Source organism: Arthrobacter ulcerisalmonis (assembly GCF_900609065.1).
Classification (GTDB): domain Bacteria; phylum Actinomycetota; class Actinomycetes; order Actinomycetales; family Micrococcaceae; genus Arthrobacter; species Arthrobacter ulcerisalmonis.
In genome coordinates this window covers 19,788-75,999 of the sequence record NZ_UXAU01000040.1, presented here as the reverse complement: position 1 = coordinate 75,999, position 56,212 = coordinate 19,788, and the positions used below count along the sequence as shown (strand labels likewise).

The 56,212-nt window shown below is 62.7% G+C and carries 58 protein-coding genes, 3 tRNA genes, 1 other RNA gene, 2 pseudogenes and 1 riboswitch; of the genes and pseudogenes, 25 read left to right on the top strand and 39 right to left on the bottom strand.

What is annotated here, in order from left to right; translation table 11 throughout:
• The first annotated feature begins 309 nt into the window (after positions 1-309).
• The 7 genes from PSET11_RS14955 to PSET11_RS14925 all read left to right on the top strand — a co-directional run bounded on the left by PSET11_RS14955 (position 310) and on the right by PSET11_RS14925 (position 5,662).
• Positions 310-690: a hypothetical protein gene (locus tag PSET11_RS14955; RefSeq protein WP_124093124.1), complete on the top strand. Its 381-nt coding sequence runs from the start codon at positions 310-312 to the stop codon at positions 688-690.
• Positions 691-706: 16 nt separating this feature from the next.
• The gene (locus PSET11_RS14950) at positions 707-1,117 is read left to right on the top strand and encodes a hypothetical protein (protein ID WP_124093123.1); all 411 of its coding nucleotides are present in this window, start codon (positions 707-709) and stop codon (positions 1,115-1,117) included.
• Positions 1,118-1,624 carry a hypothetical protein gene (locus PSET11_RS14945; RefSeq protein WP_124093122.1) on the top strand — a complete coding sequence of 169 codons (507 nt, stop codon included), beginning with the start codon at positions 1,118-1,120 and terminating at the stop codon, positions 1,622-1,624.
• A gap of 2 nt (positions 1,625-1,626) precedes the next feature.
• Entirely contained in the window at positions 1,627-3,240 is a 1,614-nt protein-coding gene (locus tag PSET11_RS14940; RefSeq protein WP_124093121.1) for a hypothetical protein, read from the top strand.
• 2 nt (positions 3,241-3,242) lie between these two features.
• On the top strand, positions 3,243-3,992 hold the full coding sequence (locus PSET11_RS14935; RefSeq protein ID WP_124093120.1) for a hypothetical protein: 750 nt from the start codon (positions 3,243-3,245) through the stop codon (positions 3,990-3,992).
• The gene (locus tag PSET11_RS14930; protein ID WP_124093119.1) at positions 3,989-5,116 is read left to right on the top strand and encodes a hypothetical protein; all 1,128 of its coding nucleotides are present in this window, start codon (positions 3,989-3,991) and stop codon (positions 5,114-5,116) included. Before PSET11_RS14935 ends, PSET11_RS14930 begins: the two co-directional genes overlap by 4 nt.
• A gap of 87 nt (positions 5,117-5,203) precedes the next feature.
• Complete coding sequence (locus PSET11_RS14925) at positions 5,204-5,662, top strand: hypothetical protein (protein WP_124093118.1); 459 nt, start codon at positions 5,204-5,206, stop codon at positions 5,660-5,662.
• Between the two features lie 445 nt (positions 5,663-6,107).
• Here PSET11_RS14925 and PSET11_RS16670 read toward each other — a convergent pair.
• A pseudogene (locus PSET11_RS16670) lies at positions 6,108-6,263 on the bottom strand (single-stranded DNA-binding protein); the annotation flags it as partial.
• A 194-nt stretch (positions 6,264-6,457) separates the two neighbouring features.
• Between PSET11_RS16670 and PSET11_RS14920 the strand changes: the two are divergent.
• Positions 6,458-6,530: transfer RNA gene (locus PSET11_RS14920), tRNA-Arg, on the top strand.
• Between the two features lie 87 nt (positions 6,531-6,617).
• Positions 6,618-7,334, top strand: coding sequence for a DNA alkylation repair protein (locus tag PSET11_RS14915; RefSeq protein ID WP_203415991.1), 717 nt, complete (start codon positions 6,618-6,620; stop codon positions 7,332-7,334).
• Between the two features lie 4 nt (positions 7,335-7,338).
• On the opposite strand, the gene mptB is transcribed toward PSET11_RS14915, so the two are convergent.
• Positions 7,339-8,892 carry a polyprenol phosphomannose-dependent alpha 1,6 mannosyltransferase MptB gene (gene mptB, locus PSET11_RS14910; RefSeq protein ID WP_124093168.1) on the bottom strand — a complete coding sequence of 518 codons (1,554 nt, stop codon included), beginning with the start codon at positions 8,890-8,892 and terminating at the stop codon, positions 7,339-7,341.
• A gap of 165 nt (positions 8,893-9,057) precedes the next feature.
• On the opposite strand from mptB, the gene orn reads away from it, so the two are divergent.
• The 3 genes from orn (at position 9,058) to def (ending at position 10,579) form a co-directional block, all read left to right on the top strand.
• Complete coding sequence (orn, locus tag PSET11_RS14905; protein WP_124093117.1) at positions 9,058-9,687, top strand: oligoribonuclease; 630 nt, start codon at positions 9,058-9,060, stop codon at positions 9,685-9,687.
• Positions 9,688-9,816: 129 nt separating this feature from the next.
• Positions 9,817-9,889, top strand: a tRNA-His gene (locus PSET11_RS14900).
• Between the two features lie 117 nt (positions 9,890-10,006).
• A complete protein-coding gene (gene def / locus PSET11_RS14895; RefSeq protein ID WP_124093116.1) occupies positions 10,007-10,579 on the top strand; it encodes a peptide deformylase in 573 nt (190 codons plus the stop codon).
• A 2-nt stretch (positions 10,580-10,581) separates the two neighbouring features.
• On the opposite strand, the gene PSET11_RS14890 is transcribed toward def, so the two are convergent.
• From PSET11_RS14890 to rnpB, 5 genes are all read right to left on the bottom strand, one after another.
• Positions 10,582-11,379 carry an HNH endonuclease family protein gene (locus PSET11_RS14890; protein ID WP_124093115.1) on the bottom strand — a complete coding sequence of 266 codons (798 nt, stop codon included), beginning with the start codon at positions 11,377-11,379 and terminating at the stop codon, positions 10,582-10,584.
• 102 nt (positions 11,380-11,481) lie between these two features.
• On the bottom strand, positions 11,482-11,691 hold the full coding sequence (locus PSET11_RS14885) for a hypothetical protein (RefSeq protein ID WP_124093114.1): 210 nt from the start codon (positions 11,689-11,691) through the stop codon (positions 11,482-11,484).
• 72 nt (positions 11,692-11,763) lie between these two features.
• Positions 11,764-13,242, bottom strand: coding sequence for a glyceraldehyde-3-phosphate dehydrogenase (locus tag PSET11_RS14880; protein WP_124093113.1), 1,479 nt, complete (start codon positions 13,240-13,242; stop codon positions 11,764-11,766).
• Between the two features lie 237 nt (positions 13,243-13,479).
• Positions 13,480-14,013 (bottom strand): TspO/MBR family protein, encoded by a 534-nt coding sequence (locus tag PSET11_RS14875; protein ID WP_238989180.1) that lies wholly within the window; start codon positions 14,011-14,013, stop codon positions 13,480-13,482.
• A 73-nt stretch (positions 14,014-14,086) separates the two neighbouring features.
• Positions 14,087-14,476: RNase P RNA component class A (gene rnpB, locus PSET11_RS14870), an RNA gene on the bottom strand.
• A 74-nt stretch (positions 14,477-14,550) separates the two neighbouring features.
• Between rnpB and PSET11_RS14865 the strand changes: the two genes are divergently transcribed.
• On the top strand, positions 14,551-15,315 hold the full coding sequence (locus tag PSET11_RS14865; RefSeq protein WP_124093112.1) for a YaaA family protein: 765 nt from the start codon (positions 14,551-14,553) through the stop codon (positions 15,313-15,315).
• Between the two features lie 58 nt (positions 15,316-15,373).
• Here the strand turns inward: PSET11_RS14865 and PSET11_RS14860 are convergent, their stop codons facing one another.
• Together PSET11_RS14860 and PSET11_RS14855 are read right to left on the bottom strand one after the other, a co-directional pair.
• Complete coding sequence (locus tag PSET11_RS14860; RefSeq protein ID WP_124093111.1) at positions 15,374-16,129, bottom strand: zinc ribbon domain-containing protein; 756 nt, start codon at positions 16,127-16,129, stop codon at positions 15,374-15,376.
• A 150-nt stretch (positions 16,130-16,279) separates the two neighbouring features.
• Positions 16,280-17,197: a Nif3-like dinuclear metal center hexameric protein gene (locus PSET11_RS14855; RefSeq protein WP_124093110.1), complete on the bottom strand. Its 918-nt coding sequence runs from the start codon at positions 17,195-17,197 to the stop codon at positions 16,280-16,282.
• 110 nt (positions 17,198-17,307) lie between these two features.
• On the opposite strand from PSET11_RS14855, the gene msrA reads away from it, so the two are divergent.
• The 3 genes from msrA (at position 17,308) to epsC (ending at position 19,463) form a co-directional block, all read left to right on the top strand.
• Positions 17,308-17,832 carry a peptide-methionine (S)-S-oxide reductase MsrA gene (gene msrA / locus PSET11_RS14850; protein ID WP_124093109.1) on the top strand — a complete coding sequence of 175 codons (525 nt, stop codon included), beginning with the start codon at positions 17,308-17,310 and terminating at the stop codon, positions 17,830-17,832.
• Between the two features lie 69 nt (positions 17,833-17,901).
• Complete coding sequence (gene cysK / locus PSET11_RS14845; protein WP_124093108.1) at positions 17,902-18,837, top strand: cysteine synthase A; 936 nt, start codon at positions 17,902-17,904, stop codon at positions 18,835-18,837.
• 41 nt (positions 18,838-18,878) lie between these two features.
• Complete coding sequence (gene epsC, locus PSET11_RS14840; protein WP_124093107.1) at positions 18,879-19,463, top strand: serine O-acetyltransferase EpsC; 585 nt, start codon at positions 18,879-18,881, stop codon at positions 19,461-19,463.
• 76 nt (positions 19,464-19,539) lie between these two features.
• Here the strand turns inward: epsC and gndA are convergent, their stop codons facing one another.
• Positions 19,540-20,976, bottom strand: coding sequence for an NADP-dependent phosphogluconate dehydrogenase (gene gndA / locus PSET11_RS14835; RefSeq protein ID WP_124093106.1), 1,437 nt, complete (start codon positions 20,974-20,976; stop codon positions 19,540-19,542).
• A 183-nt stretch (positions 20,977-21,159) separates the two neighbouring features.
• On the opposite strand from gndA, the gene PSET11_RS14830 reads away from it, so the two are divergent.
• Entirely contained in the window at positions 21,160-21,894 is a 735-nt protein-coding gene (locus PSET11_RS14830) for a FadR/GntR family transcriptional regulator (protein WP_124093105.1), read from the top strand.
• Here the strand turns inward: PSET11_RS14830 and PSET11_RS14825 are convergent.
• Genes PSET11_RS14825 through PSET11_RS14815 form a run of 3 tightly spaced genes read right to left on the bottom strand, consistent with a single transcriptional unit; the run spans position 21,863 to position 24,659 of the window.
• On the bottom strand, positions 21,863-22,963 hold the full coding sequence (locus PSET11_RS14825) for an L-idonate 5-dehydrogenase (protein ID WP_124093104.1): 1,101 nt from the start codon (positions 22,961-22,963) through the stop codon (positions 21,863-21,865). The genes PSET11_RS14830 and PSET11_RS14825 overlap by 32 nt on opposite strands.
• A complete protein-coding gene (locus tag PSET11_RS14820) occupies positions 22,963-23,733 on the bottom strand; it encodes an SDR family oxidoreductase (protein WP_124093103.1) in 771 nt (256 codons plus the stop codon). Before PSET11_RS14820 ends, PSET11_RS14825 begins: the two co-directional genes overlap by 1 nt.
• Positions 23,730-24,659, bottom strand: a complete 930-nt coding sequence (locus tag PSET11_RS14815) for an NAD(P)-dependent oxidoreductase (protein ID WP_282432714.1) — start codon at positions 24,657-24,659, stop codon at positions 23,730-23,732. Before PSET11_RS14815 ends, PSET11_RS14820 begins: the two co-directional genes overlap by 4 nt.
• Positions 24,660-24,725: 66 nt before the next feature.
• Here PSET11_RS14815 and PSET11_RS14810 point away from each other — a divergent pair, with 66 nt between their 5' ends.
• Positions 24,726-25,790: an NAD(P)-dependent oxidoreductase gene (locus PSET11_RS14810; RefSeq protein ID WP_124093102.1), complete on the top strand. Its 1,065-nt coding sequence runs from the start codon at positions 24,726-24,728 to the stop codon at positions 25,788-25,790.
• Positions 25,791-25,971: 181 nt separating this feature from the next.
• Here the strand turns inward: PSET11_RS14810 and PSET11_RS14805 are convergent, their stop codons facing one another.
• From PSET11_RS14805 to PSET11_RS14770, 8 genes are all read right to left on the bottom strand, one after another.
• Positions 25,972-27,321, bottom strand: a complete 1,350-nt coding sequence (locus PSET11_RS14805) for an MFS transporter (protein ID WP_124093101.1) — start codon at positions 27,319-27,321, stop codon at positions 25,972-25,974.
• Between the two features lie 142 nt (positions 27,322-27,463).
• Positions 27,464-28,264 (bottom strand): IclR family transcriptional regulator, encoded by an 801-nt coding sequence (locus tag PSET11_RS14800; protein ID WP_124093100.1) that lies wholly within the window; start codon positions 28,262-28,264, stop codon positions 27,464-27,466.
• Between the two features lie 285 nt (positions 28,265-28,549).
• On the bottom strand, positions 28,550-28,840 hold the full coding sequence (locus PSET11_RS14795; RefSeq protein ID WP_124093099.1) for a hypothetical protein: 291 nt from the start codon (positions 28,838-28,840) through the stop codon (positions 28,550-28,552).
• A 78-nt stretch (positions 28,841-28,918) separates the two neighbouring features.
• Positions 28,919-29,542, bottom strand: coding sequence for a hypothetical protein (locus PSET11_RS14790; protein WP_124093098.1), 624 nt, complete (start codon positions 29,540-29,542; stop codon positions 28,919-28,921).
• Positions 29,543-29,643: 101 nt separating this feature from the next.
• A tRNA-Val gene (locus PSET11_RS14785) sits at positions 29,644-29,719 on the bottom strand.
• An 88-nt stretch (positions 29,720-29,807) separates the two neighbouring features.
• Entirely contained in the window at positions 29,808-30,728 is a 921-nt protein-coding gene (locus tag PSET11_RS14780; protein ID WP_124093097.1) for an NAD-dependent protein deacetylase, read from the bottom strand.
• 1 nt (position 30,729) lies between these two features.
• Positions 30,730-31,191, bottom strand: a complete 462-nt coding sequence (locus PSET11_RS14775; protein WP_124093165.1) for a peroxiredoxin — start codon at positions 31,189-31,191, stop codon at positions 30,730-30,732.
• A 26-nt stretch (positions 31,192-31,217) separates the two neighbouring features.
• Complete coding sequence (locus PSET11_RS14770) at positions 31,218-31,637, bottom strand: DUF3052 domain-containing protein (RefSeq protein WP_124093096.1); 420 nt, start codon at positions 31,635-31,637, stop codon at positions 31,218-31,220.
• Positions 31,638-32,063: 426 nt separating this feature from the next.
• On the opposite strand from PSET11_RS14770, the gene aceE reads away from it, so the two are divergent.
• The 6 genes from aceE (at position 32,064) to PSET11_RS14740 (ending at position 40,002) form a co-directional block, all read left to right on the top strand.
• Positions 32,064-34,805: a pyruvate dehydrogenase (acetyl-transferring), homodimeric type gene (gene aceE / locus PSET11_RS14765; RefSeq protein WP_124093095.1), complete on the top strand. Its 2,742-nt coding sequence runs from the start codon at positions 32,064-32,066 to the stop codon at positions 34,803-34,805.
• Positions 34,806-34,957: 152 nt separating this feature from the next.
• Entirely contained in the window at positions 34,958-36,202 is a 1,245-nt protein-coding gene (locus tag PSET11_RS14760) for a PucR family transcriptional regulator (RefSeq protein ID WP_124093094.1), read from the top strand.
• 88 nt (positions 36,203-36,290) lie between these two features.
• The gene (locus PSET11_RS14755; RefSeq protein WP_124093093.1) at positions 36,291-37,220 is read left to right on the top strand and encodes an ACP S-malonyltransferase; all 930 of its coding nucleotides are present in this window, start codon (positions 36,291-36,293) and stop codon (positions 37,218-37,220) included.
• Complete coding sequence (locus tag PSET11_RS14750; RefSeq protein WP_124093092.1) at positions 37,217-38,278, top strand: beta-ketoacyl-ACP synthase III; 1,062 nt, start codon at positions 37,217-37,219, stop codon at positions 38,276-38,278. Before PSET11_RS14755 ends, PSET11_RS14750 begins: the two co-directional genes overlap by 4 nt.
• Positions 38,279-38,358: 80 nt before the next feature.
• Complete coding sequence (locus PSET11_RS14745; RefSeq protein ID WP_009359314.1) at positions 38,359-38,604, top strand: acyl carrier protein; 246 nt, start codon at positions 38,359-38,361, stop codon at positions 38,602-38,604.
• Positions 38,605-38,766: 162 nt separating this feature from the next.
• Positions 38,767-40,002 carry a beta-ketoacyl-[acyl-carrier-protein] synthase family protein gene (locus tag PSET11_RS14740; RefSeq protein ID WP_124093091.1) on the top strand — a complete coding sequence of 412 codons (1,236 nt, stop codon included), beginning with the start codon at positions 38,767-38,769 and terminating at the stop codon, positions 40,000-40,002.
• A 172-nt stretch (positions 40,003-40,174) separates the two neighbouring features.
• Here PSET11_RS14740 and PSET11_RS14735 read toward each other — a convergent pair whose 3' ends face one another.
• The 17 genes and pseudogenes from PSET11_RS14735 to PSET11_RS14655 form a co-directional block, all read right to left on the bottom strand.
• Positions 40,175-40,678 (bottom strand): DUF3145 domain-containing protein, encoded by a 504-nt coding sequence (locus PSET11_RS14735; protein WP_124093090.1) that lies wholly within the window; start codon positions 40,676-40,678, stop codon positions 40,175-40,177.
• Positions 40,679-40,918: 240 nt separating this feature from the next.
• Positions 40,919-41,830, bottom strand: coding sequence for a tyrosine recombinase XerC (locus PSET11_RS14730; RefSeq protein WP_124093164.1), 912 nt, complete (start codon positions 41,828-41,830; stop codon positions 40,919-40,921).
• Positions 41,831-41,909: 79 nt separating this feature from the next.
• The gene (dprA, locus tag PSET11_RS14725; RefSeq protein ID WP_124093089.1) at positions 41,910-43,109 is read right to left on the bottom strand and encodes a DNA-processing protein DprA; all 1,200 of its coding nucleotides are present in this window, start codon (positions 43,107-43,109) and stop codon (positions 41,910-41,912) included.
• The gene (locus PSET11_RS14720) at positions 43,106-44,650 is read right to left on the bottom strand and encodes a YifB family Mg chelatase-like AAA ATPase (RefSeq protein ID WP_124093088.1); all 1,545 of its coding nucleotides are present in this window, start codon (positions 44,648-44,650) and stop codon (positions 43,106-43,108) included. Before PSET11_RS14720 ends, dprA begins: the two co-directional genes overlap by 4 nt.
• A complete protein-coding gene (locus tag PSET11_RS14715; protein WP_124093087.1) occupies positions 44,650-45,006 on the bottom strand; it encodes a YraN family protein in 357 nt (118 codons plus the stop codon). The genes PSET11_RS14720 and PSET11_RS14715 overlap by 1 nt, the downstream gene beginning before the upstream one ends.
• A 104-nt stretch (positions 45,007-45,110) precedes the next feature.
• Complete coding sequence (locus PSET11_RS14710; protein WP_124093086.1) at positions 45,111-45,437, bottom strand: DUF2469 domain-containing protein; 327 nt, start codon at positions 45,435-45,437, stop codon at positions 45,111-45,113.
• A 30-nt stretch (positions 45,438-45,467) separates the two neighbouring features.
• On the bottom strand, positions 45,468-46,241 hold the full coding sequence (locus PSET11_RS14705) for a ribonuclease HII (protein ID WP_124093085.1): 774 nt from the start codon (positions 46,239-46,241) through the stop codon (positions 45,468-45,470).
• 2 nt (positions 46,242-46,243) lie between these two features.
• A complete protein-coding gene (lepB, locus tag PSET11_RS14700) occupies positions 46,244-47,047 on the bottom strand; it encodes a signal peptidase I (RefSeq protein ID WP_124093084.1) in 804 nt (267 codons plus the stop codon).
• The gene (gene lepB / locus PSET11_RS14695; protein ID WP_124093083.1) at positions 47,048-47,725 is read right to left on the bottom strand and encodes a signal peptidase I; all 678 of its coding nucleotides are present in this window, start codon (positions 47,723-47,725) and stop codon (positions 47,048-47,050) included. It lies immediately after the preceding gene.
• A gap of 85 nt (positions 47,726-47,810) precedes the next feature.
• Complete coding sequence (gene rplS, locus PSET11_RS14690) at positions 47,811-48,170, bottom strand: 50S ribosomal protein L19 (protein WP_124093082.1); 360 nt, start codon at positions 48,168-48,170, stop codon at positions 47,811-47,813.
• Positions 48,171-48,396: 226 nt separating this feature from the next.
• Positions 48,397-49,191: a tRNA (guanosine(37)-N1)-methyltransferase TrmD gene (gene trmD / locus PSET11_RS14685; RefSeq protein WP_124093081.1), complete on the bottom strand. Its 795-nt coding sequence runs from the start codon at positions 49,189-49,191 to the stop codon at positions 48,397-48,399.
• A complete protein-coding gene (gene rimM, locus PSET11_RS14680) occupies positions 49,192-49,740 on the bottom strand; it encodes a ribosome maturation factor RimM (RefSeq protein WP_124093080.1) in 549 nt (182 codons plus the stop codon).
• Between the two features lie 103 nt (positions 49,741-49,843).
• Positions 49,844-50,086, bottom strand: coding sequence for an RNA-binding protein (locus tag PSET11_RS14675; RefSeq protein WP_124093079.1), 243 nt, complete (start codon positions 50,084-50,086; stop codon positions 49,844-49,846).
• A gap of 1 nt (position 50,087) precedes the next feature.
• Positions 50,088-50,501: a 30S ribosomal protein S16 gene (rpsP, locus tag PSET11_RS14670; protein WP_124093078.1), complete on the bottom strand. Its 414-nt coding sequence runs from the start codon at positions 50,499-50,501 to the stop codon at positions 50,088-50,090.
• A gap of 210 nt (positions 50,502-50,711) precedes the next feature.
• On the bottom strand, positions 50,712-51,152 hold the full coding sequence (locus PSET11_RS14665) for a hypothetical protein (RefSeq protein ID WP_203415993.1): 441 nt from the start codon (positions 51,150-51,152) through the stop codon (positions 50,712-50,714).
• 104 nt (positions 51,153-51,256) lie between these two features.
• Positions 51,257-52,132: a VOC family protein gene (locus tag PSET11_RS14660; RefSeq protein ID WP_124093076.1), complete on the bottom strand. Its 876-nt coding sequence runs from the start codon at positions 52,130-52,132 to the stop codon at positions 51,257-51,259.
• 88 nt (positions 52,133-52,220) lie between these two features.
• Positions 52,221-53,236, bottom strand: a pseudogene (locus tag PSET11_RS14655) (amidohydrolase family protein).
• 116 nt (positions 53,237-53,352) lie between these two features.
• A riboswitch (TPP riboswitch) is annotated at positions 53,353-53,460 on the top strand.
• A gap of 48 nt (positions 53,461-53,508) precedes the next feature.
• Between PSET11_RS14655 and thiC the strand changes: the two are divergent.
• Entirely contained in the window at positions 53,509-55,284 is a 1,776-nt protein-coding gene (gene thiC, locus PSET11_RS14650) for a phosphomethylpyrimidine synthase ThiC (RefSeq protein ID WP_238989184.1), read from the top strand.
• 38 nt (positions 55,285-55,322) lie between these two features.
• Here thiC and PSET11_RS14645 read toward each other — a convergent pair whose 3' ends face one another.
• On the bottom strand, positions 55,323-56,054 hold the full coding sequence (locus tag PSET11_RS14645; protein ID WP_124093074.1) for an alpha/beta fold hydrolase: 732 nt from the start codon (positions 56,052-56,054) through the stop codon (positions 55,323-55,325).
• Positions 56,055-56,212 lie beyond the last annotated feature (158 nt).

Genomic DNA, 56,212 nt, shown 5'->3' with positions numbered 1-56,212 from the left:
CCAAGTTTTGATCTTTGAAATCTGGAAAGAAGCCGACTCGGTTAACCCCGAAGTGCTCGACGTAATTATGTCCACAGCTAATTCGCTGTGCATTGCATATGCGCCCACCCTTCCGGACGGCGCAACAGTGCCGAGGGCTTATCTCCTCGCCGAAATCCTCCAAGCTCGACACATCTGGGCACAGGCTGGGAACGGCGCAAAGGGAACCGAATTCGATTCCGACGGGCAAGTTGTCCCGACTTATCCGCTAGTATTCCTCGCTCGCGATTTGCTCCGTCCCAAGACCTCTCCTCTCGGAAGGCTAGGACATTGAGCATCGCAATCCGCAGCCTAATTGCTCAAGAGATTAGGGACGATAACCCGCTCTTCCTTGTGCATGACTACCCGGTGAATGCTCCGGAAAACCTAGCACGAGGAAAGGTCTGGGTAAACGTTTACCGCGAAACCCTAACCAACGCACCGCAGGCCGCAGCACTATCCGAATCCTTACGCATTGTTGTCATCACTCCGATGAAAGACACCGCAGCGGCTGAGGAAGCCCTAGAGCTAGCTCTGGACGCGGTAATGCGGACCCTCACACGAACTAGAAACGTCAACTGGACGACCGCCGAACGCGCAACATTCAACGATTCCTATATCGGTTACGAAATTTCGATAACCGTATCCACCGAAAACGCTTACAAATCTTAATTGAAAGGGGCACAAAATGCCTTCACTTCCACACAAAGTTCTAAATGTCACCACAGAAACTGTCACCATCGACGGTGTTGACTATTCAGACGCCATTACTTCCGCGTCTCTTTCGACCACTTCGACCGACACAACTTGGATTCCTGTTTCAGGAAACGTCCAGACTTCTACCGGTGCACTGATTTGGTCCGCGTCGCTTGAATTCGGACAGGACCTGACAGCTAACACAACTCTAACGATGAAGCTTATTTCGCTTCACGGACAGAACAAGGTTGTTGTTATTCAGCCAACCGGAACCGCAACCCAGAAGATCACATTTACCGCGACTATCAAGGCTCCTAGCGTCCTTGGTGGCGGCGTAGGCGTTGCAACCTCTTCAGCCGAGTTCCCCGTATCCGGTCAGCCGGTAATCGTCAACGGCGTCTAAATGATCTCCGCCAAAAGGACCGGCCTCACTGCCGCCGAAAAGCGTTTCCGCGCATTGCCGAAAGAGATCAAAAATGATCTCCGCCGCTACCAGCGCAGCGAGGCCGGTCCTATTTGGAAACAGGAAGTTAATTCGCGTCTTGGTGCTAACCGCATCTCGCAGCGAACCTTTCGAACCGGTAACACCGTCAAGGCTGGATCAACAATGATCCTCCGAGCTGCTGGCTCAGGCAGAAAGCTTTCCAGCGGCGCAGCGGCCAACTCTTCCTTCCTCCTGTACTCCGCTGAGTACGGATCGAAGAATCCCAACGCACGCACCAAATACGGACGACGTAGCCCCAAGGGCAAGTCGCACACCGTTACACGCCGAGTCTCGCGTCAATCTCCGCAGTATCGCCAAGGCGGCTACGTCATCAATCCAGCCGCTAAAGCATCCATAAAGCGAATCACTTCGCTATCAGTTCAAACCATAACCAAAAGAATTCACCAGACCATTGACGGGAGTTAAAAATGCCTTCTGGAAAACCAATTGAAATTCCCATCAAAATCGATGCCGATGCTGATAAGGGTGCCGATCAGATCACTGACGCGCTCGAAAATATCGAAGACTCGCTGAAGGATGTTGAAAAGACCGGCGATAAGACCTCTAAGTCACTTTCAGATGATATGGAGAAGGCCGCTAAAAATATCGAATCCGATATGGATGACGCGGCCAAGAAGATCGACCGCGACCTCACTAAGGCCCTTGCTGACGTAGACGCCAAGGCAGACAGCGTAGGTAAGTCCATCGGGAAGTCCGTTAAGGACGGTACCGACAAAGCCGGTGAAGGTATGGAAGAACTCAAGGGTGAGTCCGCCTCGACCGCCAAGGAGGCCGCAGCAAGTTTCGGTTCTATCGAAGATGTTGCAGATGGTCTTCAGGAGGTATTGGCCAACGCCTTTGTTGGCTTTGGACCTGCTGGCGCTGCTGCTGGTCTTATCGCTGCTGCCGGTCTTGGTCTGGCGATCACCGCCGCACAGGAGCTAGCCGAAGCGAACAACGAAGCCACCGAAAAAGTAGCCGAGCTGGCACGCGAATTCTACGAAGCTGGCGGCAAGATCGATGATGCGGACCTCGCCGGGAAAATCATGGACATGGCCTTTGCCGTGGTCAAGGAGGACAACTGGCTTACACCGTGGGCTGACGAATCCGAAACAAATATTGAGCGCGTTAAAAAGGCTATTGGTAGTAACAAGGACCTCGCAAAACAAATCTTTGAAGGATTCGGCGGCGACTCTGACAAAGCGCAGGATTCGCTCAAGAAACTAGATGAGGCCCTAGCACGTGACCGCGAAGAGCTGAAGAAAAACCAGACGCAGCTCGCAGGTGGTTCGGTCCTTTATAACGACGACGGTAAAGCTATCAAGGCCCGCGTAGATGCTGGACAGGAGCTTCGTGATGCCCTCGAAGAGGAGACCAAGAATAACGGTCGAGCTGCTGACGCAAACGCCTACTACACGGACGCTATGGGCGAATCTGCCGAAGCTGTCGAGAAGCACACACAGTACGAAGAGGACCTCAAAAACGCGCAGCAGGAGCGCCTAGACGCTACCCGCGAACTCGAAGGTGCACAGCGTTCCGCAATCGATTCTGAGCTGGACTACATGGATTCCGTGGACGGTCTGAACGAGAAGTTCACGCAGAACGGCGCGACGCTCGATATCAATACCAGCAAAGGCCGCGAGAACCAACGCGCCGTGATGGATCAAGCGGACAGTATTCGCCAGCTCGCAGAGGATCAGCTTGCCGCAGGTGGAAACGTCACCGACGTAACCGCCAAGTTCAACGCGCAAAAAGACACTCTCATCAATCAAGTGCTGCCTGCCTTTAACAGCAACCGTGACGCAGCTCAGAAGTTTATCGACACGATTCTCAAGACTCCTCCGGTTGTGAAGACCGAGGTTCAGCTCAATAAAACCGATGCCGAACAGAAGCTATTCGAGCTGCAAAAGGGCCGGACAATTCCGGTCACCCTTCAGCCAGATGGTACTTCGATGGACAAATACTTTTGGTCCCAACAAGGCCGCAAAATCTTCGTTGACGTAGCCCCGAGAGGAGGCGGGCAGGCAATCGCGCTGCCCTAATCATGACCACAATTACCGCAACTCCAAACACCGCAACGGGCGCTATCGTCCTTGAAATCACCCAGACCGGCTCTATCCGTTCCATTACCCGCAGCAATGCTAACGGCGTCGAGTCCGTACGAGTAGCCGCAGGGCAGATTCCATCTGCAACTACCGGCGTCACCATTGTCACAGACTACGAGGGCGCTGTAGGACCGAACTCCTACACAGTCACCACGACCGCAGATACAGCCACAGCTACGGCTACTTTGATGCTGGATTCGGCATGGCTACTGGTACCTATCGCACCGAACTACTCCGAGCCAGTTTCCACAATCACTGACTACTCAGCAGGCCGCGAAACTAACTCCACTCTCCATACGATCATTGGCCGTAGCGATCCGATTGTCGTAATGGGCAAGCTCGGTACCCGTACCGGCTCCCTTGAAATCTGGACTGATTCGCTCACCGATGCAAACCGTCTTGTGCGCGTTTTCGACCGTGGGGAAGCCGTGCTGCTGAAGCAGACCGTTCCCGGCATGGATATGTATTTCACAGCCACCGGAATCGACGTTAGCCCGTACTCAGTACAGGGCGACGCAACGAAGTTCCGCATGGCCGTCAGCTACCAAGAGGTTGCCCGTCCCTACGGAAACCTTGCTGGCGCTCTGGGCTGGACGTTCGATGCCCTGGCCTCTAGCTACAGCTCTTTCGATGCCGTAGCCGCAGCATTCGCAAACTTCGATGACCTCACCATTCAGGACACATTATGAGCACCAAACCTTACGCACCAGACGCCGAAGAGCGCATCCGCTTTTCAGCGCGTCACATCATCACCGCAACCGCATATCCAGACGGTGCCGCGCCTGTTGAGCTGGACGTAGAAGACGGTTCCGTGGAGTTTGACGACTCACGCGCACCTCGCATTCAGGCGACACTTACGTGCAAAATCCCGACCGATAAAACGGTTCTGGACGCACTCGACGCACGCCGTACGTTCCGCGTAAAGATCTGGGCAGGCTACAAGTACGACAGTGTCGAGGAGGACGTGCAACTCCTCGCCGATCTCCACGTACGCAGCCGTGAAATCCGCAGACCGTCCAACCGTATGGTTCTTTCGCTCTGGTCCGACGAGGGCCTGACGATGGACTACAAACGTCTCGCGTGGGATAGCCAGCCGCCGCAATCGAACCTCCTCGATGCCGTCAAATATCACGTCCTTATCGGGACTATCGGCGGGGAATTGCCCCCTGTTGTGTCGGAATACCCGAACTCATTCGGATTCGAAGCCGTTGCAGGTCTGGTACAGGAGCCGGGGCAGTCCGGTTGGGACCTCATAGCGGAGTCCGCAGCTCGTGCCGGTGTGTCGGTCTACGTCGATTCTGACCGTACGTGGCGCATTGCCAAGCCTCAGGCGCTCGTGTCTGACACAGCCCTGAACATGACAACTGGTGGCGGTGGAATCCTCACCGAAACCAACTCGGTCACTTCGCGGGACAACTTCAAAAACGCTGTCTGTATTCGCTACAGGTGGCGCGATATCAACGGCAACGAACAAACCGTTTACGGCCACGCGTACATCGCAGCAGGGCCTTTCTCTCTTGGGGAAATCGGTTACAACTCCGTATTCCTTGAAAAGGATAAGCCAGCCACTCAAGGACAGGCAGATGCAGCGGCAACCGCAGCACTCAAAGCAATGTCCCGCCGTGGCCGCAGCTTCGTTTTGAACTCAATCTCCGCGTACTGGCTCCGCCCAGCGCAGACCGTCACCGCAACCCTGCCCGAAGGCGAACAAGAACGCCTGTTGGTATCCGCCGTTTACTTCAACTTCCCATCCGGCTCCATGTCCGTACGGCTCCGTCAGCCGCAGGATATCGAAATCGAAAACAACCTGTAACTCATAGAAAGCAATGCAATGCCAGCAACACTAAAACACCTCATCTCTTACACATCCGGCTCGGTCGCACCGAACGTGCCTGTAGTCATGCAGCAAACCGCAGAGTCGGTAGACGCTGCCCTCACCAAGGCCGCAGGCCTACGTCACGCTGAATTCACTTCCGTCGCTAAGTTGGGCACACCAGCCGGTAACGGTATTGTCTTCGGCGCGTTCACAGCCGATACATCCGTGACTTTCAACAATACTTTTGTGGCTCCGGATACGACCGCTGGAAACCTCAAGATTCTTGAGACCGGCGTCTACACGCTGACACTTATGTACCTGCCGTCCTCGACACCGGGCAGTGTTGACGTGGGCATCCTGAATGCCACCACAGCGACCAAACTGCTAGTCCAAAACCGTCCCGGTACTTACGGTGCCGTTGAGGTCCAACTCTCCGGAACCTTCTACCTACCGGCTAACACCGTCCTGAACGCTTATGTAGCTAGCTCCACAGGCGTTACGTTTGGTTCGCGTCTACGCGTTACCAAAATCCAGAACGCGTAGGTTGTCATGCCACTAGCAACAGGAGCTATCACAGCCCACTTTTCAGACGCATCGGTCTTCGATGCAGCCGTTACCGGCACCGTCACCTTTACTCCACCCCCCGCGTGGCTATTGTCCGATGACCTCGTGACCGTACCCGTCCCGGTTGTGGCTCAGGTGGAAGCTAAGGCAATTGCGCTCAGGTTTGGCAAGGTTCCTTCTCGTGGCAGACCACCGACCCATGGCCGACCACACTACCCGGCGTCGCGGTAGGAGGTGCGCCCAATGTCTAAGAACCACACCGGACCACACGTCGATATCGACCCATTCCTACCCACCGGCATCTGTGCACTGTGCACGGATACCGAACAGGAGACCGAACCTCCCGAAGATCGGGACGAATAGACCAACAGCCCCTGTTTCTCCCGGCAGGGGCTGTTTTCGTAGCACTATTTGTCATTACCTACCAATTGGTGTGTCCGTCGACCCAGGTCTGCGTCGCCGGGTCGAAGCGCCGCACGTTGGACGCCATCCGGAAGGAAGCGGCTGCTACTCCCCCGGTGGTGGTTGAACTCTTGACGTCCGTGGCCACAAAGCCCCGAACGGTAATGGTGTCGATCATGGTGTTGTCCCGTCTTCTGGTGGAGTTGCCGTTGCCGGCAGAACCAGCATCACGCCGCTGCTCCCGCCTGGGGAGGCCCAAAGCTCGCTATGTGGAAAACCGAGCTGCTGCGGACAAGTGGATTCGGTGGCGACTGCGTAAGCGCGCCCGGCACTGTAAGCTTTTTCAGGCGTTGGATATGTGAGAACGCCAGCGCCCCAGTAGCTCAGGGGATAGAGCAGCGGCCTTCTAATCCGCCGGTCGGGGGTTCGATTCCCTCCTGGGGCACCGCAGGAACCGGTTCTGGCCTGTCACGAGGCAGGCCAGAACGGTTCAGGCCCGCGGGTAATCCGCCAAACTGGCTACAGTTGCAGCATGGATACCCCGGACCTGGTTAATCGAGAGCTCCTGGCAGCTATCCGGGCAGCTCTGACCGTCCGCGTGGACCCGGTCCGGGCCGCCGGTGCGCAGGCCTACATGAAGTCGGAAATGCCGTCCTTGGGCGTCCGCTCACCAGAGGTTCGTCGGCTGACCGCCGCAGCCGTAGTCGAACTGCCTTTCCAGTCCGCTGAAGAACTGCGGGCCACGGTGTTGGAATTGTGGCGGACGTCCACTTTCCGCGAAGAGCGCTACGCCGCGATCGACCTCACGGCGAACAGGATGGTGGCCCGCGATCTGGCGATGCTGCCAATCTATGAGGAGATCATCCGAACGGGTGCGTGGTGGGACTTCGTCGACTCGGTGTCGAGCCGGATCTGTGGACTGCTGCAGGCCCACCGGGACGAGATGACAGCTGTGATCCTAGCCTGGCGCACCGACGAGGACTTCTGGGTGCGCCGCTCCGCGATCGTGTCCCAGCTCAAAGCCAAATCAGACACGGACACGGCATTGCTGGCGGCCGTCATCGAACCGAACCTTGCCGACAGGGAATTCTTCATCCGCAAGGCTATTGGCTGGGCGCTTCGCGAATACGCCAAGACCTCACCGGGCTGGGTCACGGCATTCGTGGCCGAACATTCAGCCAGCCTCAGCCCGCTGTCCCGCCGGGAAGCCGTCCGCAGACTCACTGCCCGGACCGCGGCAGCCACCTGACCCCTCAGCTAATGGGGTGCTGCACCACGGGCACGTCGATGGTGCGAAACAGCCCCCGGGTTTTCGTGTCCCAAAATACGAGGTACAGGGCAAACAAGACACCGGTAATCGCCGCCGCAATCCGGGCAAAGAGCAAGGCGAGGCCAACGTCGGTGCCCTGCAGGTAAGGGAATACCTCCAGTTGGTCCGAGATCGAATAGATCATGAAGAACGACACCACAAAGTACAGCGCCTTGACCTGCCAGTCATTCCGAATCCCCGTGACGGCAAACAACGGGATCAGCCATACGACGTACCAGGACTGGATGATCGGCGAGAGCAGCACGACGGCGGCAAAGGCGAGGGTCAGTCGCCGCATCACCCGGTCATGGTCGCCTTTCAGGATCAGCCAGCCCGCGATCCCCACGGCAATCAGCTTGCCGATATTGGCCACAATCGATGCCAACGTGGACCCGTCCAGTCCGAAGACGCTGCCCAGAGACGCCACCAGCATCCCGATCAGGCCCACCGGCGCGTACCAGATCGCAATGCTGCCGGGCGCGGACAGTCCATTGATCCAGCCGAAACCAAACCCGTTCACCAGGCTCATGAGCACCAGCAGTCCGAAACTGATCCCCGCTGTCAACGCCCAGAATGTGAACTTCCGCAACCAGCCGGCGTCGCGCCCCGCCCACAGCAGGCCGATGAAGGGGAGGAACACGATGGTGATGGGTTTGACCGCGATCGAAAGCGTCACCAGGACAATGCCACGGATCACCCGGTGCGTCGCCGCGTAGTAGAGGCCCGCCAGCGCCAAGCCAATCATGAGTGAATCGTTGTGAACACTGGCAATAAAAGTTGTGAGGAACAGGGGGTTTGCTGCTGTCAGCCAGAGGGCCCGGTGAGGATTCACGCCATGCAGGGCGGCCAACTTGGGCACGTAGATCACGCACAGCACCACGCCCACCACGGACACCAGCCGGAAAAGCATCACACTGCCCTCGGGGTGCACATTGGTAAACCACACCACGAACTGCTCGATCCACAGGAAGAGCTGACCATAAGGCACTGGCGCCTCGGTCCACATCTTGTCCGCGCCCAGCTGGAAATAGTTGGAGAGGGCGGAGATGCCGTTCTCGTAGGGATTGAAACCCTCCACCATCAGCCGGCCCTGGCCGATGTAGGCGTACACGTCACGGCTGAAGAGCGGCACGCTGAAAACCATGGGTAAGCTCCAAGCCGCAACGGCAATCAGCGTCACCCGGTGCGCTTGTTCTCCCCACACACGCACTCGTTGACCGAGCCGCAGCCAGGCCCGCACCAACAGCATGCCGCCAACGGCCAGCAGGACAATGGAAAGCGCGACGCCGATCGCCTCGGTTCGCATCCAGATGAACAGGGGAAGCCTGCGCAGCTCAGAAACGGGCGCGAGCCAGCCGACGCCTAGCGAACCGACAAACATGAAGAACGACCCGATAAAACCGGACCACAGCGAGGAGGCGGGGTTATCCACCTCGGCGCGCACCGCTGCGGCTGGTACAGGCGCCTGGTCCCCCGTCGCAGGCGTGGGCGGCGTCATCTCAGGATCGTCCATTCTTTCGCTTATCCGTGGTGCTTCGGCGCGCCGCTTCGACGGCGCTGCGCCGGTAAATCAGGCACGTTGCCAGGGCAGGCCATGCCTGCCGCGTTTCCCGAAAGCCTAGCATCGGCCACCGCACCAGGAGTGTAACGGTAGGCTGGTCGGGTGCCTATATCTAACGAACGAATCGTCTGGATCGACTGCGAAATGACCGGTCTTGACACCGAAAATGACGCCTTGATCGAGGTGGCCGCACTGGTCACAGACTCTGAACTGAACATCCTCGGCGACGGCGTGGACGTGGTCATCAAACCTGACGACGCAGCACTGGCGCAGATGAGCGACTTTGTCCGGGACATGCACACCACTTCTGGGCTGCTCAAGGAGCTTCCGAACGGCAAGACCATGGCTGAGGCGCAGGAAGCAGTCCTCGCCTACATCACCCAATGGGTTCCCAACCCGGGGAAGGCCCCTCTTGGCGGCAACTCGGTAGGAACCGACCGCGTTTTCCTCGTCCGCGACATGCCCGCCGTCGTGGACCACCTGCATTACCGCGTCATCGATGTCAGCACTATCAAGGAACTCTCCCGCCGCTGGTTCGCGCGGGCCTACTTCCAGGCGCCGGCCAAGAAGGGCGGTCACCGTGCCCTGGGTGACATCATCGATTCCATTGACGAGCTGCGGTACTACCGGCAGGCAGTGTTTGTCCCTGCTCCCGGGCCGGACAGCGCCGCGGCCAAGGAAATCGCCAAGACCCTCGCTGCCACTCCTGAAAATGGTCAGGCGCCCGCGTAATCTGCGCCACGTTTCATGGTTTTTTCTGCGAATGAGCCAAATTTGTACCGAGCAGCCCTGAGGAGCAGGTAAGCTATTTGAGTTGCCTTCACGGGAGGCCGGTTCGCCGGACATTTCAGTAGGCACATGGTGGGCTTAGCTCAGTTGGCAGAGCGCCTGGTTGTGGTCCAGGAGGTCGCGGGTTCGACCCCCGTAGCTCACCCGCACAGGTTGGTATTTGCAGCCATCCAGAAGGAGGCCGCACCGGATATCCGGTGCGGCCTCCTTTGTTTTTTCCCTGCCCAGCGCTTGCCCGGGCCGCACGTCGAAGGACCGAATCATGACTGTTCTGCCAATCACCATCTGGGGAGAACCCGTACTGCACCGCCGGGCTGCCGAAGTGGACGTATTCGACGACGATCTGCGCACCCTCATTGCCGACATGTTCGAAACGAACGAAGCGGCCAACGGCGTGGGCCTGGCTGCCCCGCAGGTCGGGGTGGGGAAACGCCTCTTCGTGTACAAATACGACAACGACGACGGGGCGCCCACCAGCGCCGCCCTGGTCAATCCTGTCCTGACCCTGTCCAAGGTTTCGGGTGCCGTGCCGGATCCGGACGAAGAGGAAGAGGGCTGCCTGTCGTTCCCCGGCGAACAGTATCCCCTCAAGCGCGCTGAGTGGGCCCGCGTTGACGCGGTTGACGGTTTTGGCGAGCCCATTACGTTCGAAGCGACCGGCTGGTTTGCCCGCGTGCTGCAGCACGAATTCGACCATCTGGACGGCAAGCTCTACGTCAATAAACTGATGGATCGGTACAGCCGCAAAGCCATGAAACAGGCCAAGAAGAACGGCTGGGGAGTTCCGGGCCTGACGTGGATGCCTGGTGTCGATCCGGACCCGTTCGGACACTAGCGCTAGCCCGCCGTAAGGGTGGACTGGGCGGGACAGGAATCAAGGACCCGGGCCATGGCGTCCCTTTCGCCCTGCGTCACCCAGAGCCCGTAGGCGGCCTTGACGGAGATCTGCCGGGCAACGTAGTGGCACCGAATGGACTTACTGGCCGGTAGCCACGTGGCAGCATCGCCTGCGCCCTTTTCCTGATTGGCGTCACCATCAACGGCAATGAGGTTGAGCGGATCGTTTGCCAGTGTCCTGCGCTGTGCGGGCGTCAGCCCCTGCGCCCCTTTCTGCCAGGCGTCAGCCAAGGCCACGACATGGTCGATCTGGACTGCCGCGCTGGTGTCACCACCACGGCTGAAGTTCAGCGAGCGGCCCGTATAGGGCTCCAGCAAGGTGCCACTGGCAATGGCACAGCGGGAACCCTCGGTGAAACGCGACGCCGTGAGGTCACGCCGGAGGATGTCGTTACGCGTATCGCAGCCGTTGTGGTCGGCGTCCTCCCAGGCCTGGCCGAACGATTCGCGCGTGTAGCCATTTTTACTGGCGCGGCCTTTGACCTGGAGACTGGCTAAAGCAGCCGCAGCACTGCCAGCCGGAACATCATGCGGTTCCTGGACCGGATTCATCCAGGCCGCATCGAAAACAGGCGCCTCGGTGGGGCCCGCAGTTGCTGGCGACGCCAGCGTAAACTGTCCGATGCCGAAGAACCACGCCACCACTGCGATGAAGAGCACGGCGGCGGCCGCCATGATCCCCCAGGCCTGCCGTGACCGCCGTCGGGCGCTGCGATACGCGGCCCACCCGACGGTCACGAGCTGCTGCCAGAGCTGAAAAGTCCCACACGGAAAGCCTAGGCGTGATGCTGCGACCTGTTGGAGATATCCACAGTGTGGAGGACAACTCCGGGCCGGGAGCTACTGTTCCTTGATGACCCGGCGGAGGTCCTCCTCGGCAACGCCCAGCAAATCCTCCAGCTGTTGGACCCGGTCTGCACTGACGTCACCGGTGGCATGCGCCGCTTTGGCACCCTCCACCAGACGAATGGCTTCCTTGTGATTGGCCTTGGCGACGTCGAGGGCGTGTTCGAGGGTGCTGTCGTGGATGACTGCCGTTTCTTTTTCCATCTCCCCAGTGTGGTCCCGATTCCCGGCTGATTCCAGAGAACCAGCCGGGAATTCGCCCAGCATTTGCTGGCGTTAGACCGTGATGGCTGCCAGGGCTGCCGCAGATTCCTTGATAGGGAACGACACCGGGTTCACGCCGGCCATTTCTTCCATCACGCGGACAACCTGGCAGCTGTAGCCGAATTCGTTGTCGTACCAGACGTAGAGGACCAGGTTTTTGTCGGTGGAGACAGTCGCGAGGCCGTCCACGATGCCCGTGCGGCGCGAACCTACGAAGTCGGTGGAGACAACCTCGGGAGAGTCGATGTAGTCGATCTGCTTGCGCAGCGTCGAGTGCAGTGACATTTCGCGGAGGTAGTTGTTGACCTCGTCCTTGGTGGTGCCGTTCTCCAGCGTCAGGTTCAGGATCGCCAGCGACACGTCCGGGGTAGGGACCCGGATGGAGCTGCCCGTGAGTTTGCCGAGCAGCTCTGGCAGTGCCTTGGCAACAGCCTTCGCGGCGCCGGTCTCGGTGATGACCATGTTCAAGGCCGCGGACCGGCCACGCCGGTCTCCCTTGTGGAAGTTATCGATCAAGTTCTGGTCGTTAGTGAAGGAGTGCACCGTTTCGACGTGGCCGTGCACCACGCCGAACTTGTCATTGATGGCCTTCAACACGGGGGTGATCGCGTTAGTAGTGCACGAAGCGGCCGTAACGATCGCGTCCGTGTCCTCGATGGTGCCGTGGTTGATGCCGTGCACAATGTTCTTCAAGGCGCCCTTGCCCGGTGCGGTCAGCAGTACACGGGCTGCACCCTGCGACAGGAGGTGCTGGGAGAGGCCTTCTTCATCGCGCCACCGGCCGGTGTTGTCGACGATCAGGGCGTCCTTGATGCCGTAGGCGGTGTAGTCGATGGTGGCCGGGTTATCCGAGTAGATGACCTGGACCTGCACGCCGTTGGCGGTGATCGTGTTGGCCTCTTCGTCGACCCGGATGGTGCCCTCGAAAGAGCCGTGCACCGAATCGCGGCGTAGCAGGCTGGCGCGCTTGGCGAGGTCGTTGTCTGAGCCGCGGCGGACCACAATGGCGCGCAGTCGCAGGCCGTGCCCGCCACCGGCCTTTTCGATCAGGAGCCGGGCCAGCAGACGGCCGATCCGGCCAAAGCCGTAAAGCACCACGTCGGTGCTGGTGCGCTCATCGGCACCACGCTTACCCACGACGTCGGCCAGTTCAGCACGCAGGAAGTCTTCCAGGGAGTCGCCATTGCCTTCCTCCTTGAACTTCTGCGTCATCCGTGCGATGTCGATGGCAGCGGCACCCAGTTCGAGTCCCGCCAACGTGTTCAACAGGGGTGCTGTCTCTTCGAGGAGCAGTTCGTCCTTGCTCATCCGGCGGGCAAAGCGGTGCGCCTTGAGGATGTTCATGGTGGACTTGTTGATCAAGCTCCGGCCATGGATGCTGGTGACCACATTGTTCTCGCGGTACAGCCGGCCGATCACCGGGATCATGGCCTCGGCGAGGGCCTCGCGGCCCACCCACTTGTCAAGACAAGAATCTGAAGTCTGGCTCACAGAAATACCTTCCTCGGTTCAGCCGCGCACGTCCTCGTACACGGTTGGCGGCCACCTGATTGATGTCCAGTGGCGATGGCGCCCGCAGGGTTCGGCCCTGAGCGCCAAACGTAGGCAAAGAAAAACGCCGGCTGCAAACGCAGTTCCGGCGGAAGAACCTCTACGTTCAGGTTCCATTCTAAAGTGGCAAACCGGCCAATGCCTCACGGGGCGGAGTGAAATCACTCACACCGCATCTCAGTTGTTGAGCGCGGAGTAGAGATTCAAGCTCAGTGAATAGATGACCCACGAGAGGTATGGCAGCACCAACAGTCCCGCGCTGTTGCTGACGGGCCCGAAACGCACCACAAGGAAGCCAACGGACACGCAGAGGCCCGTCAAGACGGCGAGGGCAATCCAGAGAGCGGCCGTTCCGATCAAAGGATGGAGACCAAAGAATGCCAGCGGCCAGGCAGCGTTGAACATCAGGTGGGCAACGTACCAGAACCGGGTGCTCCCTTGAAGCGCATAACGGCACCACACCAGCCAAGCCGAGACAGCCATGGCAGCATACAGAAACATCCACATGGTCCGGAACATCCAGCCCGGTGGTGTCCAGGGGGCTTTGGCAGACGTGGCGAACCATCCAGTGGAGTTGAGCATGATTGGAATTGAGGCAATGGTCCAGGCCGCCATCGACAAGCCGAGGAAGCCCAGTAGCCCCACCACTTGCATACGGATGCCACGGGCGGGACGACCGGGCACAACCGGGACGTCAGAAATAGTAAGCACGCTTCAGAATCCCCAACGGATTGGCCCAGGTCAACTCCGTCCGGTCCATGGAGACGGCGGGCAGATAAGTGAAGGGATGGGTCGACCGATACGCCGGGTTCTGTTCTCCTCAACCGTTACCGGTCAGGGAGCGACGGCCATCCATCTACGAACGCCGTTGCCGACGCCCTCTAGCAGCCTACCCGGACACTTGGGCGGGCAGCCCTCAAACGTGTCCTGTCTGGCCTTGCTCCGAGTGGGGTTTACCTAGCCTTCCCGGTCACCCGGGAAGCTGGTGGTCTCTTACACCACCGTTTCACCCTTACCTGCGCTCCCCCGCGTTGCGGCGAGGGAAGCAGGCGGTCTGTTCTCTGTGGCACTGGCCTGCGGGTTACCCCGAGTGGGCGTTACCCACCACCATGCCCTGCGGAGCCCGGACGTTCCTCGAGTCACTTGCGTGACGCGCGGCCGCCTAGTCGACCCATCCATCCCCTAGTCTACCGGGGCGTGCACCCCACCAGGCCCCGGAAGACGCCAGCGCGCCGGTAGGATCGGACGGTGCTGATTCTGCTCCCCCCTTCCGAAGGCAAGACGCCCGCTGTCCGAGGATCCGCCGTCGACTGGTCTTCCCTGAGCTTCCCGACCCTGAACACGTACCGGGCCACCGTCTTGGAGTTACTCGGGACCGTCAGCGCGCACCAGGATGCCCTCGCCTTGCTGGGCGTGGGCGCGTCCTTACGGGACGACGTCGAACGCAATACTCGGCTGCATGCGGAACCGGCCGCGCCCGCGCACCAGATTTACTCCGGAGTTTTGTACGACGCGCTGGGCTACCGAACCTTGACCCCGGTGCAGCGTCGCAAAGCTGATGAGTCGGTGCTGGTGATCTCTGCGCTGTGGGGTGCCCTTCGCTTCGCTGACCGGGTACCCGCGTATCGGCTTTCGATGGCCAGTTCCCTCCCGGAGCTTGGCCGACTGGCGTCGTTTTGGAAACCCCAACTGACTGCCGCCCTCGCACCGGAACTCGCGGACCACCTGCTGGTTGACTGCCGGTCAAGCACCTATACGGCCGCTTGGGCGCCACCGCCGGAACGAACCGTCGGCGTCAATGTCTTTACGGAAGTCAATGGTGAGCGCAAGGTGGTGAGCCATTTCGCCAAGCACACCCGTGGTGAGTTGGCGCGGCACCTGCTCTCGCGTCGGGGCAAGGCGCCAGCGACGCCAGCGGCTCTACTGTCCGCCGCCCAAGAGAACTGGCACGCGGAGCTGGTTCAGGGAACAGCGAAGAAACCGCACGCACTGAACATCATTCTCCCCAACTGACTAGCAGTTGTTGTCGTTTTGAGGGCTCAAAACGACAACAACTGCTAGCTACATGGGATCAGTTGGCGGGGGCCGCGGTGTTCCACTCGTCGGAGCGCACCAGGATCGCACCCGAGTCGGGGCAGAACACCACGTCGTCAGGGGCGGCAGCCTTGATCTCGGCGAGATCTCCCGCGCTGAGCTTCATCCCGGATGCCTCGGACGTCCCGTGGAACAGCCGCGCTGCCCCCACACCGCGCTTGGCAAGCGTCTTCTCATACACGGCAAGCAAGGTCGCTTCCAGCCCACCGGCACATTCGGTGCGCTTGGCCCTGAAATCTGCCGCTTCGGCCGCAACATCGGCAAGTTGCGCATCAAGTTCAGCGCGGATGCCACCAAACGAGCCCTGGATGCCGTCCACGATCTCCTGCTGCTGGGCCTGCGTGGCCCGGAGCGAATCGAGCCGCTCAAGGACTTCGAGTTCCACGTCTTCCAGGTCTGAACGGCGCTTGTTGAGCGAAACAATGTCTTTCTGCAGCGCCACCAAATCTTTGGACAGTCCGGTTCCGCTGTTCAGCCTGGCCTCGTCGCGTTCGATCCGACTGGCTACCTGTTCGACGTCGGCTTCCGCACGCTTGAGCTCTGCTTCGGCGTCATGCACGGCGACCTTCGCTGAACCCAGGGCACCGTTGGCCACGCTGAGTGCGGCTTCGAGATCCTTGATTCGGGGGTCTGATTCGAGGGCGCGGCGACGGTTGGCGAGGGCGGTCAACTTGGCGTCCAGGGCCTGCAGATCGAGCAACTTCAACTGTTCCGCCGGTGCTGCCTTCGCCACTATTACCTCCGCTACAACCTGCCCATCAGGGCCGGGCGCCGATTTGGCGCTCCCACGACTCTAGCGCCTGGCCCCCTCCCCCGCACCGAGTCGCGAATCCGAGCCCTGAAACCGAGACGTGAAACCCAGGCGCCAAGAAGCAGCCGCACCTCAGCCGGGTGTCAGGATAAAGTCCCACGGATCGCTGTTGGTGCCACTGACCCGGATCTGCACCTCATGGCCCTGATCCGTCAAGACGTTCCCCAACGCGGCAGCAGCGGGCGGGAGCCACAGCCATTCGCTGGCGAAGTGCGAAACGTCGACGAGGTAGGGCCGCCCGTTCAGGGCAGCCTCCCGCGCTTCGGATGCCGGATGATGCCGCAAATCGGCGGTGACGTACACATCAGCGTTGCTGGCGCGGACCTCGGCAAACAGCGAATCACCGGCACCACCGCACACGGCGATCCGCCGCACCAGGCCATCTTTGTCGCCGGAGACCCGGACTCCACCGGCCACTGCGGGCAGTATCCCGAAGACCCGGGCAGCGAAATCGCCAAGGGTCATGGCCTCCGGCAGGTCGCCAACCCGGCCAATCCCCTCCTCCGGCAAACCGTGGGTTGACGCCGTCAGCGGGGTGGCGTCCTGCAGGCCCAGCGCGTCGGCCAAGACGTCGGAAACGCCACCGACGGCGGAATCCCCGTTGGTGTGCACCGTCAGGAGCGCCGTGCCCGACTCAATGAGGCGGTGCACCGACCTGCCCTTCGCCGACGTCGCAGCCACACTTGTCACCCCGCGCAACAACAACGGGTGGTGCGTGATCAGGAGGTCCGCTCCCCAGTCGATGGCCTCTTCGATGACGTCAAGGGTGGGATCGACCGCAAACATCACGTTACTGACGGCCGCGGCGGGGTGTCCGGCCACGAGACCGACTTCATCCCATGATTCCGCCAACGACTCCGGCCACAGCTCTTCGACGGCAAGGAGGACATCCGCGAGGGTGGTGCGGCCAGGGGCCGCACCGGCGTCCTCGACCGCTGTGCCGCCGTCGTGATTCTCGGGGTCCGTAACGTCGGTGTCCGCTGGTTCCATAGAATCAGTTCTACCGCATGGCGCGGCCGCAAGGCATTGCAACCGAGGTTCGCGCCGCCGCGGTCAATCCGGTCGGGAATCATCCGGGCCTTTCAACCATTGAAGAGGACATGACAACTTTTGTGCTCGGCGGAGGCTGCTTCTGGTGCCTCGACGCCGTCTACCAGAAAACAAAGGGCGTGAGCGCCGTGGTGTCCGGGTACACCGGCGGCCACGATCCGAGCCCTGACTACTACTCGGTGTGCAGCGGGACCACTGGGCACGCCGAAGCGGTGGCGGTGACGTTCGACGAAACGGTCATTCCGGCCACCGTGATTCTGGACATGTTCTTTGCCCTGCACGATCCCACCACGCTGAATCGGCAGGGATATGACGTGGGCACCCAGTACCGATCGTCGATGTTCTACGAAACCACGGAGGAGAAAATTCTCTTCGAAGAGGCGATCGAACGGAACCAGCACCTCTGGAAGAACCCGATCGTCACCGAAGTGAGTCGCCTCTCGCGCTTCCATGTCGCGGAGGACATTCACCAGGACTACTTCGCCAAGTATCCGGAGCAGGGCTACTGTCAGGTGATCATCAACCCCAAGCTGGCCAAGGCGAGGAAATATTACTCTTCGTGGCTTGTCGCTTAGCCTGCGTTCCACGGCCTCGTTAGGCTGACCCCAGTATTCCCACCCTTTACGAGATAGGCGTATCTGCACATGGCACGGATCTATGACGATGTAACGCAACTGGTTGGCGGCACCCCACTGGTGAAGCTGAATCGGCTCAGCGAGGGCCTCGACGCCACCATCGCCGTAAAGCTGGAGTTCTACAACCCTGCCAACAGCGTCAAGGACCGCATCGGCGTTGCCATCGTCGATGCTGCCGAAAAGTCCGGCGCCCTCAAGCCGGGCGGCACCATTGTGGAGGGCACCTCCGGCAACACCGGGATCGCCCTCGCCATGGTGGGTGCGGCTCGCGGCTACAAGGTCATCCTGACCATGCCGGAAACCATGTCCACCGAGCGCCGGGTCATGTTGCGAGCTTATGGAGCCGAGATTGTCCTCACTCCCGGCTCCGAGGGCATGCGCGGCGCCGTGGAAAAGGCCCAGGAAATCGTGGCCAATACCGAGAACTCGATCTGGGCCCAGCAATTCGCCAATGAGGCCAATCCGGCCATCCACCGGACGACGACGGCGGAGGAAATTTGGTCCGATACCGACGGTGAAGTGGATATCTTCGTCGCCGGCGTTGGCACTGGCGGTACGGTCACCGGTGTGGGCCAGGTCCTGAAGGAGCGCAAGCCGAGTGTGCAGGTGGTGGCCATCGAACCGAAGGACTCCGCCATCCTGAACGGTGGCGCTCCCGGCCCGCACAAGATCCAAGGCATCGGAGCCAACTTCGTACCGGAAATCCTGGACACCAGCATCTACGACGAAGTTCTGGACGCTACCCTTGAAGACTCGGTCCGGGTTGCCCGCGAACTGGGCGTCAAGGAAGGCATCCTCGGCGGCATTTCCTCCGGCGCCATTGTCTGGGGCGCCCTGGAATTGGCTCGTCGCCCCGAAAACGCCGGAAAGCTGATCGTTGCTGTTGTGTGTGACTTCGGCGAGCGTTACATCTCCACCGTGCTGTATGACGACATCCGCGGCTGAACAGGCCGGACACCCCCCGTATTTCCTGTAGAAAGTACTTTGTGAGCTTTTTCGCAAGACTGAAAGAAGACCTCGACGCCGCCCGGTCCCACGATCCGGCGGCGCGGGGTTCCTTCGAAAATTTCTTTGCCTACTCGGGCCTGCATGCCATCTGGATCCATCGGCTGACTCATCGCATGTGGCAGAACCCCGGACTGCGCTTCCCCGCGCGGTTGTTGTCCCAGCTGGGCAGGTCCTGGACGGGAATCGAAATCCATCCAGGCGCCACCGTGGGTCGGCGATTCTTCATTGACCATGGCATGGGGGTGGTCATTGGTGAGACGGCAGAAATCGGTGCAGACGTGATGATCTATCACGGCGTCACGTTGGGCGGCCGCTCGCTGGCAAGGATCAAGCGCCATCCCACCATCGAAGACGGCGTCACCATCGGCGCCGGCGCCAAAGTCCTTGGCCCCATTGTGATTGGCCGCGGAAGCGCCATCGGTGCAAATTCCGTGGTGGTCAAGGACGTCCCGCCGGACTCGATCGTGACGGGCATTCCTGGCAAGTGGCGGCACCGTGACGCCCAGCTCGAAACCAAGCCGGCCGTTGATCCGGCCGAATACGACATCGAGTACCGGATTTAGCCGGCACTCCTTAAATGCCAATGGCCGGTGGTTCCGTTGCACGGAACTACCGGCCATTGGCCTTTGCTGCTGAGGACTAGTGGGTGTCCACAGCTTCGATTTCGGACTTGTCTTCGCCCCAGAGGGTGTGGAAGGTGCCTTCAGCATCGACGCGACCGTAGGTGTGTGCACCGAAGAGGTCGCGCTGGCCCTGGATGAGGGCGGCAGCAACACGCTTGCGGCGCAGTCCGTCGTAGTACGCCAGCGACGAGGAGAACACCGGCACGGGAATGCCGAGCTGGACGGCGGTGGCCACAACGCGGCGCCATGCGGGCAGTGCACCAGCGATCGCTTCGGTGAAGGCCGGGGCGAACAGCAGGTTGGCGGGCTTTTCCTCGGCAGCGTATGCCTTGGTGATGTCCTTGAGCAGTTCGGCGCGGATGATGCAGCCGGCACGCCACAGCGAAGCGATCTCGTCCAGCTTGAGATCCCAGTTGTACTCCTTGGCAGCTGAGGTCAGCATGTCCAGGCCCTGGGCGTAGGAGACGAGCTTGGATGCGTAGAGTGCCTGGCGGACGTCTTCGACGAACGTTTCCGGCACCTCAATGTCAGCTTCGTGGCCGGCCAGCAGTTCCTGGCCGAGTTTGCGCTGGCCTGCCTGGGAGGACAGTGCGCGGGCGAAGACGGATTCGGCGATTCCGGACACCGGGGATCCGAGCTCAAGGGCGGAGATGACCGTCCAGCGGCCGGTACCCTTCTGGCCTGCGGCGTCCACGACGACGTCGACAAACGGCTTACCGGTCTTGGCGTCAACGTGGCCGAGGACCTCTGCAGAGATTTCGATCAGGAAGGAGGACAGCTCGCCCTTGTTCCATTCGGTGAAGATCTTGGCTTGTTCTGCGGGCTCGATACCAGCGCCTGAGCGCAGCAGGTCGAAGGCTTCGCCGATAACCTGCATGTCGGCGTATTCAATGCCGTTGTGGACCATCTTCACGAAGTGACCGGCACCGTCGGTGCCGACCCAGGCGCAGCACGGCTCGCCGTCCACCTTTGCCGCAATCTTTTCCAGCAGCGGGCCCAAAGCCTTGTAGGACTCCTTGGAACCACCGGGCATGATGGACGGGCCGTTGAGGGCACCTTCTTCGCCACCGGAGACACCGACACCAACAAAATGCAGGTCCTTCTTGGCCAGCGCAGCCTCCCGGCGACGGGTGTCCTCGTAGTGCGAGTTGCCGGCGTCGATGATGATGTCGCCGGCCTCGAGGAGCGGCTCGAGCTGTTCAATGACAGAGTCGACTGGCTTGCCAGCCTTGACCATGATGAGGACGCGGCGGGGCTTTTCCAAGGAGTCCACCAATTCCTGCAGGGTCTCGGTCCGGACAAAGTCGCCGTCCGTGCCGTGCTTGGCCAGCAAAGCGTCCGTCTTTTCGACTGAACGGTTATGCAGGGCTACCGTGTAGCCGTTGCGCGCCAGGTTACGGGCAAGGTTGGCGCCCATGACGGCGAGGCCGGTGACACCGATGTGTGCAGACATCAATTACTCCAATTCGTACTGTGCAACGGATGCGTCGGCGATGATCATTTCTGGCGACCACCAACGCATGTCCAAGGTCGTAATAAAGCATATATATTAATATGGTAACAGGAAAGTAACGCCCATCTGGTGGAAGTTGCACCCCGCACTAAGCCGCATCCTGGGCACACTAGGCTTGGACCCATGACCAGCAGCTTGCACCAGCGTGCCATTGAAAACCTTGGCCTGCGCATTATTTCCGGGGAGCTGCCTACCGGACACATCATGCTGGCGGAGCACCTTGAGGTAGAACTGCAGGTTTCTAGGTCTGTCATCCGGGAGGCAGTGCGGGTCCTGCAGTCCATTGGCCTGGTGGAGACCACCAAGCGCGTGGGTATCCGGGTGCTGCCAGCCGACCGGTGGAATCCCTTCGATGCCCGGGTGATCCGTTGGCGGTTGGCGGGCGAGGACCGGGGCGCGCAATTACGTTCCCTGGCGGAACTTCGCTCGGCCGTTGAACCTGCCGCAGCGGAACTGGCCGCGCAGAACGCGCCAGCCGAACTCCGGGCGGAACTGGTCAAAGTGGCGCACGAACTACGTGATGCCGGACTCTCCGGCGGTCCTGACTTCCTGGAACTGGACATCGCGTTTCACTCGCTGCTGCTAGCTGGATCCGGCAACGAAATGTTCGCCAATCTCATGGGCCAGGTGGCCGAAACGCTGACGGGCCGTACTGTCCATGGCCTGATGCCAGCGCACCCGCACGAGGCGGCACTGCAGTGGCACGTGGATGTTGCCGAAGCCGTCGCCAAGGGCGACGCCGCGGCTGCCCGGGAGGGCTCCAGCCAGATCATGCGCAGGACGATGACCCGGATGGCAGACACATGGACCGAGCAGCCGCGGGTCTTTATTCCTGTCCGGCGGCAGCTTCAGCCCTAGCAACCGTCACCAGGTTGGGACCGAAGTCCAGCAACACCTTGCCCGAAACGGCCGAATTTTTAGCCACCTCGAAGGCCTCCAGACCACTGGCCAGCGGAAACTCGTGGGTAATCACGGGCTCGATCTGCAGGGACCCATCGGCCAAGGCGGCGATGACCTGATCAATTTCATCGTTGAAGCGGAACGACCCCACCAATTCCAGCTCCCGCGTGATGGCCAGCGAGATCAAGACGGGCTGCGGCCCGGACGGCAGCAGGCCCACCATGACCACCCGGCCGCCACGTGCCGCACCGTTGATGGCCGAGGCCAAGCCATGGTGGCTTCCTGACGACTCAATGACCACATCTGCTTCGACGGCGGCAATTGCCTCCGCGTCTCCGGCTTGCAGCACCTGGTGCGCGCCCACGGCCGTGGCAATTTCCAACGGTTTCGCATGCACGTCCACCGCGACGATCCGGGCAGCACCAGCCCGCCGGAGCACGGCCACGACGAGTGCGCCGATGGGACCAGAGCCAATCACGAGCACGGTTTTACCGGCCACCTCACCGGCGCGGGCCACCGCGTGCCAGGCAACGCTGGCGGGTTCCACCAAGGCGGCAGCCCGGAGATCGACGGCGGCTGGCAGGGCACGTAGCATCCGCGAGGGCAGCGTGACGTAGCGGCTGAATGCGCCATCCGTGTGCGGGTAGCGCGCCGCACTGCCGAGGTAGGTGCAGCCGGGCGACAGGTTGGGCCGGTCGGCAGGGTAGCGGGCAGCACCGGGGCCAGGAGTGGCGGGGTGAACGGCCACAGGCGTTCCGGCGCTGGGTCCGGTTCCGTCTGCGGCCGCGACAGCCACCACTCCCACGATCTCGTGGCCCAGCACCATGGGAGCCTTGAGGATGGACTCCCCCGCGGCCCCGTGCAGCCAGTAATGCAGGTCAGAGCCACAGATGCCGCCGTAGCGCACCTCGATAACTGCCTCATTGGCCGAGGGCGTGGCTACCGGGACCTCTTCGATCCGGAGATCGCCGGCGGCATGGGCAACGACGGCTGCGCCGGTGGCTGGCAGCGTCACGATACTGGACATCAGACCACCACCGTCATTCCGCCGTCGATAAAGATGGTCTGGCCGTTGACGAAGTCCGAACCTGCCGACGCCAGCCACACCGCCGGACCCGCAAGATCCTGCACGGTCCCCCACCGGTTGGCGGGAGTCCTGCCCAGGATCCAGGAATTGAAGTCCGGATCGTCCACGAGGTTCTGCGTCATTTCCGTGTGGATGTAGCCGGGCGCAATGCCGTTGATCTGCAGCCCGGAGGCCGCCCATTCGGCGGTCATGGCCCGGGTGAGGTTGCGGAGGCCGCCCTTCGCTGCAACGTAGGGGGCGATGGTGGGTCGGGCAAGGTCCGTCTGGACTGAGCAGATGTTGATGATCTTGCCCTGTCCGCGCGGGATCATGTGCCGCGCTGCTTCGCGCCCCACCAAGAAGGCGCTGGTGAGGTCTGTGGCAATGACGCGTTCCCAGTCGGCGACATCCAGGTCCAGCATGGGAACCCGGTGTTGAATGCCCGCATTGTTGACCAGGATGTGCAGTGGACCAACGTTCTCCTCGATCCAGGCCACACCGGCGGCAGCCTCGGTGTCCTTGGTGACGTCGAAGGCAACGCTGGAGATCCGGCCCGTCGGGTAGTCTGCGGCCATCGCCGCTTCTGCTGCCTTGAGCCGTTCCGGGTGGAGGCCGTTGAGCACCACGGTGGCGCCGGCGTCGGCCAGTCCCCGTGCCAGTGCGTTGCCGATTCCCCGGCTGGATCCCGTCACCAGGGCCACACGGCCCGTCAGGTCGAATAGTCCGCTCATGCGCTGATGTTTCCTTCCGCCGTCGCTGCGGCTTGATCGCTAAGATGGGAAATGGCCTGGCGGACCACGGTCAGGTCTTGGTCGCCGAGCCCCTGCCGCTTCAGTTCCGCGTAAAGTTCGACGCCGGCACTCGCCATGGGGACCACGGCGCCGGCCGAGGTTGCGGCTTCCAGGACAAAAGACAGATCCTTGTGCATGAATTTGGCGGGGCCGCTGGAGGTGTAGTCCTTGGCGAGTAGGCGCGGACCGGCCAGCTCCAGGATGCGGCTGTTGGCCAGCCCGCCGGCGAGTACCTCGAACAGGGCCGCGGCGTCCAGGCCGGAGCGTTCGGCAAGTTCCGCGGCTTCGGCCAGTGCCGCCGTCGTGGTTCCAACGATCAGCTGGTTGCACGCCTTGGCCAAGGAACCGGACCCGAGGGGTCCGAGGTGCCGGACTGTGGTGCCCATGGCGTCGAAGGCGGGTGCGGCGGTGGCGAAGTCAGCGGCACGTCCGCCCGCCATGATGGCGAGAGTGCCTGCCTGGGCACCCACCCTGCCGCCACTGACAGGAGCATCGAGCACTGCGGCGTTCCCCTCGCTGGCTTTGCTGACCGTTTGGCCAAACTCCTGGACGCGCTGCGGGGAGACGCTGCTCATGACCACAATCACGGTGCCGGCAGCGGGCGGGGCGGCACGCCAGCGCTCCAGGAGTTCAGCGGCGGCTTCTTCAACGTGCGGGAGGTCCGGCAGCATGAAAACGATGATCGGCAGATCGCGGAGCTCTGCAACACTTCCGGCAGCAGTGCCGCCGAGGGCGATCAATTCGTCGAGAGGCCCGGCTGACCTGTTCCAGCCGGTGACGGACCACCCTTGGGCCACAAGGTTAGCTGCCATGGGGAGGCCCATCAGGCCGAGCCCCACAAACCCGATATTCTTGTCTTGACTCACGTACACCTCACATCGTTGTGGCAAATTTTCCGGCCAAGCTGTTCAATATCCTAGCCGCCATTCAGTATGATGAACAGTATGACACCTACACTCACGGTGGCCATTGCCGTCCCGCTCGAAGCAGAGCTGGTCGAGGGCATCCGCGCCGCACACCCATCCGTCACCGTCCTGTACGAGCCTGATCTTTTGCCGCCGGAGCGTTTCCCGGCCGACCACGCCGGCGATCCCACCTTCAGTCGCTCCCCTGAGCAGGAAGAACGCTACTGGGCCATGCTGAACCAGGCGCAGGTGCTTTACGGGCTGCCCAACGAAAGCCCCGCCGGCTTGGCCCGGATCGCCAAGGAAAATCCGCACCTCCAGTGGGTGCACGCCATGGCCGCGGGCGCGGGAGGTGCCGTCAAGGCATCCGGCCTGGACCAGCAGACCCTGCAGAAGTTCAAGGTGACCACTTCAGCGGGAGTACACGCCCTGCCGCTGGCCGAGTTCGCGATGCTGGGCATCCTGAACGGCTTTAAGCGCTCTGCCGAGATGGCAGTTGACCAGTCCGCCAAGGCGTGGCCGGAACTGCGCACCCCCACCCGGCTGCTCAACGGCTCCCACCTGGTGGTGACGGGGCTCGGCGAGATCGGCCTCGAGACGGCTCGGCTGGCCCGCGCACTCGGCCTGAAGGTCAGCGGCACCAAGCGGATCGTGGAAGACTTGGCCGGCATCGAGAAGGTGGCCACCAACGATGGCCTGGCCGAGCTCCTGGCGGATGCCGACGCCGTCGTCAATACACTGCCCGGCACCCCGTACACGGAGAAGCTGTTCAACCGCGAGGTGTTTGCCGCCATGAAGCCGGGCACCGTGTTCGTCAACGTGGGCCGCGGCACCGTGGTGGATGAGGACGCGCTCCTGGAAGCCCTGGACAATGGCCAGGTCTCCTACGCCTGCCTCGACGTCTTCGCCGTAGAGCCGCTCCCTGAGGCGAGTCCGTTGTGGGAGCACCCGCGCGTTATGGTCTCCCCCCACACCTCGGCGCTGAGCGCTGCCGAGAACCGGCTGATCGCCGAGCGCTTCAGTTCCAACCTGGCCACATTCCAGGCTGGCGGCGACCTCCCCCACCTCGTGGACACCGTCCACTTCTACTGAGCATCAAATCCGCGACGCTTGCGAAAGGCGGGGCTGGAGGCGACATTGCCTCCACCCCCGCCTTTTCTCTGCGCCCGCACCGATGGGGCTACTGTCCCTGCGGACACAGAAAACTCCCCGGACGGGCTGGGTATCCAGTCCGTCCGGGGAGCTCGTCGCCAGCCCGTGCTGACAGAGTCCGTCAGCTGGCGTCCTCGATCAACACCAGGTCGCGGCCATTGGTTTCCGGGGTGAAGAACGTGGTGACGAAGGAGATCATAGCCAGGACCAGCGAGTAGATCGCCGGCACCAGCCAGGAGTGGTTGGTGGCTGCCAACAGCGCCACTCCGATCATCGGCGCGAAGCCCCCGGCGAGGACTGCGGAGAGTTCGCGGCTGAGGGCAACGCCGGTGAAGCGGTGCTGTGAGCCAAAGAGTTCCGGCAACAGTGCGCACTGCGGGCCGAGCATTGACTGCACGCCCAGGGAGATGCCCACCACCATGACCACCCAGACCAGCGTGACGTTGCCCAGGGTGACCAGGTAGAACGCTGGGATGGCGATGATGGCCTGGAACAGTGCACCGTAGCGGTACACGGGGACTCGCCCGAACCGGTCCGAGAGGGCACCGAAGGTAATCACCATGACCGCGGCAAAGCCAGCCGCGATCAGCAGGCCTGTGGGGCCGATAAATTTGTCGCCGGCAAACACGCCAGCGGGCATGCTGATAAAGGAGACCAAGAGGGCGGAGTAGATCGAGGAGTTGCCGTTCTCGCCCATCCGCAGGCCGATGCCCACCAGGACGTTTTTCTTGGAGTGCCGCCAGATCTGGCCTACCGGATTCTTGACCACGGCCTTGTGCTTCTCGAGTTCCTGGAAGACAGGAGTTTCCTTGAGCCGCAGGCGGATGAAGACGGCCACCACGATCAGCAGGAAGCTGGCCAGGAAGGGAACCCGCCACAGCCAGTCATGCAAGACCTGCTTGTCAGCCAAGGCCAGCAGCGCAAAGGTGCCGGCGCCCAGGAGGGTGCCCAACTGGATGCCAACGAACGGCAGCGAAGCAAAGAAGCCACGACGACGGCGCGGTGCCACCTCTGAGATCAGCGTCGTTGCGCCGGCCTGCTCGGCCCCTGCACCGAGTCCCTGCACGATCCGCAGCACCACCAGAAGGACTGCGCCCAGCATGCCTGCCTGCTCGAAAGTGGGCAGGAGCCCGATCGCAAAGCTGGCCATACCCATCAGGCCAATAGTAAGGATCAGGACCATTTTCCGGCCGAAGCGATCTCCGATGTAGCCGAAGACCACGCCACCAAAGGGCCGAGCCGCGAAGCCCACCCCATAGGTAGCGAACGAGGCGATCACTGCACCGCTTTCGCCCAGCGGGGCAAAGAACAGTGGGCCGAAGATCAGAGCTGAGGCCAGTCCGTAGATATAGAAGTCGTAGTACTCAAGGGCGGATCCAACAGAACTGGCCAACGTTGCCCGGCGTAGCTGGTCTGGATCAACGACGGCGTCGTCCTGTTCGGCCAGCGGTGCTGATGTACGAGTTTTCACAAGAACTCCCTCTAACACGTCAGGCCTTCTTTGGCCTGAAGGGTCCGTGACAGCACCTGTTGTGCTGATCACTATATTGAACAGAGTACATCAAGCTGAACAAACAGCAAGAGGGGTTTGTGTTTTCGTGGACAGTGAGGCTTCAAGCACCCATCGGATTGCCGAGGGACCGCGCCAACTCGCGGAGCTCTTTGACCATCTGGGAGCCCTGCTCAGGCGTATAAGTAGCCTTCAGCGCCGTGACAGAGAGCCCGAGGCTGGGACCATGCGCACCCCTGGTAGGAACGGAGACGCCAAGGCACACCACCCCAGTGGTGGATTCCTCATCTTCGAAGGCGAATCCTTGCTCACGAATTTGAGCCAGCTGAGCCTTCAGCTCGGCGCCAGTACGCAATGAATTCGGCGTCAGGACCGGGAGCACGGCATCGTCCGGATACATGGCCTCGATGTCGTGATCGTGAAGGCGAGCCAGCAGCGCCTTGCCGACAGCACAGAGCGACACCGGCATTTTGTCGCCAATATTGGATGTGAGCCGGACGGCCGGGTGGCCCTCATACCGGGCCAGGTAAATGACGTTGGACCCATCCAGCATGGCGATCCGCACTGTTTCGCCGGACAGCGTGGGCGCCTGTTCGCAGTAGCGATAGAACTCCTGAACCTCATCCAGGCGGCTCAGATAGGCCGCGCCCAGCTCCACCAGCTTCCGCCCCAGCGTGAACTCCGCGCCCTGCCTGGTGATCAGGCGGGCTTCCTCTAGGGCAAGGAGCAGGTTCGAGGTGGAAGACTTGGGGATCCCCAACTCGCGGGACAGGTCACTGAGCGTAAGCCGGCCAGAAGGCGAGGCAGCCAAGGCGTCCAGCACAGCGGCCGCCCTCGTCACAGCGGGCGCCGGTGAAGAACTTCCCAAGACCTCAGGCGAGCGGACAGTGCGGGAATCGGCCATGATTCTCCTTCGGTGCGGTGCGTTGGACAAGGACGTCCACTTGTTCATTCAGCTGAACAATAATCATCATAATGGCTTCTCGACGTCGCGTGTCCTTGTGGGGCCTGGTCAGCGGAGGGAAATACTCCGCCACCGCTGCGGGCAACGCCTTTGAGCTTCATGTTTCGGCGAGTTCACTGTATATTCATTTCAAGCCCTCCTCCGCGACATCCCCCAATGGTCGCGGCGGAGGGCTTTCCACTTCCCGCTGTCATGCGGTTCCCGCTTTCCGCAGGCCGTTTCGGCCTACGCAGCGTCAGCCAATGCGTCCCGCAGCCGCCACCCTCCGCCCAGCCCGTCGCGCTGCAGGATCATGGTTGTCAGCGCCGAGGACGCGTTGCTACCCAGCCGGACCTGCACCTGCAGGACTTCGACGTCGATCCGGCTTCGGCCCTGCGGCATCCGCCGGTTGAGTTCCCACCAGTTGACCCGCTCAAACCAACGGACCGGCTCGGCTCCCACTGTAAATTCCCTGCCCCTGCACTGCACCGACAGATAGCGGCCTTCGGCGTCCGTGCGCACTATGACGTGTTCCATGCCTGAAAGCTATGGTGAGGCACTGACATTCCTGCCACGAGCTGCGCATCTCAAGCTTTCCGGCCGAGACGGCCCCCCTTACTTTGCGCTGCGGTAGCTCGCCAGGTGCGCCGTTACTGTCCAGCCAGCATCGACGTAGCGTGCCACCTGTTCAGGTGGCACGACTGTTGAGAGTGTGTCCACGCCGTGCACAAAAGCTTCGTCGGCCAGGGCGGCGAGAACCACCGGCTCGAAACGTCCCTCGACGTCGTCCGCTGGCAGCTGCAGTCCGCCCACCATGGCCACGCCATCCTCCACCCGGATCCGGCCGCTGGCCACAGGTGTGTCGAAGACGGCCACCTCCACCAGATCATAAAGCTCCAGCGGCGCCTGGGCTACTCCGGCATTTTCTGGCAGGGGCGGGGCGCCGTCGAGATCGGCCGTCGGCACCGTCAACAAAACGAAGGTGTCGGCTTCGGCCATGCCCTGGCTTGCGGCAAAGTCGGCAGCCTCCTGAGGGTTGGCCGTCACCAGGGTGAGCACCGCACCGGATTGCAGCGCCGAGATAGGCACCGAGTCACCCGCACGCTGCCACGGGTAGATAAATTCCTGCATGTCAGCTCCTTGGGCCCGAACGCCGTCGCCGTCGGGGGCGGCTTCAAACCCGCGGACAGCCGCCCAGGCAGTAGCCAACTCCGCGAACTCGTCCTGCCACTGCGCCATGCCCGTCCTCTTTCCACTATCCGTCGAAAAAACTGAACCGCGCGGGCAACAAAAAACCCCGCCTGTTCAGGATATCTCTCCTGATCAGACGGGGTTTCGCGTGGTGGGTCCTACCGGGATCGAACCGATGACATCCACGGTGTAAACGTGGCGCTCTACCAGCTGAGCTAAAGACCCAAACGTTGCTGGAATCGGCGGGACCGCCGTGACCAACGAACATAGACTCTACCCCACGCCTGACGCCAGCGCGAATCGGGGGCACGGCTCATGGGCCGTCGAGCCTATCTGCCAGCCAGGTCAACGACTCGCTGACGCCGACGTCCAGCTTGAGTGTTGCTTGCGCGTCGCCGCGGGTTTCGCCCCGATTGATGATCAGCACCGGTTTGTCGTCCTTGGCGGCGTGCCGGACAAAGCGCAGCCCGCTCATGACCGTCAGCGAGGAACCAGCCACCACCAAAGCCTCCGCGGCGTCCACCATGGCGTAGGACCGTTCCACCCGATCTTTGGGCACATTTTCACCGAAGTACACGAAGTCTGGCTTCAGCACTCCACCGCAGGCGGGACATTGGGCCACCACGAACGTACTGATCAGAGCCTCGTCCTCCACCGTGGCGTCCGCATCCGGGGCGATTTCCACCACTCCGGCCGAGATGGCCAACTCCAAAAAGCCCGGGTTCAACTCTGTCAGCACGCCGGCGAGCATCTGTCGCGTGTAGTTCCGGTGGCATTCGAGGCAAACAACCCGGTCGTACCGGCCGTGGAGGTCCACCACGTTGGTACTGCCGGCGTCCTCATGGAGCCGGTCCACATTTTGGGTGATGATTCCGGTCAGCAGTCCGCGGTGCTCCATTCGGGCCACAGCATGGTGACCGGCGTTGGGATCGGCGTGCCGCAGGTGTGACCAGCCAATATGGTTTCGCGCCCAATACCGTTGGCGATTTTCGGGGTCGCCGATGAACTCCTGGTATGTCATGGGCTTTCGGGGCGCGGCATCGGGTCCACGGTAGTCCGGGATGCCGGAATCGGTACTGAGGCCCGCCCCAGTCAACATCGCAAGCCGCAGCCCGTTCAGGAGGTCCAACGCCTTTTCAAGACCGGGAAGGTCCGACGACGACGGGCCGGCGTTCTGCACAGCGGGTCGACTTGCGAAACCGGTCAGGCCGATCCGCGGCCGTGGGTCCGTCACGTCAAGATTCCTTGAGAGCCCGGAGGGCGGCCCGGTATTCGGCCAGGTCCCGCGCCTCCCCGCGCGGGTTCAAGACCGCGTAACGAACGATTCCGCCAGCGTCGATAATGAATGTTCCCCGGCCTGCCATCCCGCTCTGGGCGTCGAAGACACCGTAGGCGTTGGAAACAGCACCGTGCGGCCAGAAGTCTGAGGCAAGGTCAAAAGGCAGGGATTCCTGCGCCGCGTAGGCGCGCAAGCTGAACTTACTGTCCACCGACACACCCACCACCACGGCGTTTGCCTCCTCGAAGGCTGCGAGGTTGTCGCGTAGCTCGCACAGCTCGCCTGTGCAGATGCCTGAGAACGCGAAGGGGAAGAAAACCAGGACTACGTTCTGGCCACGAAGGGCTGAAAGCCGAACGGGCTCACCGTACTGGTTGACGAGTTCAAAGTCTGGCGCTGTTCCGCCCACAGCGGGCATCGCCGCTGCGGGGGCCAGCGCTGAACTCACTTGTTCTTCCTGCTCACCAACCGCGTGGCGCTCCAGTCTTTGGACACGCCTGCTGACGTAGTGAGGTGCAAGCCGGCTGTGGGCGCGGCTTCTTGGATATCTGCGGGCGAAACGTAGCCGTCTCGGCCCGATTTAGGCGTCAGGATCCACACCACTCCGGTTTCGCTGAGCGTGGTGAGGGAGTCCATCAGGCTGTCAACCAGGTCTCCGTCATCAGTTCGCCACCAGAGGATTACAGCGTCGGCCACTTCGTGGTCGTCTTCGTCAAGCAGCTCGGACCCTGTTAGATCCTCGATGTCCTCACGTAAGTCGAAGTCGACGTCGTCGTCGTAACCGAACTCCTGAATCAGATCCCCGTTCTTGAAACCCAATTTTTCCGCCACATTTACCGAAGTGGCGGCGTCGGCCTCGCTCACGTGTACCTCCATTGCTCTATGTATGCGGTGTGCATAGTGACTTCCATTACTCCCAAGCCAACACCCTTTGTGCCTGCGCTTCAAGCTGCCGCCCCACGTGGACCACATATTCTGCGTCACACCGTGCTGGACATCCCGCTGCGCAGCGGCTCTTGGTCACAACTCCAGTATGACGGCGAAATACAACCGGGGCACTTCCGGCACGGCTACGCATCGCACAGCGGTGACGGCTAGAGTGGCTGGTGATAACTATGCCTGCCCGGAAACAACCATGTATTTTCGGGCAGATATGGAAGCTCTAGGACCCTGCCCGGCACACATGACCGGGCTGTTGTAACCGAATACGTCGCATCTGGCGTATGTACGCTGGGCAGTCACCCTGCCTGGCCTGAGTGCGCGAATAATGCGCGCAAAGAGAGGTTGGACGTGGCTGCAGGAGAAGATACCTCCCATATCCTCAGCGGGTTGACTAACCAGCTGCCTGATCGTGATCCGGAAGAGACCGCCGAGTGGGTTGAGTCCCTGGATTCGTTGATCAGGGAACAAGGCACGGAGCGTGCCCAATACATCATGCGGAGTTTGCTGCAGCGTGCTGGTGCGCAGTCCGTGGGTGTCCCGATGGTCACCACCACTGACTATGTGAACACCATCCCGGTGGATCAGGAAGCCCCGTTCCCGGGGAACGAGGACTACGAACGCCGCTACCGGGCGTACATGCGGTGGAACGCCGCGGTCATGGTCCACCGGGCCCAACGGCCCGCGATTGGTGTCGGCGGGCACATCTCGACCTACGCCGGGGCCGCGACCCTGTACGAGGTCGGGTTCAACCACTTCTTCCGCGGTAAAGACCACCCCGGCGGCGGGGACCAGGTCTTCTTCCAAGGCCACGCCTCCCCGGGCATGTACGCGAGGGCGTTCATGGAAGGGCGCCTGTCCGAGGAGGACCTTGACGGGTTCCGGCAGGAAAAGTCCCGTGAGGGCCACGCCCTGTCTTCCTACCCGCACCCGCGGTTGATGCCGAACTTCTGGGAATTCCCCACCGTGTCCATGGGTATTGGCCCGATGAACGCGATCTACCAGGCCCAATCCAACCGGTACCTCACCAACCGGGGCCTCAAAGACACCACCGACCAGCAGGTCTGGGCGTTCCTCGGCGACGGGGAAATGGACGAACCCGAATCCCGGGGCCTGCTGCAACTGGCCGCGAACGAGAACCTCGACAACCTCAACTTCGTGGTCAACTGCAACCTCCAACGCCTCGACGGTCCCGTACGCGGCAACGGCAAAATCATGCAGGAACTCGAAGCGTTCTTCCGCGGCGCGGGCTGGAACGTCATCAAAGTCGTCTGGGGCAGGGAATGGGACGACCTCCTCACCCAAGACACCAACGGCTCGCTCGTGAACATCATGAACGAAACCCCCGACGGTGACTACCAAACCTACAAAGCCGAATCCGGCGGGTTCGTCCGCGAACACTTCTTCGGGAAAGACCCCGCGACCAAGGAACTCGTCGCTGACCTCACCGATGACCAGATCTGGAACCTCAAACGCGGCGGCCATGACTACCGCAAGGTCTACGCCGCGTACAAAGCAGCCACCGAATTCAAGGGCAAACCCACCGTCATCCTCGCCAAAACCGTCAAAGGCTACGGACTCGGACCCCACTTCGAAGGCCGCAACGCCACCCACCAAATGAAAAAACTCACCCTCGATGACCTGAAGAAATTCCGGGATCACCTCCGGATCCCCGTCACCGACGCTGAGCTCGAAAAAGACCCGTACCAGCCCCCGTACTACCACCCCGGTATGGACTCCCCGGAAATCGCCTACATGATGGAACGCCGCCAAGCCCTCGGCGGCGCCGTTCCCGAACGCCGGCACACGCACGCGGAAATCACCTTGCCCGAGGAGAAGTCCTACGAAGTCGCCAAGCGCGGGTCGGGGAAGCAGCAGGCCGCGACGACCATGGCGTTCGTCCGGCTCCTCAAAGACCTCATCCGCGATAAAAACTTCGGCCACCGGATCGTCCCGATCGTCCCCGACGAATCCCGGACCTTCGGCATGGACGCGTTCTTCCCCACCGCAAAAATCTACAACCCCAAAGGCCAGAACTACCTCTCCGTAGACCGCGACCTCGTCCTGGCCTACAAAGAATCCGCCCAAGGCCAACTCATCCACCCCGGCATCAACGAAGCCGGCGCCGTCGCAGCCTTCACCGCCGCCGGCACCGCCTACGCCACCCACGGCCAACCCCTCATCCCGGTCTACGTCTTCTACTCCATGTTCGGCTTCCAACGCACCGGCGACGCCTTCTGGGCAGCAGCAGACCAAATGACCCGAGGCTTCATCATCGGCGCCACCGCAGGACGAACCACCCTCACCGGCGAAGGACTCCAACACGCCGACGGCCACTCCCCCCTCCTCGCCGCGACCAACCCCGCCGTCATCACCTACGACCCCGCCTACGGCTACGAAATGGGCCACATCATCCGCGACGGCATCGAACGGATGTACGGACCCGGCACCGGCGACCGGAACCTGATGTACTACCTCACCGTCTACAACGAACCCATCACCCAACCCAAAGAACCCGACAACCTCGACGTTGAAGGCGTCCTCAAAGGCATCTACCGCGTCAACGAATCCACCACCACCGGACCCAAAACCCAGATCCTCGCCTCCGGCGTCTCCGTCCCCTGGGCCCTCGAAGCACAACGCCTCCTCGCCGAAGACTGGAACGTCTCCGCCGACGTCTGGTCCGTGACCTCCTGGAACGAACTCCGCCGCGACGGCCTCGCCGCCGAAGAACACGCGTTCCTGAACCCCAACGAACCAACACGGGTCCCCTTCGTCACCCAACAACTCGCCAACGCCGAAGGCCCCATCGTCGCCGTCACCGACTACATGAAGGCCATCCCGGACCAGATCCGCCAGTTCCTCCCGAACGAGTTCGCCTCGCTCGGCGCGGACGGCTTCGGATTCTCCGACACCCGCCAAGCAGCACGCCGCTACTTCAAAAACGACACCCACTCCATCGTCGTCAAAACCCTCCAACTCCTCGCCAAGGAAGGAAAAATCGACGCCCAGGCACCAGCCCAGGCCATCGAAAAGTACAACCTCCACGACGTCAACGCCGGCACCACCGGCGGCGCAGGCGGCGACGCATAGTCTCCCCGGCGTCACTGAGCAGCAACCATACGGCGGCTCCCTCCGAAAGGCGGGGGCCGCCGTCGTACGTCCTGCGGGTGTGATGCGCGCCAAGGCGTGTTGTAGCCTTCGCACAAATGGAGCTTGCGGTGGGCTCGCCGTATGCTCAAGGGATGCCAGCACCAACTACCGGACCTGCAAAGCGAAAACCCGCCCAGCCCAAGGTCACCCCGGAGAAGTCCGAAACCCTGAAGCGCCTGCGGGCGAATGTGGGGCAATTATCGACCACCACGTTGCGGCAGTTGGAGAAGTCACTGCCCTGGTATGGGCGGCTCAGCTCGGATGAGCGCTCAGCGCTGGGCATGGTGGCGCAGAACGGCATTGCCGCGTTCGTGACCTGGTACGAACGGCCCAGTTCGCCGTCGTGGATTCTGACCGATGTGTTTGGGACGGCCCCTACGGAACTGACCCGTTCCATCAGTCTGCAGAAGGCGCTGCAGCTCATCAGAATCGTTGTTGAAGTGGTTGAGGAGCAGGTTCCCGTCATTGCGCACGAGGCCGATCAGCCGTCGCTGCGGGAGGCGGTTCTGCGTTATTCGCGTGAGGTCGCCTTCGCTGCCGCGGATGTTTATGCCCGTGCCGCTGAATCGCGGGGCTCCTGGGACACCCGGCTGGAGGCGCTCATTGTTGACGCTATCCTTCGCGGCGAGAACACTGATGCGTTGCGTTCCCGGATCGCTGCCTTGGGGTGGAAGGCGCAGGAGCGGTTCACGGTAATGGTGGGTAATTCCCCGTCCGAACCGAGCGCCAGTTACGTCAGTGAACTGCGACGGATCGCTGGCCGCTACGCGGAGGATGCGCTCGTGGGGATTCAGGGCGATCGATTGATCCTGATCCTCGGTGGGGTCCAGGACCGCGAAACCGCCTACTTGAAGCTCAGTGAAATGTTCGCCCCAGGGCCTGTGGTCTATGGTCCGGAGGCGAGCTCCCTGCTGGAAGCCAGCAGCTCGGCCCAGTCAGCATTCGCCGGCCTGACTGCGGCACGCGCCTGGCCCGCAGCGCCGCGGCCGGTGGCAGCAGATGACCTCCTCCCGGAGCGGGTCATCTCCGGTGATGACGCCGCCCGCCGTTCACTGGTCAAGAACATCTACCGCCCCCTGGTGGCTGCCTCCAACGGGCTGGTGGAGACGTTGGGAACGTACCTGGAACTGGGGCATTCGCTGGAGGCAACGGCCAGGGAACTCTTTGTCCACGCCAATACGGTGCGGTATCGGCTCAAGCGTGTGTGTGATGTCACCGGCTGGGATCCGCTACTCCCCCGGGAGGCCTTTGTGTTGCAGGCTGCCTTGGTGGTGGGCCGGCTTGCGGCCCCGCCGCGCGCCGCAACAGAGCGGCATTCGTCCCGCAATCAAGTCTGAGCCATTGTAGACTTCCTACAATCTGAACCCGTGAGCTTGGTGTGGAAAAACACCGTTCATTCCCACTGTCATTTGGAAAGCTGGATACGTGCTTGCAATAGTTTGCCCTGGACAGGGCTCGCAAACCCCGGGGTTCCTCGCTCCGTGGCTGGAACTGCCGTCAGTAGCTGACCATTTGGCTACCCTGAGCGACATCGCCAAGATCGATCTGGTGGCCCATGGCACCACGTCCGATGAGGAAACCATCAAGGACACCGCGGTGGCGCAGCCACTGATCGTTGCCGCTGGCTTGGTCACGGCCGCCTCACTCTTCGATGTTGAACTCAGCACTCTCCCGGTCATCCTGGCTGGCCACTCTGTTGGCGAGATTACCGCGTCCGCTTTGGCGGGCCTGCTGACGGAGCAGGAAGCCATGACGTTCGTCCGCGAACGTGCCAACAGCATGGCCGCTGCGGCCGCAGTGACTCCCACCGGCATGAGCGCGGTGGTTGGCGGGGACCCGGCAGAGGTTTTGGCTGCGATTGAAGCCTCCGGCGCTACCGCTGCCAACGTCAATGGCGCAGGCCAGACCGTCGCGGCCGGGACGTTCGAACAGCTGAAGTCCCTCGCCGATAACCCGCCCGCCAAGGCCAGGGTCATCGCCTTGAAGGTTGCAGGCGCTTTCCACACCAGCCACATGGCTCCCGCCGTCACGGCCCTGGAGGCCCTGGCACCGCAGCTTTCGCCACAGGCCCCCAAGGTTCCACTGCTCTCGAATTTCGACGGCGGCGAGGTCACCAACGGTGGCAAGGGCGTGTCCAGCCTCATTGCCCAGGTTTCGCGCCCGGTCCGGTGGGACCTCTGCATGGAGTCCCTGGTGCAGCGCGGCGTCACCGGCGTGATCGAACTGGCCCCTGCGGGAACCTTGGCTGGATTGGCCAAGCGCGGCATGCCCGGCGTGAAGACTGTCGCCGTGAAAACTCCAGATGACCTGACCACTGCCTTGGCACTCTTCGCAGAATTGGAGGGCAACGCATGAGCGTTCCAACCTTGAAACAAGCGCCGGTCAACCAGTACAGCCGGATCCTCGGCCTGGGTGCTTTCCGCCCCGACATCATCGTCACCAACGAGGACGTGTGCCAGTGGATCGACTCCTCGGATGAGTGGATCCGCCAACGCACCGGCATCGTCACCAGGCACCGGGCGGCAGCCGACGTCAGCGTGATCGACATGGCGGAAGGCGCGGCCCGCGAAGCGATGGAAAAGGCTGGCATTGACGCCAGCGAACTCGGCGCCGTGATTGTCTCCACCGTCACGCACCCCTACGCAACGCCGTCCGCAGCGGCCAGCCTGGCTGACCGGATCGGGGCCACCCCGGCACCCGCGTTCGACATTTCTGCTGCCTGCGCCGGCTACTGCTACGGCATCGCCCAGGGTGACGCCCTGGTGCGCTCCGGAGCGGCGAAGTATGTCCTGGTGGTCGGTGCAGAGAAACTCTCTGATGTGATCGACAACCGGGAACGCACCATCTCGTTCCTGCTCGGCGACGGTGCCGGCGCCGTCGTGATCGGCCCCTCGGATACCCCGGGCATCTCCCCTTCCGTGTGGGGCTCAGACGGCAGCAAATGGGACGCCATCGGCATGACCCGGTCGCTGCTGGATGTCCGCGACCTGGGCATGGCAGCCCGCCAGTCCGACTCCACCGGCGACATGGCCCTGCTCGAAGACGCCCAGGAGCTCTACCCCACACTCCGCCAGGACGGTCAGACGGTCTTCCGTTGGGCCGTCTGGGAGATGGCCAAGATGGCACAGCAGGCCCTTGAGGAAGCTGGCATCCAGGCCGAGGACCTGGTGGCGTTCATTCCGCACCAGGCCAACATGCGCATCATCGACGAGATGGTCAAAAAGCTGAAGCTGCCGGAGACGGTTACAGTGGCACGGGACATTGCAGACGCGGGCAACACCTCCGCTGCGTCCATCCCACTGGCAACTCACCGGTTGCTGCAGGAAAACCCGGAGCTCAGTGGCGGGCTTGCCCTCCAGATTGGCTTCGGCGCAGGCTTGGTCTTCGGTGCCCAAGTCATCGTTCTTCCCTGACAACGCCCCACCAAGGTCGCACCCGCGGCCTGCCCCCTGACCGGCACCACCTGCCGGCAACACAAGAAAAGGAGCCATCAATGGCTAGCAACGAAGAGATCCTGGCCGGCTTGGCTGAAATCGTCAACGAAGAAACCGGCCTTGCCCCCGAGGCAGTCGAGCTGGACAAGTCCTTCACCGAGGACCTGGACATCGACTCCATCTCGATGATGACCATTGTGGTCAACGCTGAAGAGAAGTTCGGCGTCCGCATCCCCGACGAAGAAGTCAAGAACCTCAAGACCGTTGGCGACGCCGTCAGCTTCATCGCCGGCGCACAGGCCTAGGTTTTACCAGCGCCGGTTCCTGGCGCGGAAGGCTGCCGGTCTGCATTGCCGGACCGGCAGCCTTCGTTTTTCCGGCCACCCTGGATGCCAGGGTAGGCCGACAACCATTACGCGGGATCCTCGAGAGCATCATGCGGATTCCCACCGACAGAGAGTGATCCCATGACACGCAAAGTAGTCATTACCGGCCTGGGTGCCACCACACCCATCGGCGGGGATGTACCCACAATGTGGAACAACGCGCTCAAGGGTGTCTCTGGTGCCCGGACCTTGGAAGACGACTGGGTTGAGCAGTACGAGCTCCCCGTAAAGTTTGCTGCCCGCTGCAGCACCCCCGCCCTGGACGTTTTGAGCCGGGTGGAAGCCAAGCGGATGGACCCGTCCACACAGTTCGGTGTGGTCGCGGCCCGCGAGGCCTGGGCCGATTCCGGCATTATCGAATTCGATAAGGACCGCCTGGCCGTTGCGTTCGCCACGGGCATTGGTGGTGTGTGGACCCTGCTGGATGCGTGGGACACGCTGAAGGCCAAGGGACCCCGCCGGGTTCTGCCCATGACCGTTCCCATGCTGATGCCCAACGGTGTGGCCGCTGCTGTCAGCCTGGACCTGGGTGCCCGCGCCGGTGCTCACACCCCGGTTTCTGCCTGCGCCTCAGGCACCGAAGCACTGCACCTGGGTTTGGAGCTCATTCGTTCCGGCAAAGCTGATGTGGTGATGTGCGGTGGCGCTGAAGCCGCTATCCACCCGATGCCCATGGCTGCCTTTGCCTCCATGCAGGCACTGTCCCGCCGCAACGACGACCCGCAGGGCGCTTCCCGCCCCTACGACATTTCCCGCGACGGCTTCGTCATGGGCGAAGGCGCTGGCGCGTTGGTCCTCGAAGCAGAGGAGCACGCGCTGGCTCGCGGCGCGCGGATCTACGCCGAGCTCGCCGGCACCTCGGTCACAGCCGATGCTTACCACATCACTGCACCGGATCCCGAGGGTCTGGGTGCCACCCGCGCACTGAAGGCGGCCATGTTTGATGGCCGGATCCAGGCCGAAGATGTGGTCCACGTTAATGCGCACGCCACGTCCACGCCCGTTGGCGACAAGCCCGAGTACACGGCGTTGCACGCGGCGTTGGGCAAGCACGTGGACAACGTGGCTGTCTCGGCCACCAAATCGCAGATGGGCCACCTGTTGGGCGCGTCAGGTGCGGTGGAGGCTGTCCTCACCGTCCTTGCGGTCTACGAGCGTAAGACGCCCGTCACCATCAACCTGGAAAACCAGGATCCCGCTATTCCGCTGGATGTGGTCACCAGTGCCCGCGATCTGCCCGGGGGCAGCATCGTGGCGCTGAGCAACTCGTTTGGCTTCGGCGGCCACAATGCCGTGATCGCCATCCGCAGCATCTAACGTCCGTTTGGTCGTTGCGTAAAAAGTGGGCCCCGCCGGTTGGCGGGGCCCACTTTTGCTTTGCGGAGGTGCTGGTTGTTGCCGGCGGCGGCGTTTTGTTTCAGGAGGATACGTTCGCCGGCTGCAGTCTTGGGTTACCAGTCACCGATTGCGTCAGTGACGGTCGACGGCGTCAGCCCACCTGGTGCAGCCAGCGAACCGGCGCGCCCTCGGCAGCGTGCCTGAAGGGGTCGAGCTCTTCGTCCCAAGCCTCGCCCAGGGCGAGGGAGAGTTCGTGATACACAGCTGCCGGATCGCCAGCACCCGATTCGTAGGCGTAGCGGATGCGATCCTCAGAGACCATGATGTTGCCGTGAACGTCGGTGGCGGCATGGAAGATGCCCAGCTCCGGCGTGTGCGACCAACGGCCACCATCGACACCTTGGCTGGCCTCTTCGGTCACTTCGTAGCGGAGGTGGGCCCAGCCACGGAGGGATGACGCCAAGGTGGAACCGGTACCTTGCGGGCCGGCCCACGAGAGCTCGGCGCGGAACATTCCGGGCGCGGCTGGCTGTGCTGTCCACTCCAGATCGGTGCGCTGATCCACGACGGAGCCAACGGCCCACTCTACGTGTGGGCAGAGTGCCGTGGGGGCAGAGTGGATAAACAAGACACCGCGGGTCATTACAACAGACATTCCATCCTCCATGGCTTTAGGTACGTCTTCCCCAACGACCTCTGCCTGGATGGATGCGCTGCATTAATGCGTGGTGGCTCTATCCTGCTCATCTATTCAGCTGTGGTGCACAAACACGTCCGGTGTAACTGGCTGAAAGTTCAACCAGCACTTGAATGTTCCCGGACGTGATTCTCATTGTGCCGTACACCGCAGAATTACGCCAGTGCGATTCGCAGACTGACAGCTGGCTTATTGCTCCTAGGCGCGGGGGTGCGCCTGCTGGTAGCTCTTCCGTAGGCGGTCTACCGAGACGTGGGTGTAGATCTGAGTGGTGGCCAGGCTGCTGTGGCCGAGAATTTCCTGCACTGCGCGAAGGTCTGCTCCACCGTCCAAAAGGTGGGTTGCCGCCGTGTGGCGCAGGGCGTGCGGTCCGGAGGCGGAGGTATCTCCCAACGCTTCAAACAGTTTGTTGACCAATGAGCGCACTTGCCGTTGGTCTACCCTGCCGCCGCGGAGGCCCAAGAACAAGGCGGGTCCGCTGGAACTGCCGACAACCTTAGGCCTTCCGCGGCGGAGCCAGTCATCCACGGCGAGGGCAGCGGGCACGCCGTAGGGAACAGTCCGTTCCTTGTCGCCTTTGCCGATGACGCGCAGGGTGCGCCGATCGGGGTCGAAGTCGTCGATGTCCAAACCCGTCAGCTCGCCAACGCGAATTCCTGTGGCGTAGAGGACTTCTACGATGGCCCGGTCCCGCACCGCCATGGGACCACCGTCAACGGCCGCCTCCGCGAGGCCCGTCATGAGCCGGTTCACCTGGGCTGACTGGAGGACCCCCGGCAGGGACCGATCGCGTTTGGGCGCTTTGAGGCGCAGCGCGGGATCTGTCTCTAGGCGTTCCTCGCGGAGCGCCCAGGAGGTGAAGACCCGGGCAGTGGCGGATCGCCGGGCAAGCGTGGCCCGAGCTACCCCGGCCTGGCTTTGTGCGCCCAGCCAGCGACGGAATGTCCCCAACTCCAGGTCCTGGAGCGTCGACGCTCCTTCCTGGGCTGCGTGGTCGAAGAAGCTGGCAAGGTCCCCAAGGTAGGCACGCTGGGTATGGGCCGAGTGCGCCCGCTCACCAGCAAGGTAGGCCGCAAACGCGTCGAGCGGTTCAGCTAAGCCGCGGGGCAGGGCCGCCGGTACGGGTGCAGGTGATTCCACGTTTCTACTCTCTCAAATGGCTACGACATGCCTGCTCAGACACGCAGCTTCATGGCCCTGTCTTTCCGCGTTTCCAGGCGCCGCGTTCCGAGACGGCAAGTCCCAGCAGGCCCAGTCGTCCAAGGCCCGCGCGAACGGAATCCACGCTGAGTCCTGCCACTACCCCGAGTTTTTCCACCGAGGTACTGGACCGCAGCGGCAAGGCGTCGAGGAGGATTAGGTCTTCGAGGGTGAGCCCGTCCTGCACTTGGGCGGTTTCTGGCTTGGCGTCCGGCAGGGCCTGGCCGCTGGGAGACGCCAGTTCAGCAACTTCCGCAGCTTCCGTGACGCAGACAGCACCGCCATCGCGGAGCAGCCGGTGGCAGCCGGCGGAGTTGGCGCTGTGGACAGATCCCGGAACAGCACCCACCGCCCGCCCCAGAGCCTCTGCATGATGTGCCGTGTTTAAAGCCCCAGACCGCCATCGCGCCTCCACCACCACTGTCACCGCTGCCAACGCCGCGATGAGACGATTTCGCTGCAGGAATCGATACCGGGTGGGCGCGGAGCCCGGCGGAACTTCGGCCAGGACCGCGCCACGGTTAGCCACCCCGCGAAGCAGGTCCTCGTTGCCTGACGGATAGAAGCGGTCTACTCCCCCGGCCATCACAGCAATGGTGGGGACCGAATCAGTGGCGCCGGCCAACGCGGCTCGATGCGCATGGGCATCAATCCCATACGCACCTCCAGAGACCACCGTGAAGCCCCGCTGCGCCAATGAGTAGGCCATGTCCCCGGTAACGGATGCACCGTAACTGGTGCTGTCCCGCGATCCCACCAACGCAATTGACCGGTCCATCGGCGGCAGCGGTTGTTCCTCGCCGCGCCACCACAGGCACAACGGCTCTTGGAGACCCAGGTCTGCCAGCTGTTCCGGCCACAGCGGATCAGAGGGAATAATCACCCTGCCGCCCAGCCGTGCCATGCTGGCAAGGTCCCGTTCTGGCGCCAGGTCCGGCGTCCTGGGCAGCCACCGCTTGAGCGCCGCCGACAAGCCCGACCAACTGGAGGACGGTCCACTGGCGGCCAACAGACCCGTCATCTCGCGTTCCAGCTCCGGCCCAGCCGCCAGTTCGCCAGTGGCGATCCGCAGGGCGTCGACTGCGCCAGCGATCTGCACCAGCGCCAGGCCCGCGGCATCCTGGGGCTCCATCAACCGGGACAGCGCGGCACGGGCGATGCGTTCGTCTTGGACACCCGTGGCCATCATGCTGCCACCGCCGCAGCCTGGCGTAATCCGAGAGCCTGGCCAATGTCGTTGCCGTCCGGCACGTCTCGCAGGCCTAAGTCTGCGAGCGTCCAAGCCAACCGCAGCACCCGGTCGTAGCCGCGGGCCGTCAGAATACCGCGTTCCAGTGAGTGGTCGAGGATCCGCGTGGCGGCAGGTGCCAGGCGGAGGTCGCCGCGCAGAATCCGGCCAGGCACCTGTGAATTGGTCTCCAGCCCGAAGAGGGCCAGCCGTTCACGCTGGCGGACCCGGGCGGCAAGGACCCGCAATGCTATCGGCTTGGTAGCCTCTTCGGCCCCTGCTTGGCCAAACTCGGCGAGGGACACCCGATCCACCTGGAGTTGGATATCAACTCGATCCAGCAGTGGCCCGGACAGCCTGGACAGGTAACGCCGCCGGGCCATTGGCGTGCAGGTGCAGTCGAGGCCTTTGCCGCTCGCCTTCCCGCACGGACACGGGTTGGCTGCCAGGACCAGCTGGAACCGGGCCGGATAGGCAGCAGTGCCGGCGGATCGATGAATGACCAGTTCACCGCTCTCCAGGGGTTGCCGGAGTGCGTCAAGGACCCTACTCTCATATTCCGGCGCCTCGTCAAGGAACAGAACGCCCCGGTGAGCGCGGGACGCAGCCCCGGGACGCGGTACCCCGGATCCACCGCCGATGATGGCTGCCGCGGTCGCTGAGTGGTGCGGGTTCTCGAAGGGTGGCCGCCGCAACAACTGCGCCGCCGAACTGGGCAGCCCGCACAACGAATGGATGGCCGTGACTTCCATGGCTTCCTGGTCTGCCAAGTCGGGCAACAGCCCCGGCAACCGCTCTGCCAGCATGGTCTTACCCGCCCCTGGCGGGCCGGTCAGCAGTAGGTGGTGGGCGCCCGCGGCCGCCACCTCGAGGGCCCGCCTGGCTTCGCCTTGGCCCGAAACGTCTGCCATGTCGGGAGCTACCCGGGGCTCAGCCCGAGCATCCGAGGGTTCTTCTGGATCGTCAGGCTCGAAATCCAACGCCAACTTCTCCGGTTTGGCGCCGAAGTCGAGGACCAGGCGCGCCAAGGTCCGGTAGCCGTGCACGTTGGCGCCAGGCACCAGAGCCGCCTCAGCGTAGTTGGCCTGCGCCACCACAATGTCCGGGTAGCCAGCCTGCACCGCAGCCATCACAGAAGGAAGGATGCCACGGACCGGACGCAACCTGCCATCAAGGCCCAACTCCGCGATGAAGACCGTCTTTCCGGAGGCTTTGACGTCGTTGGCGGCCCGAAGCACCGCCATGGTCACGGCCAAGTCAAACCCTGAACCGCGCTTGGGTAACGAGGCCGGGATCAGGTTTGCCGTGATCTTACGGTGGCTCAGGGGGATACCGGAATTCTTGGCAGCGGATCTGATGCGCTCTTTAGCCTCGTTGAGAGACGCGTCTGGCAAGCCGAGAATAATGAACGCCGGCAGGGTCTGGCCGATGTCGGCTTCTACCTCCACGAGGTAGCCGTTCAGCCCCACCAGGGCGATGGAGTAGGTGCGACCGAGGGCCATCACCCCACCCCTTTGAGGTGTTCCACGACGGGTGAGCCGCCGCCGTCGTCCAGCACGGCAATAACATCCACCCGGCGCAACGGCACCCGCACTTCCCGGTCCCGGCACCACGCCGACCCCAGCCGATGCAACCGGGCCAGCTTGTCCGGGCCCACCGCCTCAAATGGATGCCCGTAATCCAGGGACCGCCGCGTCTTCACCTCCGCGATGACCAGCGCGTCCCCATCCAGGGCAACAATATCTATCTCACCGTCAGGACAGCGCCAGTTCCGCTCCAGCACCAACATCCCCAGGGATTCCAGGTAACCGGCAGCAAGCACCTCGCCCCGGCGACCCAACACATCTTTGGCCTTCATGGTCCACCTCCACCACCAGCCTGAAGGACCTCAGGCCGGAAAGGAGGACAGAAAAATCCTATGTGGACTACCAGGGATGTGGAGGAACAGTGTCCACCAAAACGCTAGTTCCCCAGGTCAACATCCTTGGGCAAGGCCAGCTCCTCATTGCGCGGAAGTTCTTCCACGTTGACGTCCTTGAACGTCAGGACACGGACACTCTTCACGAACCGGGCAGAGCGGTAAACGTCCCACACCCAGGCATCCTGCAAGGTCAGGTCGAAGTACACTTCACCGTCGGAGCTGCGCGCCTGCAGGTCCACGTGGTTGGCCAGGTAGAAACGCCGTTCGGTCTCGACAACGTAACTGAACAGACTGACAACATCGCGGTATTCACGGTAGAGCTGCAGCTCCATGTCAGTTTCATAGTTTTCAAGATCCTCGGCACTCATGCTTCCATCTTGCACCATCTGTGCGCCCGGTTATGCCGAGGCGTCACCGGCGTCCTGCAATTCGCCGCCCAGCAGCCGCCAGCTGACTCGGTGGTACCTGGACGGCCCGGCCGTTCGGATGGCATCGCGGTGGCTTGCCGTGGCGTAACCCTTGTTGACGTCCCAGCCGTAGTCCGGAATCTGCGCGTGCAGCTCCCGCATGGCCTGGTCCCGCTCCACCTTGGCAATGACGCTCGCGGCGGCCACGCTGAGGCACTGCATGTCAGCCTTGATCTTGGTGAACACCGGAGCTTCACAGGCCAGGTCGAGCACCGGCGTGTCAAAGAGCGAGTCCTGGGCCGCGGGCGAGAGCCAGTTGTGGCTACCGTCCAGGAGCACCATGTCAGGCGTCACGCCCGAACCCAGTACCGTGTGCCAGGCCCGGGTCCCGGCCAGCCGGAGCGCAGCGATAATGCCCACCGCGTCGATTTCGGCAGCCGTGGCATGCCCGACGGCGGACGCCACACTCCAGCGCCGCACCAACGGTTCGAGCCGCTCACGTTCGCTCACGCTCAGCAACTTGCTGTCCTTCACCCCGGGCAGCGAACGTTGCCGTTCCAGGTCCACGACGGCGATACCCACGCTCACAGGACCAGCGAGGGCCCCGCGGCCTACCTCGTCCACCCCCGCAAGGTAGCGGACGCCTTGGGCTTTGAAGGTGCGCTCAAACCGCAGGGTAGGAGCTTTGGACCGGACGGGTGCCTTTGACCGGACTGCCTTCGCCCGAGACGCAGCAACAGCCTGCGGTGCGGATAGATCGGCCATGGCTAGGGCGCTGGAACGTCCCGGAACACGTCCGGATAATTATCGAGGGCCTTGATGCGATTGAGCGGCCAGGCAATGACAGCGGCCTTGCCTTCGAGGTCCGCGATGTCGATGAATCCACCGTCAGTGTCCTGGTGGGCCCGCGAGTCGGCAGAGTGGTTGCGGTTGTCACCCATGACCCAGATCTTGCCTTGCGGAACCACCACGTCGAAGTCGCGCACCACCGGAATTTCGGCAGGGTTGATGTACGCCTCATCGATGGGGGTGCCGTTGATGGTCAGTTTTCCGCCAGCGTCGCAGCACACCACGTGGTCACCTGGCAGGCCGATGAGGCGCTTGACCAAGTGCTGCTCTGAATTGTCCGGCAGGAGACCAACGAACGTGAGGCTGTCCTGCACCCAGGAAAATGGGCCCGCTGCTTCCTCGGGGGCTGCTGGCAGCCAGCCCTTGGTGTCGCGGAACACCACCACGTCTCCCCTGTTCAGGCCGAACGGCTCAGGGACCAGGAGGTTGACGAAGATCCGGTCATCCACTTCCAGGGTTTCCACCATGGAGGGGGACGGGATGAAGAAGGCCCGGAACAGGAACGTCTTGATCAGGAAGGACAAAACGACCGCGATGGCCACCACCGTGGCCACTTCCTTGAGCCAGGTCAGGACTGAGCTGCCGCCGGACTTTGCCGAATCGGCGGCCTTGGCCGCGGCTCTGCTGCTGGGCGGTGTCGCTCCGGTTCCCTGCCCGCCGTCGTGGTCTTCCGATGCGCCGTCGGGGCGCGGCTCGAACGGCCCCGCGTTGTTCTCGGGCATCTATTGTCCGTTCTCTGGTGTGGTTCCGACCGAAGGCGGACGAGCTACTGCTGCAAATCTATCAAGTGGCCAAACGATCTGGATCGGTCGGCCGATAACCCGGTCCAGCGGTACCATTCCGCCCCCCGGGGCGCCCAGGAGGCTTCTGGAGTCAGCCGAGACGGACCGATGGTCCCCCATCAGCCACAGCCTGCCAGCAGGAACGGTCGAATTGAATTTCTGCGTACTGGGAACGTCCCCGGGGTAGAGGTACGGCTCATCAAGGGGCACTCCGTTGACGGTCACCTTCCCGGCGGCGTCACAACACACCACGGTATCCCCAGGCAGCCCAATCACCCGTTTGACGTAGGTGGTGTCGCTGCCGGTCAGCCCCAGCCACTGGGTGAGGCCTGCAACAGCGTCGACGGCGGCACCCTTGCCGCTGTTCAACGGCGCAAATGTTCCCCGGCCGTCAAACACCACAATGTCACCGCGCTGGATCGGCTCACTCTGGAACGACGTCCGGGACACCAGGATGCGATCGCCGCCTTCCAGACCGGGTTCCATGGACTCGGAGGGAATGAAGTACACATCCACCCAGAGGGAACGAACCAGGCCACTGATCAGGACCGCAAGGACCAGTGCCAGCAACACAAAACGCCAGCCCCTGGTACGGGACTGGCGTTTTGTGTGGTCCATAGTCAATATCCTGAGCGCTGGTGCGACGAGGCTCCGGCGCTGGCCGAATACGGCTGTGGCCCGGCCTTGCAGGTCCGGAAGGGACTTACTTGGCGGTGTTGAAGTCGCGCTTTTCCTTGATCTTTGCAGCCTTACCGCGCAGTGCGCGCATGTAGTAAAGCTTGGCGCGGCGAACGTCACCCTTGGTGACAACCTCAATCTTGTCGATGATCGGGGAGTGTACCGGGAAGGTACGCTCCACGCCGACGCCGAAGGAGACCTTGCGGACCGTGAAGGTCTCGCGGACGCCGTCACCCTGGCGGCCCAGGACGAAGCCCTGGAATACCTGGACGCGGGAGTTCTTGCCTTCGATGATGTTGACGTGCACCTTGAGGTTATCGCCTGCGCGGAACGCGGGGATGTCAGTGCGCAGCGAAGCTGCATCGACGGAGTCGAGAATATGCATGATTGCACTCCTGGTGAACGCCACAGGTCATTCACTTTGGGTCACGGCGGCTAAGCCCGGGCGCAAGTGCACACCGGAAATGACCGCCGAAAGGTAAGTGGTTCTAGCCCTCGGCAATGCTTGTCGAGGCCAGTTGTCTTGGCTGTTGGTAACGCTCCCCCTGTGGCAGGCGCGAACCCAGTAGACACAAGGACCAATTTTGCCACAGCTGGCCGGGTTGAGCCAATCAGGCGTCGTCGCGGCGCACCAGCTGGCCATCCACGACGTCGTACCCCAGGTGATGGAGTTCGGTGCGGTCCGCGCGGGGCAGCGAGCCGGCGTCGAAGCCGGCGAGCAGATCGGGACGGCGATCCGCTGTCCTCGCGTATTGCTGATGGCGGCGCCACTGGGCGATTTTGCCGTGGTTGCCACTCAGCAGGACGGGCGGCACCTCCCGGTCACGCCAGGATGCAGGCTTGGTGTAGACGGGGTACTCCAGCAACCCATCAGAGTGCGATTCCTCGACCAGTGACTCGGGGTTGCCTACCACACCTGGCAGCAACCGGCCCACAGCCTCGACCATGGCAAGCACCGCCACCTCGCCGCCGTTAAGGACGTAGTCGCCCAAGCTGACAGGGCGGACCGTGAAGTGTTCCTGAGCCCACTCGATGACCCGTTCGTCGATTCCCTCATACCGGCCGCACGCGAAGGCCAAGTGCTTCTCCTCGGCCAACTCATAGGCCAGGGCCTGGTTGAAGCGCTCCCCCGCGGGCGAGGGCACGATCAGGACCGGCTTGCCGCCGTCGTCCGGGTGCAGTTCCGCCACCACGGTGAGTGCCTGCGCCCACGGTTCGGCCTTCATGACCATCCCCGCCCCACCGCCGTAGGGAGTGTCGTCCACAGACCGGTGCTTGTCAGTGGTGAACGTCCGCAGGTCGTGGACATTCAAGTCCAGGAGCCCATCCTGACGGGCCTTGCCAATCAGCGAGAGTTCCAGCGGCGCCAGATACTCGGGAAAAATACTGACGACGTCGATGCGCATCTAGGCGGTGCCTTCCGGGCTTTCGGGGGTCTCGGCGTCGTCGGCGTTGACTTCGAAGAGCCCGGCAGGGGGCGTGACAAGGATGTAGCCACCCTCAACGTTGACCTCTGGAACAATCTGCTCCACGAACGGCACCAGGATCTCAGTACCTTCCGGGGTGGTCACCATCAGCAGGTCCTGCACTGGCATGGTGTTCAACGCCGCGATCTTGCCCACCACGTGGCCACCCACGCGAACTTCCAGGCCCACGAGTTCGTGCTCGTACCAGCCTTCGTCATCGTCTTCGGCCAGCTCATCAGTTTCGACGAAGAGCTTGGCGCCGCGGATGGTCTCAGCCTGGTTGCGGTCCACGATTTCGTCGAAAGCAAGCAGCAGGATGTCCTTGTTCCAGCGTGCGCTGATGACTGTCAGCGGACCGGCCGAGGCGGGTTCCACCACGAACTCGGTTCCCGGGACAAAGCGGTCACCAGGAGCGTCGGTCAGGACCTGGACCGTGACTTCCCCGCGAATGCCGTGGGGTTTGCCGATACGCGCCACCTGAAGCTGCATGAGTTCCTCTGTTCCGGAGTTGAAAACTTGGTTGGGGTAAAAAGCACTCCGGCCCCTCCACCAGTGGTGGAGGGGCCGGAGCTAAAGCTGAAGTGCGAGGCGATCAGCGGCGGCGGTCGGTGTCGACGACGTCGACACGCACCGGCTCACCGTCTGCCAGGGCGGCCACCACGGTGCGCAGTGCGCGGGCCGTGCGGCCTTGACGGCCAATCACCCTGCCAAGGTCTTCCTGATGAACGCGTACCTCGAGGGTGTCCCCGCGGCGGTTGTTCTTCGAGCTGACCTTGACATCGTCCGGGGAATCAACGATTCCGCGGACCAGGTGTTCGAGCGCGTCTGCCAGCAACTTACTCGGCCTCGGTGGTCTCTGCTTCGGCCGGAGCGTCTGCGTCAGCCTTGGCTGCCTTCTTGGTGATGGCTTCCGGGATGATCACGGACTTCTTCTCGGGTACAACGAAGGGAACCTTCGGAGCTTTGGTCTTCAGGGTGCCTTCCTGACCCGGCAGGCCCTTGAACTTCTGCCAGTCACCGGTGATCTTGAGGATGGCAGCAACCTGCTCGGACGGCTGTGCGCCGACGGAGAGCCAGTACTGTGCACGCTCAGAGTCGACCTCGATGTACGAAGGCTCTTCGGTGGGGTGGTACTTGCCGATTTCTTCGATGGCGCGGCCATCACGCTTGGTGCGTGAATCGGCGACGACGATGCGGTAGTACGGTGCGCGCATTTTGCCAAAGCGCTTAAGGCGAATCTTTACGGCCACTTTTGTGGTCACTCCTGTGTCAGAAATGGGGCGAACCTACGTTCTGCACCCGTGGGGCGGGCCATACTTGAAGGTTCAAAGGACAGGATCCGGACGCGGAGAGAGGGGCCACGCGGATCGAGTACCTGTCTATTGTGCCAGATCAACGCCTGGATTTCGACTCGACACTCGTGCGCCGCGCCACAGCCCGCCCGGACTGCGACGGGACGCTCAGGCTGACCAGACGTACAGTCCGGTCCGGTCGGCGTCGTCCACGGCGCCTGCGAGAGCCGCCATCTGCTGCACCAACACGGTGGCCTGATCGGCGCCGAAGGGCATCTCGTCCTGGCCGGCCCACTGCTGGGCAACGTCCTCAAGCACGTTACCGTCGCCTTCGACCTCATAGGTGAGCAGGTCAGCCAGTGCGCGGACCATTGCGGAGGGCACGGCCAACAGCGAATCGCTGGCAACGTCCACCAGGGTCAGCTCGTAGTCAGCGCCGCCGGCGTGGACGGCAGTTCCGGCGAGGTCACCGAGCTGTTCCACCTCAAAATCGGTGATCTCGGGGATTCGTACTGACTGTGCGGCAGCAGCTTGGCCGCCGGCATCCAAGACGGTGGCGCGCTTGAGCGCCGCGTCATGGGTGGCCACAAAAATCTCGGTGAAGCCCATGGGAAATGCCCTCATTCTCTTTGGCGGTACGGCCCGCCGGGGTGTCCTGCCACGCCCCCGGCTCGTTCAAAATCAGCCTAGTACACACCGGCGGAGGACGCCGCTCAGGCCACCGCCACCCGGATGCTGTTGCGCCACGGGTCATCGAACCGCAGCTCCAGTCCGGTGTGGTGAGCGGCAACGCTGGCGACGTTCAGGCGGTCGGCGAGAGCGCCGACGTCGTCCACTGACGGCACCTGGATCAGCACTTCCCCCAGGCCGAGCGTGTCCTTGCGGGGGCCAGCACCGCGACTATTCCAGACGTTCATGGCCATGTGATGGTGATAGCCACCTGCGGAGACGAAGAGCGCTTGGCCGTGCCAGCCAGCCGTTTTCTCGAAGCCCAGAACGCCAACGTAGAAGTCGTGGGCGGCTTGGACCTCACCCACCTGGAGGTGCACGTGGCCAATGCCGGCGCTCGTTCCGAGCTGGTCGCTGACGGCTTGTTCGGTGAGGTGCTGCTCCAGGTAGCGCTGGGGCGGCAGGGCCAGACTGTCCATGACCACGTCGGTACCGTTCCACGACCAATTGCTGCGCGGCCGGTCCCAGTAGAGTTCAATCCCGTTGCCTTCGGGATCGTTGAAGTAGAACGCCTCACTCACCAGGTGATCTGCGCTGCCGGTGAAATAGCGGGGTTCCACCTGGGCGGCGGACAGGACCGTCGCCGCTAGCGCCGCCTGGTCCTCGAAAAGGAGGGCCGTATGGAAGAGCCCCGCCTCTCCCCGCCCGGGGAGGGTCAAGCCAGGTGCGGGGGCCAGGTGCACCACGGGTTGCTGCCGCCGACCCAGGTAGAGCCCACCATCCTGTTCCGCCACCACGTCGAGCCCCAGGGCGCGCTGGTAGTAGTCCGTCATCACCTTCATGTCACCCACCTTCAGCATCACCGCGCCCATGGCGAGGTCGGCTGGCAGGAGGTCCTGGCTATGGTTGGCGGTGGTCATTACATACTCCCTGAGATCCGGGCCTTCGGGGTGTGGCGGCCTTCTACCGTATCAAGTACTTGAAGCTTCAATTTATTCCGCTCGCTGCTCAGCGTATGACAGTCCCTGCCAGCACCACATGTGCCAGCCGGGTGATGGTCTCCGGCACCAGCCGGGGATCTTCGGCACAGACCACGACGTCGGCCCGCTCCCCCTCGCGCAGCCCGCCTGCTCCCAGCCATTCCCGGGCAGCCCAGGTTGCCGCGTCCAGGCGGCGGTGATCGGCAGCCCCGCGGCGTGGAGGGCCAGGATCTCCTCGGCGATGCGGCCGTGCCGGATGACGCTGCCCGCATCAGTGCCAGCGAAAATCTGCACGCCGGCGTCGAACGCGGCCCGGACCCGTTCGGTGCGGCCTTCCCAGAGCGACCGCATGTGCGCCGCATACCGCGGAAACTTCGCTTCGGCGGCCGCAGCGATTTCCGGGAATGTGGCGATATTGATGAGCGTCGGCACAATCGGCACGCCCTGCTCCACGAAACGCGGCAGGTGCCGGGACTGCAGCCCGGTGGCGTGCTCAATGCAGTCGATGTCAGCGTCCAGCATCTGGTCCAATGTCTCGGTGGCGAAGCAGTGCGCCGTGACCCGGGCGCCCTCGTCGTGGGCCGCAGCGATGGCATCGCGGACGACGGCGGCAGGAAAGGAAGGCGCCAGGTCGCCGGCGTCCCGGTCAATCCAGTCGCCCACGAGTTTGACCCAACCGTCGCCGTCGCGCGCCTGCTGCCGGACCGTGTCCACGAGTTGGTCTGGCTCCACCTCGGCGGCAAAACCCCGAAGGTACCGGCGGGTGTCAAGGGGCGAGCCAGCGTCGCGGACCAGAAGGGTGCCGGCGTCCCGGTCGGTCCGGGCCTGGGACTCGGCTTCGTCCTGGCTCACCGCACCGCTAGGTCCCAGGCCGAGGTGGCAATGCGCGTCCACGAACCCGGGCATCACCCAGCCCGGCAGCACCTGCGCCGCATCCTCCACCGGTTTGGTGAAGGTCAAGACGCCGTCCACCGACCACAGTCCATGCCGAATTGTTTCCGGCCCGGTCAGGATCGGGCCGGAAAACTCGACAACATGCCTCACGCTGGCTGCTTCCGGCCAAAGTTGGCAGGTCGGGTGCCCGATTCGATCTCCATCACGCCTGCAGGCTAGCACCGAGGCCACGCCAGCAGTCACCACCGGCAGGTGTGGTAGCTTCTTGGAGACCACACGGGTGCCCCTGCAAGGGCTGAGATCGGGCTGACGCAGCCTGCGACCGTCGAACCTGTCCGGGTAATGCCGGCGAAGGAAGTGAGTATTCGGTGACTACATCAGAAGCCCCATTCAGCTCTGCCCAAAAACCGTCCAGCACAGCAGTGCCGGACGACAACCCTGCAACCCGTTCGCTGGCCTCCCACTCGCTGGCCTACGTTGAAGATGCGGCGGCGGGGATCCGGGTGGCCGTGACGGAAATCGCATTGGAGCCCTCCCCTGGCGGCGCCGTCAACGCACCGTTCAGGACGTACCGCACTGCTGGGCCAGGCAGCGACCCCGTGCGTGGGCTGCCAGCGCTGCGGACGGAATGGATTACGGCTCGCCAGGACACCGAAGAATACGGCGGACGGGAGCGGAACCTGCACGACGACGGCAGGTCGGCCGTCCGCCGCGGAGCAGCGTCTGCTGAGTGGAAGGGCAAACAGCCGTCGCCCCGCCGCGCCGTCGGCCGCCATACCGTGACGCAGATGCACTACGCCCGGCAGGGCACCATCACTCCCGAAATGCGATTCGTGGCCCTGCGCGAGAACTGCGACGTGGAGCTGGTGCGTTCCGAAGTTGCTGCCGGACGGGCGATCATTCCAGCAAACATCAACCATCCTGAATCCGAACCGATGATCATTGGCAAAGCCTTCCTGGTCAAAATCAATGCCAACATCGGCAATTCCGCGGTGACCAGTTCCATCGCCGACGAGGTGGACAAGCTGCAGTGGGCCACGCAGTGGGGCGCGGATACCGTCATGGACCTGTCCACCGGAGACGACATCCACACCACGCGCGAATGGATCATCCGCAACTCGCCCGTACCGATCGGCACCGTCCCCATCTACCAGGCGCTCGAGAAGGTCAACGGTGAGGCCAACGCGCTGACCTGGGAGATATTCCGTGACACGGTGATCGAACAGTGCGAACAGGGTGTGGACTACATGACCATCCACGCCGGAGTGTTGCTGCGCTACGTGCCGTTGACCGCCAATCGGGTGACGGGCATCGTTTCCCGTGGCGGCTCCATCATGGCCGGGTGGTGCCTGTCCCACCGCCAGGAGAACTTCCTCTACACACATTTCGACGAGCTGTGCGAAATTTTTGCCCGATACGACGTGGCCTTTTCGCTCGGTGACGGCCTCCGCCCGGGCGCCACGGCTGACGCCAATGATGCGGCACAGTTCGCAGAGTTGGACACCCTTGCCGAACTGACACAGAGAGCCTGGGAATTCGATGTCCAGGTAATGGTGGAGGGCCCGGGCCACATCCCCTTCCACCTGGTGCGGGAAAATGTGGAACGTCAGCAGCAACTGTGCAAGGGCGCCCCGTTCTACACGCTGGGCCCGCTCGTGACGGACATTGCGCCTGGGTATGATCACATCACCTCGGCCATCGGCGCCACGGAAATTGCTCGTTACGGCACCGCCATGCTGTGTTACGTCACGCCGAAGGAGCACCTGGGCCTGCCGAACCGTGACGACGTGAAGACCGGTGTGATCACCTACAAGATCGCCGCGCATGCCGCAGACCTGGCGAAAGGCCATCCTGGTGCCAACGAACGGGATGACGCGCTATCAAAGGCACGGTTCGAGTTCCGTTGGCGGGACCAATTCGCCCTGTCGCTGGACCCCGTCACGGCCGAAGCCTTCCATGACGAGACCTTGCCGGCGGAACCGGCAAAGACCGCGCATTTCTGCTCCATGTGCGGGCCCAAGTTCTGCTCCATGCGCATCAGCCAAGACATCAGGGACGAATACGGCTCGGCAGCGGCGCAGGCAACAGTGGTTGAGGTGGCGACACGCGAGGCTGGGATGCGGGCGAAGAGCGACGAGTTCCTGGCCTCGGGCGGGAAGGTCTATCTACCCGAACCTGCGGTGCCGCCTTTGCGCTAGGCGCCCCCGCGGCTCGGCAGCTACCACGGGTGGGAGTTCTAGGAAGCCTTGGCCTGCCGGCCGCTGACACCGCTGATGAAGTTGCGAATGGCGCGATCGCCCTCTGCAGAATCCTGGGGCCGGTGCCCGCCCGCTGTGGTGCAATGTTGGGCGCCGGTTTCCCGGAGGTACCCCGCAATTTCTTCGTAGAGCGGCTCCCAACCACCCGTCAGGACAAAGGTAGGAACACCGGGCACAATGTGCAGCGGCGCTTCCCAGGCGGGTGCTTGCAGGCGGAGGCGTTTGGCGGACCGCTTGGCTTCGGCAGTGGCAGGTTCCTGCAGGTCGGTGGCGTATACCCGGCGGACGAACTCGCGCTGGAAGTCGTCGTCGCTGAGTTGGTGCCGCGCGTCAAAGAGAGGTTGCATCATGGCGATGTGCGCCGCAGTAGCGGGCAGCCCTGCGGTCAGCGACAGACACGCAGGCTCCACCAGGGTGAGGGAAAGCACCAGATCCGGGCGTTCGACGGCGGCCATCATGGCCGCAACGGCCCCTTGCGCATGGGCCACAACATGACCGCCCAAGGTGCCTCGGCCGTCGTCGGCCAGCGCTGCCAGGATGATCTTGGTGTCCTCGGCAAAGGACGCCTCGACGGGTTCCGCGGTGGGATCGTAGCCGTGGCGGCGGAGGAACAAGGCATCGTAGGCGAGTGCCATACCGTGCTGGCGAGGCCAGGCGGCGGCGCCGAAGTTGCCTGCGCCGTGGACGAACACTACGCGTTGGTTGACCATGCTCCCACCCTATGCGACTCCCCCGACATCCCAACTGAGTAGCGGGGGGGGGGGGGGGGGGGGGGGGGGGGGGGGGGGGGGGGGGGGGGGGGGGGGGGGGGGGGGGGGGGGGGGGCACCCAACCGGACAAGGCGAAACGGACGGGGAGGTTGAGGGGT

What these genes read in the sequence shown, in the direction of transcription:
- PSET11_RS14950 (WP_124093123.1), top strand. Translation starts at nt 707, where the DNA reads ATGCCTTCACTTCCACACAAAGTTCTAAATGTCACCACAGAAACTGTC.
- PSET11_RS14945 (WP_124093122.1), top strand. Translation starts at nt 1,118, where the DNA reads ATGATCTCCGCCAAAAGGACCGGCCTCACTGCCGCCGAAAAGCGTTTC.
- PSET11_RS14940 (WP_124093121.1), top strand. Translation starts at nt 1,627, where the DNA reads ATGCCTTCTGGAAAACCAATTGAAATTCCCATCAAAATCGATGCCGAT.
- PSET11_RS14935 (WP_124093120.1), top strand. Translation starts at nt 3,243, where the DNA reads ATGACCACAATTACCGCAACTCCAAACACCGCAACGGGCGCTATCGTC.
- PSET11_RS14930 (WP_124093119.1), top strand. Translation starts at nt 3,989, where the DNA reads ATGAGCACCAAACCTTACGCACCAGACGCCGAAGAGCGCATCCGCTTT.
- PSET11_RS14925 (WP_124093118.1), top strand. Translation starts at nt 5,204, where the DNA reads ATGCAGCAAACCGCAGAGTCGGTAGACGCTGCCCTCACCAAGGCCGCA.
- PSET11_RS14915 (WP_203415991.1), top strand. Translation starts at nt 6,618, where the DNA reads ATGGATACCCCGGACCTGGTTAATCGAGAGCTCCTGGCAGCTATCCGG.
- mptB (WP_124093168.1), bottom strand. Translation starts at nt 8,892, where the DNA reads ATGACGCCGCCCACGCCTGCGACGGGGGACCAGGCGCCTGTACCAGCC.
- def (WP_124093116.1), top strand. Translation starts at nt 10,007, where the DNA reads ATGACTGTTCTGCCAATCACCATCTGGGGAGAACCCGTACTGCACCGC.
- PSET11_RS14885 (WP_124093114.1), bottom strand. Translation starts at nt 11,691, where the DNA reads ATGGAAAAAGAAACGGCAGTCATCCACGACAGCACCCTCGAACACGCC.
- PSET11_RS14855 (WP_124093110.1), bottom strand. Translation starts at nt 17,197, where the DNA reads ATGGAACCAGCGGACACCGACGTTACGGACCCCGAGAATCACGACGGC.
- msrA (WP_124093109.1), top strand. Translation starts at nt 17,308, where the DNA reads ATGACAACTTTTGTGCTCGGCGGAGGCTGCTTCTGGTGCCTCGACGCC.
- cysK (WP_124093108.1), top strand. Translation starts at nt 17,902, where the DNA reads ATGGCACGGATCTATGACGATGTAACGCAACTGGTTGGCGGCACCCCA.
- gndA (WP_124093106.1), bottom strand. Translation starts at nt 20,976, where the DNA reads ATGTCTGCACACATCGGTGTCACCGGCCTCGCCGTCATGGGCGCCAAC.
- PSET11_RS14830 (WP_124093105.1), top strand. Translation starts at nt 21,160, where the DNA reads ATGACCAGCAGCTTGCACCAGCGTGCCATTGAAAACCTTGGCCTGCGC.
- PSET11_RS14825 (WP_124093104.1), bottom strand. Translation starts at nt 22,963, where the DNA reads ATGTCCAGTATCGTGACGCTGCCAGCCACCGGCGCAGCCGTCGTTGCC.
- PSET11_RS14820 (WP_124093103.1), bottom strand. Translation starts at nt 23,733, where the DNA reads ATGAGCGGACTATTCGACCTGACGGGCCGTGTGGCCCTGGTGACGGGA.
- PSET11_RS14810 (WP_124093102.1), top strand. Translation starts at nt 24,726, where the DNA reads ATGATGAACAGTATGACACCTACACTCACGGTGGCCATTGCCGTCCCG.
- PSET11_RS14800 (WP_124093100.1), bottom strand. Translation starts at nt 28,264, where the DNA reads ATGGCCGATTCCCGCACTGTCCGCTCGCCTGAGGTCTTGGGAAGTTCT.
- PSET11_RS14795 (WP_124093099.1), bottom strand. Translation starts at nt 28,840, where the DNA reads ATGGAACACGTCATAGTGCGCACGGACGCCGAAGGCCGCTATCTGTCG.
- PSET11_RS14790 (WP_124093098.1), bottom strand. Translation starts at nt 29,542, where the DNA reads ATGGCGCAGTGGCAGGACGAGTTCGCGGAGTTGGCTACTGCCTGGGCG.
- PSET11_RS14775 (WP_124093165.1), bottom strand. Translation starts at nt 31,191, where the DNA reads ATGCCCGCTGTGGGCGGAACAGCGCCAGACTTTGAACTCGTCAACCAG.
- PSET11_RS14760 (WP_124093094.1), top strand. Translation starts at nt 34,958, where the DNA reads ATGCCAGCACCAACTACCGGACCTGCAAAGCGAAAACCCGCCCAGCCC.
- PSET11_RS14750 (WP_124093092.1), top strand. Translation starts at nt 37,217, where the DNA reads ATGAGCGTTCCAACCTTGAAACAAGCGCCGGTCAACCAGTACAGCCGG.
- PSET11_RS14745 (WP_009359314.1), top strand. Translation starts at nt 38,359, where the DNA reads ATGGCTAGCAACGAAGAGATCCTGGCCGGCTTGGCTGAAATCGTCAAC.
- PSET11_RS14740 (WP_124093091.1), top strand. Translation starts at nt 38,767, where the DNA reads ATGACACGCAAAGTAGTCATTACCGGCCTGGGTGCCACCACACCCATC.
- PSET11_RS14735 (WP_124093090.1), bottom strand. Translation starts at nt 40,678, where the DNA reads ATGTCTGTTGTAATGACCCGCGGTGTCTTGTTTATCCACTCTGCCCCC.
- dprA (WP_124093089.1), bottom strand. Translation starts at nt 43,109, where the DNA reads ATGATGGCCACGGGTGTCCAAGACGAACGCATCGCCCGTGCCGCGCTG.
- PSET11_RS14720 (WP_124093088.1), bottom strand. Translation starts at nt 44,650, where the DNA reads ATGGCCCTCGGTCGCACCTACTCCATCGCCCTGGTGGGGCTGAACGGC.
- PSET11_RS14715 (WP_124093087.1), bottom strand. Translation starts at nt 45,006, where the DNA reads ATGAAGGCCAAAGATGTGTTGGGTCGCCGGGGCGAGGTGCTTGCTGCC.
- PSET11_RS14710 (WP_124093086.1), bottom strand. Translation starts at nt 45,437, where the DNA reads ATGAGTGCCGAGGATCTTGAAAACTATGAAACTGACATGGAGCTGCAG.
- PSET11_RS14705 (WP_124093085.1), bottom strand. Translation starts at nt 46,241, where the DNA reads ATGGCCGATCTATCCGCACCGCAGGCTGTTGCTGCGTCTCGGGCGAAG.
- lepB (WP_124093084.1), bottom strand. Translation starts at nt 47,047, where the DNA reads ATGCCCGAGAACAACGCGGGGCCGTTCGAGCCGCGCCCCGACGGCGCA.
- lepB (WP_124093083.1), bottom strand. Translation starts at nt 47,725, where the DNA reads ATGGACCACACAAAACGCCAGTCCCGTACCAGGGGCTGGCGTTTTGTG.
- rplS (WP_124093082.1), bottom strand. Translation starts at nt 48,170, where the DNA reads ATGCATATTCTCGACTCCGTCGATGCAGCTTCGCTGCGCACTGACATC.
- trmD (WP_124093081.1), bottom strand. Translation starts at nt 49,191, where the DNA reads ATGCGCATCGACGTCGTCAGTATTTTTCCCGAGTATCTGGCGCCGCTG.
- rimM (WP_124093080.1), bottom strand. Translation starts at nt 49,740, where the DNA reads ATGCAGCTTCAGGTGGCGCGTATCGGCAAACCCCACGGCATTCGCGGG.
- PSET11_RS14665 (WP_203415993.1), bottom strand. Translation starts at nt 51,152, where the DNA reads ATGGGCTTCACCGAGATTTTTGTGGCCACCCATGACGCGGCGCTCAAG.
- PSET11_RS14660 (WP_124093076.1), bottom strand. Translation starts at nt 52,132, where the DNA reads ATGACCACCGCCAACCATAGCCAGGACCTCCTGCCAGCCGACCTCGCC.
- PSET11_RS14645 (WP_124093074.1), bottom strand. Translation starts at nt 56,054, where the DNA reads ATGGTCAACCAACGCGTAGTGTTCGTCCACGGCGCAGGCAACTTCGGC.